Source organism: Sphingomonas sp. (assembly GCF_023266535.1).
In the GTDB taxonomy this organism is placed as follows: domain Bacteria; phylum Pseudomonadota; class Alphaproteobacteria; order Sphingomonadales; family Sphingomonadaceae; genus Sphingomicrobium.
This window is the reverse complement of sequence record NZ_JAHFPY010000010.1, coordinates 1-44,819: the sequence shown is the minus strand read 5'-3', so window position 1 is coordinate 44,819 and position 44,819 is coordinate 1. Positions and strand designations below refer to the sequence as shown.

The 44,819-nt window shown below is 64.3% G+C and carries 51 protein-coding genes, 1 tRNA gene and 1 pseudogene; 37 read left to right on the top strand and 16 right to left on the bottom strand.

The features are described 5' to 3' along the window. Both Q0C64_RS02775 and Q0C64_RS02770 read left to right on the top strand, forming a co-directional pair. Positions 1-412, top strand: a 412-nt coding sequence (locus Q0C64_RS02775; protein ID WP_294120663.1) for a 3-oxoacyl-[acyl-carrier-protein] synthase III C-terminal domain-containing protein, incomplete at its 5' end; no start/stop codon positions are given. Next, on the top strand, positions 409-897 hold the full coding sequence (locus Q0C64_RS02770) for an isoprenylcysteine carboxylmethyltransferase family protein (protein ID WP_294120662.1): 489 nt from the start codon (positions 409-411) through the stop codon (positions 895-897). The genes Q0C64_RS02775 and Q0C64_RS02770, both read left to right, overlap by 4 nt. On the opposite strand, the gene Q0C64_RS02765 is transcribed toward Q0C64_RS02770, so the two are convergent. Next, the gene (locus Q0C64_RS02765; RefSeq protein WP_294120660.1) at positions 894-1,298 is read right to left on the bottom strand and encodes a hypothetical protein; all 405 of its coding nucleotides are present in this window, start codon (positions 1,296-1,298) and stop codon (positions 894-896) included. The two genes, Q0C64_RS02770 and Q0C64_RS02765, sit on opposite strands and share 4 nt — an antisense overlap. 243 nt (positions 1,299-1,541) lie before the next feature. On the opposite strand from Q0C64_RS02765, the gene rimP reads away from it, so the two are divergent. From rimP to Q0C64_RS02710, 11 genes are all read left to right on the top strand, one after another. Next, positions 1,542-2,078 (top strand): ribosome maturation protein RimP, encoded by a 537-nt coding sequence (gene rimP, locus Q0C64_RS02760; protein ID WP_294120659.1) that lies wholly within the window; start codon positions 1,542-1,544, stop codon positions 2,076-2,078. A 5-nt stretch (positions 2,079-2,083) separates the two neighbouring features. Next, on the top strand, positions 2,084-3,721 hold the full coding sequence (gene nusA, locus Q0C64_RS02755) for a transcription termination factor NusA (protein WP_294120658.1): 1,638 nt from the start codon (positions 2,084-2,086) through the stop codon (positions 3,719-3,721). Then, positions 3,702-4,400: a DUF448 domain-containing protein gene (locus tag Q0C64_RS02750; RefSeq protein WP_294120657.1), complete on the top strand. Its 699-nt coding sequence runs from the start codon at positions 3,702-3,704 to the stop codon at positions 4,398-4,400. The genes nusA and Q0C64_RS02750 overlap by 20 nt, the downstream gene beginning before the upstream one ends. Beyond that, entirely contained in the window at positions 4,397-6,913 is a 2,517-nt protein-coding gene (gene infB / locus Q0C64_RS02745) for a translation initiation factor IF-2 (protein WP_294120656.1), read from the top strand. Before Q0C64_RS02750 ends, infB begins: the two co-directional genes overlap by 4 nt. A gap of 141 nt (positions 6,914-7,054) precedes the next feature. Next, on the top strand, positions 7,055-7,447 hold the full coding sequence (gene rbfA / locus Q0C64_RS02740) for a 30S ribosome-binding factor RbfA (protein ID WP_294120655.1): 393 nt from the start codon (positions 7,055-7,057) through the stop codon (positions 7,445-7,447). Positions 7,448-7,532: 85 nt separating this feature from the next. Further along, positions 7,533-8,045, top strand: coding sequence for a GNAT family protein (locus Q0C64_RS02735; RefSeq protein ID WP_294120654.1), 513 nt, complete (start codon positions 7,533-7,535; stop codon positions 8,043-8,045). After that, positions 8,033-8,572, top strand: coding sequence for a hypothetical protein (locus Q0C64_RS02730; RefSeq protein WP_294120653.1), 540 nt, complete (start codon positions 8,033-8,035; stop codon positions 8,570-8,572). Before Q0C64_RS02735 ends, Q0C64_RS02730 begins: the two co-directional genes overlap by 13 nt. Before the next feature lies 1 nt (position 8,573). After that, positions 8,574-9,245, top strand: coding sequence for a site-2 protease family protein (locus Q0C64_RS02725; RefSeq protein WP_294120652.1), 672 nt, complete (start codon positions 8,574-8,576; stop codon positions 9,243-9,245). A 37-nt stretch (positions 9,246-9,282) separates the two neighbouring features. Further along, positions 9,283-9,687, top strand: coding sequence for a hypothetical protein (locus Q0C64_RS02720; protein WP_294120651.1), 405 nt, complete (start codon positions 9,283-9,285; stop codon positions 9,685-9,687). After that, on the top strand, positions 9,687-10,463 hold the full coding sequence (locus Q0C64_RS02715) for a hypothetical protein (protein WP_294120650.1): 777 nt from the start codon (positions 9,687-9,689) through the stop codon (positions 10,461-10,463). The genes Q0C64_RS02720 and Q0C64_RS02715 overlap by 1 nt, the downstream gene beginning before the upstream one ends. 3 nt (positions 10,464-10,466) lie before the next feature. Further along, positions 10,467-11,081, top strand: a complete 615-nt coding sequence (locus tag Q0C64_RS02710; protein WP_294120648.1) for a thymidine kinase — start codon at positions 10,467-10,469, stop codon at positions 11,079-11,081. 39 nt (positions 11,082-11,120) lie between these two features. Here Q0C64_RS02710 and Q0C64_RS02705 read toward each other — a convergent pair whose 3' ends face one another. Further along, positions 11,121-12,095 carry a hypothetical protein gene (locus Q0C64_RS02705; RefSeq protein ID WP_294120646.1) on the bottom strand — a complete coding sequence of 325 codons (975 nt, stop codon included), beginning with the start codon at positions 12,093-12,095 and terminating at the stop codon, positions 11,121-11,123. 88 nt (positions 12,096-12,183) lie between these two features. Between Q0C64_RS02705 and truB the strand changes: the two genes are divergently transcribed. From truB to Q0C64_RS02680, 5 genes are all read left to right on the top strand, one after another. Beyond that, a complete protein-coding gene (gene truB, locus Q0C64_RS02700; protein WP_294120645.1) occupies positions 12,184-13,185 on the top strand; it encodes a tRNA pseudouridine(55) synthase TruB in 1,002 nt (333 codons plus the stop codon). A 19-nt stretch (positions 13,186-13,204) separates the two neighbouring features. Then, positions 13,205-13,474 (top strand): 30S ribosomal protein S15, encoded by a 270-nt coding sequence (gene rpsO, locus Q0C64_RS02695; RefSeq protein WP_294120644.1) that lies wholly within the window; start codon positions 13,205-13,207, stop codon positions 13,472-13,474. A gap of 159 nt (positions 13,475-13,633) precedes the next feature. After that, a complete protein-coding gene (gene pnp / locus Q0C64_RS02690; protein ID WP_294120643.1) occupies positions 13,634-16,006 on the top strand; it encodes a polyribonucleotide nucleotidyltransferase in 2,373 nt (790 codons plus the stop codon). A gap of 186 nt (positions 16,007-16,192) precedes the next feature. Continuing rightward, positions 16,193-17,059: a hypothetical protein gene (locus Q0C64_RS02685; protein ID WP_294120642.1), complete on the top strand. Its 867-nt coding sequence runs from the start codon at positions 16,193-16,195 to the stop codon at positions 17,057-17,059. Between the two features lie 216 nt (positions 17,060-17,275). Continuing rightward, the gene (locus Q0C64_RS02680) at positions 17,276-17,671 is read left to right on the top strand and encodes a hypothetical protein (protein WP_294120640.1); all 396 of its coding nucleotides are present in this window, start codon (positions 17,276-17,278) and stop codon (positions 17,669-17,671) included. Between the two features lie 56 nt (positions 17,672-17,727). Here the strand turns inward: Q0C64_RS02680 and Q0C64_RS02675 are convergent, their stop codons facing one another. Next, positions 17,728-18,066: a hypothetical protein gene (locus tag Q0C64_RS02675; RefSeq protein WP_294120639.1), complete on the bottom strand. Its 339-nt coding sequence runs from the start codon at positions 18,064-18,066 to the stop codon at positions 17,728-17,730. Positions 18,067-18,149: 83 nt separating this feature from the next. On the opposite strand from Q0C64_RS02675, the gene Q0C64_RS02670 reads away from it, so the two are divergent. After that, entirely contained in the window at positions 18,150-18,818 is a 669-nt protein-coding gene (locus Q0C64_RS02670; protein ID WP_294120637.1) for a topoisomerase DNA-binding C4 zinc finger domain-containing protein, read from the top strand. Between the two features lie 33 nt (positions 18,819-18,851). On the opposite strand, the gene Q0C64_RS02665 is transcribed toward Q0C64_RS02670, so the two are convergent. Next, positions 18,852-19,523 carry a hypothetical protein gene (locus Q0C64_RS02665; protein ID WP_294120635.1) on the bottom strand — a complete coding sequence of 224 codons (672 nt, stop codon included), beginning with the start codon at positions 19,521-19,523 and terminating at the stop codon, positions 18,852-18,854. Between the two features lie 163 nt (positions 19,524-19,686). Here Q0C64_RS02665 and Q0C64_RS02660 point away from each other — a divergent pair, with 163 nt between their 5' ends. Beyond that, entirely contained in the window at positions 19,687-20,175 is a 489-nt protein-coding gene (locus Q0C64_RS02660; protein WP_294120634.1) for a hypothetical protein, read from the top strand. Positions 20,176-20,496: 321 nt separating this feature from the next. On the opposite strand, the gene Q0C64_RS02655 is transcribed toward Q0C64_RS02660, so the two are convergent. Next, positions 20,497-20,748, bottom strand: a complete 252-nt coding sequence (locus Q0C64_RS02655; protein ID WP_294120633.1) for a DUF2892 domain-containing protein — start codon at positions 20,746-20,748, stop codon at positions 20,497-20,499. Between the two features lie 179 nt (positions 20,749-20,927). Continuing rightward, entirely contained in the window at positions 20,928-21,203 is a 276-nt protein-coding gene (locus tag Q0C64_RS02650) for a DUF2892 domain-containing protein (protein WP_294120632.1), read from the bottom strand. 229 nt (positions 21,204-21,432) lie between these two features. Between Q0C64_RS02650 and Q0C64_RS02645 the strand changes: the two genes are divergently transcribed. The 5 genes from Q0C64_RS02645 (at position 21,433) to Q0C64_RS02625 (ending at position 24,610) form a co-directional block, all read left to right on the top strand. Continuing rightward, positions 21,433-21,762, top strand: a complete 330-nt coding sequence (locus Q0C64_RS02645) for a hypothetical protein (protein ID WP_294120631.1) — start codon at positions 21,433-21,435, stop codon at positions 21,760-21,762. A 41-nt stretch (positions 21,763-21,803) separates the two neighbouring features. After that, positions 21,804-22,016, top strand: coding sequence for a hypothetical protein (locus Q0C64_RS02640; RefSeq protein WP_294120630.1), 213 nt, complete (start codon positions 21,804-21,806; stop codon positions 22,014-22,016). Between the two features lie 65 nt (positions 22,017-22,081). After that, entirely contained in the window at positions 22,082-23,464 is a 1,383-nt protein-coding gene (locus Q0C64_RS02635; protein ID WP_294120629.1) for a hypothetical protein, read from the top strand. Positions 23,465-23,468: 4 nt separating this feature from the next. Further along, on the top strand, positions 23,469-23,966 hold the full coding sequence (locus Q0C64_RS02630; RefSeq protein ID WP_294120627.1) for a nuclear transport factor 2 family protein: 498 nt from the start codon (positions 23,469-23,471) through the stop codon (positions 23,964-23,966). Next, positions 23,963-24,610 (top strand): cytochrome c, encoded by a 648-nt coding sequence (locus Q0C64_RS02625; RefSeq protein WP_294120626.1) that lies wholly within the window; start codon positions 23,963-23,965, stop codon positions 24,608-24,610. The genes Q0C64_RS02630 and Q0C64_RS02625 overlap by 4 nt, the downstream gene beginning before the upstream one ends. 43 nt (positions 24,611-24,653) lie before the next feature. Here Q0C64_RS02625 and Q0C64_RS02620 read toward each other — a convergent pair. Then, positions 24,654-24,729 (bottom strand) — tRNA-Ala (locus tag Q0C64_RS02620). A gap of 148 nt (positions 24,730-24,877) precedes the next feature. On the opposite strand from Q0C64_RS02620, the gene Q0C64_RS02615 reads away from it, so the two are divergent. After that, positions 24,878-25,867 carry an NADP-dependent oxidoreductase gene (locus Q0C64_RS02615; protein ID WP_294120624.1) on the top strand — a complete coding sequence of 330 codons (990 nt, stop codon included), beginning with the start codon at positions 24,878-24,880 and terminating at the stop codon, positions 25,865-25,867. Positions 25,868-25,881: 14 nt separating this feature from the next. Here the strand turns inward: Q0C64_RS02615 and Q0C64_RS02610 are convergent, their stop codons facing one another. Together Q0C64_RS02610 and Q0C64_RS02605 are read right to left on the bottom strand one after the other, a co-directional pair. Then, positions 25,882-26,337 carry a hypothetical protein gene (locus Q0C64_RS02610; RefSeq protein ID WP_294120622.1) on the bottom strand — a complete coding sequence of 152 codons (456 nt, stop codon included), beginning with the start codon at positions 26,335-26,337 and terminating at the stop codon, positions 25,882-25,884. Between the two features lie 4 nt (positions 26,338-26,341). After that, a complete protein-coding gene (locus Q0C64_RS02605; protein ID WP_294120621.1) occupies positions 26,342-27,199 on the bottom strand; it encodes a neutral zinc metallopeptidase in 858 nt (285 codons plus the stop codon). A 152-nt stretch (positions 27,200-27,351) separates the two neighbouring features. Here Q0C64_RS02605 and Q0C64_RS02600 point away from each other — a divergent pair, with 152 nt between their 5' ends. The 6 genes from Q0C64_RS02600 to Q0C64_RS02575 all read left to right on the top strand — a co-directional run bounded on the left by Q0C64_RS02600 (position 27,352) and on the right by Q0C64_RS02575 (position 32,790). Next, positions 27,352-28,137, top strand: a complete 786-nt coding sequence (locus tag Q0C64_RS02600) for a 3-hydroxybutyrate dehydrogenase (protein ID WP_294120619.1) — start codon at positions 27,352-27,354, stop codon at positions 28,135-28,137. Continuing rightward, positions 28,134-28,712 carry an isoprenylcysteine carboxylmethyltransferase family protein gene (locus Q0C64_RS02595; protein ID WP_294120617.1) on the top strand — a complete coding sequence of 193 codons (579 nt, stop codon included), beginning with the start codon at positions 28,134-28,136 and terminating at the stop codon, positions 28,710-28,712. Before Q0C64_RS02600 ends, Q0C64_RS02595 begins: the two co-directional genes overlap by 4 nt. A 44-nt stretch (positions 28,713-28,756) precedes the next feature. Further along, positions 28,757-29,362 (top strand): DUF4893 domain-containing protein, encoded by a 606-nt coding sequence (locus tag Q0C64_RS02590; protein WP_294120615.1) that lies wholly within the window; start codon positions 28,757-28,759, stop codon positions 29,360-29,362. 76 nt (positions 29,363-29,438) lie between these two features. After that, complete coding sequence (locus Q0C64_RS02585; protein ID WP_294120613.1) at positions 29,439-29,774, top strand: STAS domain-containing protein; 336 nt, start codon at positions 29,439-29,441, stop codon at positions 29,772-29,774. Positions 29,775-29,789: 15 nt separating this feature from the next. Continuing rightward, positions 29,790-30,749, top strand: a complete 960-nt coding sequence (locus Q0C64_RS02580) for an MBL fold metallo-hydrolase (protein ID WP_294120611.1) — start codon at positions 29,790-29,792, stop codon at positions 30,747-30,749. Further along, a complete protein-coding gene (locus Q0C64_RS02575) occupies positions 30,724-32,790 on the top strand; it encodes a CHASE2 domain-containing protein (RefSeq protein WP_294120609.1) in 2,067 nt (688 codons plus the stop codon). The genes Q0C64_RS02580 and Q0C64_RS02575 overlap by 26 nt, the downstream gene beginning before the upstream one ends. On the opposite strand, the gene Q0C64_RS02570 is transcribed toward Q0C64_RS02575, so the two are convergent. Both Q0C64_RS02570 and Q0C64_RS02565 read right to left on the bottom strand, forming a co-directional pair. Next, on the bottom strand, positions 32,787-33,374 hold the full coding sequence (locus tag Q0C64_RS02570; RefSeq protein WP_294120607.1) for an OmpA family protein: 588 nt from the start codon (positions 33,372-33,374) through the stop codon (positions 32,787-32,789). The genes Q0C64_RS02575 and Q0C64_RS02570 overlap by 4 nt on opposite strands. Beyond that, positions 33,371-33,805: a FecR family protein gene (locus tag Q0C64_RS02565; protein WP_294120606.1), complete on the bottom strand. Its 435-nt coding sequence runs from the start codon at positions 33,803-33,805 to the stop codon at positions 33,371-33,373. Before Q0C64_RS02565 ends, Q0C64_RS02570 begins: the two co-directional genes overlap by 4 nt. 43 nt (positions 33,806-33,848) lie before the next feature. Here Q0C64_RS02565 and Q0C64_RS02560 point away from each other — a divergent pair, with 43 nt between their 5' ends. After that, complete coding sequence (locus Q0C64_RS02560; RefSeq protein WP_294120605.1) at positions 33,849-34,271, top strand: ATP-binding protein; 423 nt, start codon at positions 33,849-33,851, stop codon at positions 34,269-34,271. A 3-nt stretch (positions 34,272-34,274) separates the two neighbouring features. Here the strand turns inward: Q0C64_RS02560 and Q0C64_RS02555 are convergent, their stop codons facing one another. The 4 genes from Q0C64_RS02555 to Q0C64_RS02540 all read right to left on the bottom strand — a co-directional run bounded on the left by Q0C64_RS02555 (position 34,275) and on the right by Q0C64_RS02540 (position 37,066). Continuing rightward, positions 34,275-34,541, bottom strand: coding sequence for a hypothetical protein (locus Q0C64_RS02555; RefSeq protein ID WP_294120604.1), 267 nt, complete (start codon positions 34,539-34,541; stop codon positions 34,275-34,277). A gap of 94 nt (positions 34,542-34,635) precedes the next feature. Further along, positions 34,636-35,028: a DUF6491 family protein gene (locus Q0C64_RS02550; RefSeq protein WP_294120603.1), complete on the bottom strand. Its 393-nt coding sequence runs from the start codon at positions 35,026-35,028 to the stop codon at positions 34,636-34,638. Between the two features lie 60 nt (positions 35,029-35,088). Next, entirely contained in the window at positions 35,089-36,024 is a 936-nt protein-coding gene (locus Q0C64_RS02545) for an aldo/keto reductase (RefSeq protein WP_294120602.1), read from the bottom strand. Then, positions 36,017-37,066, bottom strand: a complete 1,050-nt coding sequence (locus Q0C64_RS02540) for a sugar phosphate nucleotidyltransferase (protein ID WP_294120601.1) — start codon at positions 37,064-37,066, stop codon at positions 36,017-36,019. The genes Q0C64_RS02545 and Q0C64_RS02540 overlap by 8 nt, the downstream gene beginning before the upstream one ends. 137 nt (positions 37,067-37,203) lie before the next feature. Here Q0C64_RS02540 and prsK point away from each other — a divergent pair, with 137 nt between their 5' ends. From prsK to Q0C64_RS02520, 4 genes are all read left to right on the top strand, one after another. Next, entirely contained in the window at positions 37,204-39,291 is a 2,088-nt protein-coding gene (gene prsK, locus Q0C64_RS02535; RefSeq protein WP_294120600.1) for an XrtA/PEP-CTERM system histidine kinase PrsK, read from the top strand. Next, a complete protein-coding gene (prsR, locus tag Q0C64_RS02530) occupies positions 39,288-40,673 on the top strand; it encodes a PEP-CTERM-box response regulator transcription factor (protein ID WP_294120598.1) in 1,386 nt (461 codons plus the stop codon). Before prsK ends, prsR begins: the two co-directional genes overlap by 4 nt. 74 nt (positions 40,674-40,747) lie before the next feature. Further along, positions 40,748-42,388, top strand: coding sequence for an EAL domain-containing protein (locus Q0C64_RS02525; protein ID WP_294120597.1), 1,641 nt, complete (start codon positions 40,748-40,750; stop codon positions 42,386-42,388). A gap of 113 nt (positions 42,389-42,501) precedes the next feature. Further along, on the top strand, positions 42,502-44,316 hold the full coding sequence (locus Q0C64_RS02520) for a DUF885 family protein (protein ID WP_294120596.1): 1,815 nt from the start codon (positions 42,502-42,504) through the stop codon (positions 44,314-44,316). Here Q0C64_RS02520 and Q0C64_RS02515 read toward each other — a convergent pair. Further along, positions 44,313-44,819: pseudogene (locus Q0C64_RS02515) on the bottom strand (ABC transporter ATP-binding protein); the annotation flags it as partial. The gene Q0C64_RS02520 and the pseudogene Q0C64_RS02515 overlap by 4 nt on opposite strands.

The window sequence follows — 44,819 nt, the reverse complement described above, 5'->3', positions numbered from 1 at the left end:
CGCGGGCGAGCGGATGTGGCCGGATACGCTGAACATCATGGGCTGGCGGGTCGAAGATCCCGGCTTCGCGGTGGTGTTTGATCGCGCCATTCCGCCCTTTGTCGAGGCCGAGTTGGCCGACGCGGTCGACGGCATGCTGGCCGGCATGGGCCGTAGCCGCTCCGGGATCGACCGCTTCTGCTGCCACCCCGGCGGGGTCAAGGTCATCGACGCCATCGAAAGCTCGCTGGAACTGCCGGTCGGAACACTCGACCTGGAGCGCGACGTGCTCAATGACTGCGGCAATATGAGCGCGCCGACGGTGCTGTTCGTGCTGGAGCGCCTGATCGCCCGCGGTCTTCCCGAGACTGTGTTGATGACCGCCTTCGGCCCCGGCTTCACCTGCGCCGGGATGCTACTCGAGTGCCCATGATCTGGCCGTCGATCGCGCTGCTGGCCTTCGTCACGCTGCAGCGGCTCGTCGAACTGCCGCTGGCCCAGGCCAACACGAAACAGCTGTTGGCCGCGGGCGGGCACGAAGTCGGGGCGAGCCATTATCCGCTGATCGTCGCCCTCCATGCCGCCTGGCTGATCACCTTGTGGTGGCTGGCGCCGGGCCGCCCGATCGATATCCCGTTCCTGCTATTGTTCCTGTTGATCGAGGCGGGCCGTGTTTGGGTGCTCCGGACGCTCGGCCCCCGCTGGACCACGCGGATCATCGTCGTACCCGGCGAAGCGTTGGTGGCGAGCGGCCCCTACCGCTTCGTTCGGCATCCCAACTACCTAGTGGTGATCGGCGAGGTCGCGGTCCTGCCGCTGGTGTTCGGCCTGTGGGATATCGCCATCATCTTTTCCCTACTTAACGCAGTGATTTTGACGGTCAGGATCAAGGCCGAGAACACCGCCCTTGGCCACTAACGAACTGAGATAACTCTGCGAGTTAGCGGGTCGAGAATAATCCGCCTTTCAAAGCCTGATGGTTTAGCGGTGCCATAGGCCATAATCGTGACCGCAACACTGCTCTGTTGCCAGGTCGTGCATCTCACATAACGGTGACCCACTCCGGCAATGCCCCACGCCTGAAACTGGTCTCTCAACAGTGCCGAAACGCTGAGTATCTGGCGCGCCTTTACGTCAAACAGAATGCAATCGGCTTCGTTGCTCTCAGCATAGTCATTGATGAAGATGTGCTGGGAGGTTGGAGACCAACCAACGTCAACATGCCTGTTGTAGGTCATGAGCTTTCGCTTGAATTTGGTTCGGCGATCTTCGATCCAAAGAGCGTGATTTGGCGCCTGATCGCGATTGATGTTGATCACTGAGTACCGGCCGCTCGGAGATACGACCTCGGCCACGCTGCCCGGAAGGCTTATGAGTGCAGCCGCGAACAAAAACATCTGCATTCCTCAAGGCAAATCTTGTGCTTCTTCTACTCGCCAACCTTCGCTTGCGGAATAGGCGCCCCGCGCCTATATGGCGGCCACTCTACTCGACATCGTTAAGGCGTTGAGGCTGAGCCCGGAGGGGTTCGGCGCCGAGAAGTTTTGGAATTTGGAGATCGCTTGACCGATACCGCCGCCATCGCTCGTCTGATCGAGCCCGCCGTCAAGGAATTGGGCTTCGACCTTGTGCGCGTGGCGATGATTGGCGGCTCATCGGACCCGACGCTGCAGGTGATGGCCGAACGGCCCGACACCCGCCAGCTGACGATCGACGATTGCGCGGAGATTTCGCGCAGCCTCAGCGACCTGCTCGATGCCGAGGAAGCGGCTGGCCGTGACCCGATCGACGGCGGTTACCGGCTGGAAGTTTCCTCGCCCGGCATCGACCGGCCGCTGACCCGCCGCGCCGACTTCGCCGACTGGGCCGGGCACGAAGCGCGGATCAAATATGTCGAGCCGGTCGACGGCGCCAAGCAGGTGTCCGGGATCATTGACGGAATTTCCGGTGAAACGATCTGCATCGCCACGCCCAAGGGCGAGCGGCAGGTCGCTTTCGCCAACATTGCATCGGCCAAGCTGCTCTTGACCGACAAGCTTATTAACGCCACCGCGCCGCTCAGCACCGAAGGCGCCGATTTGATCAAGACGGAAGGTTGAAGAACATGGCCACGACAGCAGCATCTGGCGCTCCCGCCGCTGCCACCGCCAACAAGGCCGAACTGCTGGCCATCGCCGACGCAGTCGCGCGCGAGAAACTGATCGACAAGGCCATCGTCATCGAGGCGATGGAAGACGCGATCCAGCGCGCCGCCCGCGCCCGCTACGGTGCCGAGAACGACATCCGCGCCAAGCTCGATCCCGTAACCGGCGATCTTCGCCTGTGGCGGGTCCTCGAAGTGGTCGAGGAGGTCGAGGACCATTTCAAGCAGATCGACCCCAAGGGCGCCCAGAAGCTCCAGGCCGGCGCCGCTGTCGGCGACTTCATCGTCGATCCGCTGCCGCCGATCGAGTTCGGCCGCATCGCCGCCCAGGCCGCCAAGCAGGTCATCTTCCAGAAGGTCCGCGACGCCGAGCGCGAGCGCCAATATGAGGAATTCAAGGACCGCGCCGGCGAAGTCATCACCGGCGTCGTCAAGCGCGTCGAGTTCGGCCACGTCGTGGTCGACCTGGGCCGCGCCGAGGGCGTCATCCGTCGCGACGCGCAGATCCCGCGCGAAATGGTCCGCGTCGGCGACCGCATCCGCTCGCTGATCCTGCGCGTCTCGGCCGAAACCCGTGGCCCGCAAATCTTCCTCTCCCGTGCGCACCCGGACTTCATGAAGAAGCTGTTCGCGCAGGAAGTGCCGGAAATTTACGACGGCATCATCGAGATCAAGGCCGCTGCTCGCGATCCGGGGTCGCGCGCCAAGATTGGCGTGATCAGCTACGACAGCTCGATCGACCCGGTCGGCGCCTGCGTCGGCATGAAGGGCAGCCGCGTCCAGGCGGTGGTCCAGGAGCTGCAGGGCGAGAAGATCGACATCATTCCGTGGAGCGAGGACACCGCGACCTTCGTCGTCAACGCGCTCCAGCCGGCAACCGTCAGCCGCGTCGTGATCGACGAGGAAGAAAGCCGCATCGAAGTGGTGGTGCCCGACGACCAGCTCAGCCTGGCGATTGGCCGCCGCGGCCAGAACGTCCGCTTGGCCTCGCAGTTGACCAACTCGCAGATCGATATCCTGACCGAGGCCGACGCCTCCGAGAAGCGCCAGCGCGAATTCGTCGAGCGGTCGGAACTGTTCCAGACACAGCTCGACGTCGACGAGACGCTGGCCCAGCTGCTGGTCGCCGAAGGTTTCACCAGCCTCGAGGAAGTCGCCTATGTCGAGGTCGACGAAATCGCCTCGATCGAGGGTCTCGACGACGAGATTGCCTCGGAGCTGCAGAGCCGCGCCACCGAGGCACTCGAGCGCCGCGAAGCCGCGTCCCGCGAAGAGCGCCGCAAGCTCGGTGTCGAGGATGCGCTGGCCGAGCTGCCCTACCTCACCGAAGCGATGCTGGTGACGCTGGGCAAGGCCAATATCCGCACGCTCGACGACCTCGCCGACCTCGCCACCGACGAGCTCATCCAGAAGAAGCGCCAGGAGCCGCGCCGCCGGGCCGAAACCGCCCCCAAGCGCACCGAGGAGAAGGCCGGCGTGCTGGCCGACTATGGCCTCAGCGAAGAGCAGGGCAACGAGATCATCATGGCAGCTCGCGCGCACTGGTTCGAGGACGAGCCTGAATCTGAGGAGGCCGCCGATGCGGGATCCTCAGAATGATCCGCTAGACGCTCACGGTCCCGAGCGGAGCTGCATCCTCACCCGGCGGACCGCGCCGCGAGAGGAGCTGATCCGGCTTGCCCTCGGTCCTGACAATCAGGTCGCGCCCGATGTCCGCGCCCGCGCGCCGGGTCGCGGGGCGTGGATCGGCGTCGGCCGCAAGGCCCTCGACGAGGCCAACGCCAAGGGCAAGCTCAAGGGTGCGCTGGCCCGCGCCTTCAACACGAGCGAACTCGACGTCCCCGCCGACCTCGGCGAGCGGATCGAGACCGCGCTGCGCCAACAGGCGCTTGACCGGCTTGGGCTAGAGGCTCGCGGTGGCACGCTGCTGACCGGAGCCGAGCGGATCGACCAGGCGGCGCGTGCCGGCAAGGTCCATCTGCTGATCCATGCCGCTGACGCCGGCGAGGACGGCAATCGCACGCTCGATCAGGCCTGGCGGGTTGGCGGCGGCGACGCCCAAGGCCTGGTTTTTCCCGAAGGACGCACCATCTTGTCGATGGCGCTGGGCCGCGAAAATGTGGTACATATCGCCCTGACCGATGCCGCCGCCGCAAGGCGCGTCACTCTCGCCATCAACCGGTGGCAAGCTTTCATTGATCCCGATGCTGGGCTAGAGCGCGGCCACTCCGCGCGGCCGGGCGCGGCTGATGTATTTGTAGACGAAGGAAACGCATGACCGACCAGACGGATAAGCCCAAGCTCGGCACCCGGCCACCGCTGGGCCTGAAGCGCACGGTCGAGACCGGCAAGGTGAAGCAGAGCTTCAGCCATGGCCGCTCGAACACCGTCGTGGTCGAGGTCAAGAAGCGGCGCATCCTGGGCAAGCCCGGCGAGGCCCCGGCTCCCGAGCCGAAGCCCGAGGCGGCCGCGCCCGCGCCGGCGCCGCAGCCAGCTGCGCCGGCTGCCAAGCCTGCCGCGCCCAAGCGCCCGGTCGACGACATCACCGCGCGCAAGGAAATGCAGGAGCGTCTGCTGCGCGAGGCCGAAGAGGCCCGCATGACCTCGCTTGAGGAAGCGCGCCGCCGCGAGGACCGCTCCAGGCAGGAGCAGACCGAGGACGAGAAGCGCCGCGCCGAGGATAATCGCCGCGCCGAAGAGGAAGCTGCGCGTCTCGCCGTCGAACAGGCTGCCGAGGCCGAGCGCCTGGCCGCCGAGGAAGCGACTGCGGCTGCCGCGGCTCCGCCACGCGAAGAGGCTGAAGAGGACGACCGCGAGGTCCGCCGCTCCGCGGCCCCCGGCCATGCCGTCAAGCCTGCCCGCCCGGCTCATCCGGGCGCCAATCGCGGCCGGGTCGACGAGCGTCGCCACGCCGGCAAGCTGACCGTCAGCCGCGCGCTGTCGGGCGAAGACGACAGCCGCGCCCGCTCGCTGGCTGCCCTTCGCCGCGCCCGCGAAAAGGAAAAGCGCCACCATCAGGAAGTCGGCCCGGCCCAGAAGCAATATCGCGACGTCGATGTGCCCGAGGCGATCACCGTCCAGGAACTCGCCAAGCGCATGGGCGAGCGCGGCGCCGATTTGGTCAAGGCGCTGTTCAAGATGGGCACCCCGGTGACCATTACCGAGACCATCGACCAGGACACGGCCGAGCTGCTCATCGTCGAGTTCGGCCATCGCATCAACCGCGTGTCCGAATCCGATGTCGACATCCAGACCGAAGCCGATGTCGACGCGGAAGACACGCTGCAGCCGCGCCCGCCGGTGGTGACGATCATGGGTCACGTCGACCATGGCAAGACGTCGCTGCTCGACGCCATTCGCGGTGCCAATGTCGTCTCCGGCGAGGCCGGCGGCATCACCCAGCATATCGGCGCCTATCAGGTCGCGATGAAGGACAAGTCGAAGATCACCTTCCTCGATACGCCGGGCCACGAAGCCTTCACCGAGATGCGCGCCCGCGGCGCCAACGTCACCGACATCGTCGTTCTGGTGGTGGCGGCCGATGACGGATTGAAGCCGCAGACGATCGAGGCGATCAACCACACCAAGGCGGCCGGCGTGCCGATGATCGTGGCGATCAACAAGATCGACAAGCCCGGCGCCAACCCGCAGAAGGTCCGTGAGGAGCTGCTGCAGCACGAAATTATCGTCGAGCAGATGGGCGGCGACGTCCAGGACGTCGAAGTCTCCGCGCTGCAGAAGACCAACCTCGACGGCCTCTTGGAAGCAATCAACCTCCAGGCCGAAATCCTCGAGCTGAAGGCCAATCCCGACCGTCCGGCCGAAGCCACGGTGGTCGAGGCCAAGCTCGACAAGGGCCGTGGCCCGTTGGCGACCGTGCTGGTCCAGCGCGGCACGCTCCGCGTCGGTGACGTGATCGTTGTCGGCGCCGCCTCGGGCAAGGTCCGGGCGATGATCGACGATCATGGCCGCCAGGTTAAGGAGGCCCCGCCGTCCTTCCCGGTCGAGGTGCTCGGCCTCGGCGCCGTGCCGTCGGCCGGCGACCAGCTTACCGTGGTCGAGAACGAGGCGCGCGCCCGCGAAGTCGCCGCCTATCGCCAGTCGGTGCTCGACAAGCGGCGCACCACCTCGGCGCCGGTCAGCCTCGAGAATATGTTCGCCAACCGCGCTTCGACGACCATCGAATTCCCGATGGTGGTCAAGGCCGACGTGCAGGGCTCGGTCGAAGCGATCGTCAATGCGGTCAACAAAATCTCGACCGACGAGATCAAGGTCCGCGTGCTCCATTCGGGCGTCGGCGCGATTACAGAAAGCGATGTCACGCTGGCTGCCTCGACCGGCGCGCCGATCATCGGCTTCAATGTCCGTCCCAACGCCAAGGCGCGCGAAACCGCCGAGCGCAACAAAGTCGAGCTACGCTACTACGACGTCATCTACCACCTCACCGACTGGGTGAAGGGTGCGATGGCCGGCGAACTCGGTCCGGAGATCATCGAAATGGTGGTCGGGCGCGCCGAGGTCAAGGAGGTCTTCCCGGCGGGCAAGAAGGACAAGGCTGCCGGCCTGCTGGTGCTCGAAGGCATCATCAAGAAGGGCCTGCATGCGCGCCTTACTCGCGAAGATGTCATCGTCAGCAAAACGACCATCTCGTCGCTGCGCCGCTTCAAGGACGACGTGAAGGAGGTCAACGCCGGCATGGAGTGCGGCGTGCTGCTGGCCGACACCAACGACATCAAGCCGGGCGACAATCTCGAAGTGTTCGAAGTGGAAGAGCGTGCCCGCACGCTCTGAGCCGCCGAGCGTAACGAAAGCGGAGCGCAGCGAGCGTCGTTACGTCGAGAGACGGCGAACGGCGGACGGCCTGCGAGCGCAGCTCGACAGGACCGACGGCGCGGATTCACTCCGCGCCGGCCCGCTGGTAGAGTGTAGCTGATGCGTACCAAGGAAACCCCCGAAGGCCGCAGCGTCCGCCTGCTTCGCGTCGGCGAGCAGGTGCGCCATGTGCTGAGCGAAATCCTCCAGCGCGGGGACGTGCACGACGACACGCTCGCCAGCCACCTCGTGTCGATCACCGAGGTCCGTATGTCGCCCGACCTCCGCCACGCGACGATCTTCGTGAAGCCGCTGCTCGGCCAGGATGAGGAAGCGGTGCTCAAGGCGCTGCGTCAGAACACCGCTTATTTGCAGCGCGAGGTCGCCCACCGGGTCCGCATGAAATACGCCGCCAAGCTGAAGTTCATCGCCGACGAGAGTTTCGACGAGGGCAGTCACATCGACCGGCTGCTGCGGTCCGACCATGTCGCGCAGGATTTGGATGACCATTGATCGTCATCCCCGCGGAAGCGGGGACCCAGCCAGAGAAAAAAATCTAGGTTCCCGTTTTCACGGGAATGACGAGTTGGGAACGCCCATGACCGGCGATGGCTGCCAGGCCGAGCTTTACACCGATGCATGGCACGACGCGCTCAAGGCTGCCTGCGCCGAGGACAGCGAAATCTGGCAGATTTACGCCAATAATTTTGGGACTGACGGGTTCGACGACAGCATCGCCCTGTACCGCTCAACGCCTCGCAACCGCACCTTCGTCCTGTTCGAAGGCGAAGAGTTCGCCGGCATGTCCTCCTATCTCGGCATCGACGAAGGCCGCGGCGTGCTGGAAATCGGTGGCACCTATTACCGTCCGCCCCTGCGCGGCACCGGCTTCAACCGGCGAGTCAAGGAGATGATGCTGCGCCGCGCCTTCGACTGCGGCTTCCGCCGGGTCGAATTCCGCGTCGACGAACGCAACAAGCGCAGCCAGGCGGCCATGACCAAGCTCGGCGCCACGCGCGAAGGCGTGATGCGCGCCGACCGCATCACCTGGACCGGCCATGTCCGCGACACGGTGCTCTTTTCGATCCTCAAGGAAGAATGGCCTCGATGAAACGAGCACTAATGGCCACATCGATATTGTGCACTGCCGCATGCCAGCAGCTCGACACCGCCACCCAGCAACCTATCTCCCGGGCTGAATCCGAACGCGTATTTTTGCGCGCCGCGTCAGTCTTGCGAACCAAGTTCAATCTAGACGCTTCGACATGCTTGGTTCGGGATGTCGCGAAAGAATTCATTGATGAGGCGAAGGCGGACGGCCCTCTGCTTCCATCGGAGAAGTTCGACCAGTTGCCAAGCGACGTTCTCCGGGGCTGGATAGTTGCGAACGGGGCAATGAATTGCAGTTCGTCACTGCATTTCTTCGATCCCTACTATTTTGACGCGAAGGATGGAGCGGGCCACCAATCTCGATTTGCGGGCGTGTCATCCTTTCGAGAATGCGGGCCGCAATGCCAGGATGTGTACGACCTCACATTTCAACGAAATGGCAGCGATTGGACTTTTGTGGAGAATCTTAGCTCGATGAAGCGCCATCGCCCGGCGACCCAGGGCGTGACGAGCAAGGAGCGAATGTAGATTGACCGACAGCCTGCTGCTGAACGCTGCGTCCTGGATCGTCCCGCTCGTCATTGCGATCGTTTTCCACGAAGTCTCGCACGGCTGGGTCGCGAACATGCTTGGCGATCCGACGGCCAGGCAGCGCGGGCGCTTGACCTTCAACCCGATCAAGCATGTCGATCCGGTTGGAACAGTCATCCTCCCGATGATCCTGGCGTTGAGCGGCGCTCCGATTTTCGGCTGGGCCAAGCCGGTGCCGGTCGTCGCGAGCCGCCTGCGCAACCCGCGTTATCATATGATGCTGGTAGCGCTGGCCGGCCCGGGCATGAATCTGCTGCTGGCGGTTGTGGCGGCGCTGGCGATCGCGGTGCTGGCGGCGTTCAACCCCACGGGCGAGCTCTGGCAGTTCATCAGCCAGAATTTGCTCAATTTCATGGCGATCAATGTCTTCCTTGCCGTCTTCAACCTGATCCCGATGCCGCCGTTCGACGGCGGCCACGTCGTCGAAGGCCTGCTGCCGCGAAGCCTTGCGGTTCACTACCGCAAGCTTGGCCGATACGGCTTCCTGCTGCTGATTATCCTGCTGCTGGTCGTCCCGAAGATGTTCCCCAGCGCGAACGTCGTGGCCAAGCTAATCGACCCGCCGGTCAACTGGAACATCCGCGCGCTGCTGCCCAATTCGGTGGGGTAAGGCTGGATTAACCGGTGCAGCCGAATACAGTGGCCCAATGTCGATCCGCCTGATTGGACTTGCGCTGCTGATCGCGGCCACGCCCGTTGGAGCAGCCAAGCCCGCCGCCCTGACGATCAAGACCGGTGAGACGTGGCAGTTCAGCCTGTTTCGCGGCCAGCCGGTTCACGCGCGCAAGGCCAGTGCCGATGCCAGGCCCGCTTCGGGCCAGATCCAGGTTACGGTCCGAAGCCTGCTCGGCACGACCATGACCATCGTCAGCAACAATCCGATCGCCTTCACCTACCGGGCAGAGCTGCTCGGCACTGACAATCCGGTCGCGGCGCGCAGCTGCGCGCTGCCGCCAGACGGCCGGCTGTCGTTCGAATCCTGGCCGCAAAAGGCGGATGCCGTCCGCCTCAGCGATTTCAAGGTTGCGCCCAAGGGGGGCGCCTGTCCCTGATGGCGAGGATTTACCTTTACGCAATTTCAAGCTTGGCGCTGGCGAGCTGTAATGCTGCCAAGTCCGACGAACCACAAGGACAGGGATCTAACGCCGTATGGCATAGGGCAACCGGCGCGCTGGATGACGATTGTAAGCATATCGGCGTAAACCCGGATGGTGGTGTCCAGTTCATTTCGACCTGTCCGCAGACGTCGATCTCCCCGGACAAACGTTGGACGCTTGTCCAGACACCGGCCATCGGTCCGGAAGAGGCTTACGAGGTCCACATTCTCGCAAGTGACGGAACAAAGGTGGGGAGCGTGCCTGGCCTCAACGACGGGATGCCATTCGATCTCCACTGGTCGCCGCGACCAAATTGGTTCTTCGTAAATCATCATGTCGGATCGTTCTTGGACCGACCCGAAGTGTATGAAATCACTCGAGGCACAGTCGCGCAGCGCCCTGCGATGACACTGGAAGGATTGAAGCAAGCACGGCGCATCTCACCTTGCTTGCCAAATCCGGATTGGGATTGGGCTACCGGCCTCGCTTACGGCTGGTCCCGCGATGGCCGAAAGATCGCATGGCTATTTACAACGAGGCCAGATGCTTGTGTTGGGCTCGACCATGAGGGTGAGATTCCGCCCGAAAAGCAGTGGAAATCCTTCTACATGATCTCGGACGCCGAAACCGGCGCCATCGTTTCCGGATCCATTCGGATCGATAAATCGGAAGGGCCTGCGGAATTGCCGAGCGATGGTCCTTACTACGAGTTCCGCCCGGGAAACAGCTAACGGATGGCCAAGCTCTATTTCTACTATGCGGCGATGAACGCCGGGAAATCGACCACCCTGCTGCAGGCCGACTTCAATTACCGCGAGCGCGGCATGGCGACGATGCTGTGGACGGCCAACCTCGATCATCGCCAGGGTGCGGGCGTGATCGGCTCGCGCATCGGGCTGGAAACCGAGGCCAACCGCTATTCGGACGACACCAACCTGTTTGACGCGGTGGTGCGCGAGCTGATCAGGCGCAAGCTCGACTGCATCCTGGTCGACGAGGCGCAATTCCTGGCGCGCGACCAGGTGCTGCAACTGTGCCGGATCACCGACGAGCTCAAGATCCCGGTGCTGTGCTATGGCCTCCGCACCGACTTCCAGGCCAACCTCTTCCCCGGCTCGGCGGCGCTGTTGGCGCTGGCGGACTCACTGACCGAATTGAAGGCGGTGTGCGAGTGCGGCCGCAAGGCAACCATGAACCTTCGCGTCGACGAGGACGGCCATGCGGTCGTGGCCGGCGCGCAGACCGAGATCGGCGGCAACGACCGCTATATCGCGCTGTGCCGCCGCCATTTCTTCGAGCGATTGCGGGAAAGCGAAGCGCGCCAGCTAAGCCTGGCCATTCCGCGCTAGTCCATGAGTTGCTCGGATCGTCCCCCGGACGATCCTGCGCTACTCATCATCGTCGTCGTCATCCTCGACCGCCTCATTGTCGCGCGACGGCAGATATCGCCAAAGCAGCAGCACATTGGTGCTGGCCGCGCTGATCTGCGCCAGGCCCGCCGCGCCGATCATCGCCGCCGGTTCGCCGCTGCGCAGCGCCAGGAAGATGGCGATCCCGAAGGTCACCAGGCTGAACAGCAGGAAGCCGCCAAAATGATGGGGAATATAGGGCTCCAGCTTCGAATGCAGCTTGAGGCCCCTGCCGGTACGCGCGGCGATATTGCCGATCGGCCCGAACGGCGCGAGCAGCGACTTGGTCAGGCGGTAGGTGAGCATCCGGCGGCCGACGATCGCGGTGGTCCGCGCGACTTCGGGGAAATGCAGCGGCTCGTTGACCGGCGTATTCGGCTCCTTCGACGCGCGCGGCCACCAGCGCAGGACGGCGAAGGCCGCCCACTCGCGAGCGCCGAAGGCCAGGCCGAGCGCCGCCGCATGCCAGCCCGCGGCCCAGCCTAGGGAAACCAGCACCAGCCCGCTTACGGCCAGCGCCAGCCGGTAATAGGGCGATGCGGTGCGGACATCGGCGAAACGCAGGTAGCGCGCCGGCATGCCGATCGCGACAAAGGGGATGAACGCGGCGATTTTTTGCTGACCGATCATGTCCATCGCCAGCGCCAGCAGCGCCACCAGCAGCACCGAAACGGTGAACGCCCCGGCCTGCATCAAAAGCGCCGCGCGCTTGGCCTGGCGCCGGATTTCCTTCGCGGCATGCAGCCGTCGCTTGAGCACCAGCGGCGTCGCCAGCTTGGTCAGCATCTGCGCGGCCCGCATCATGGTGACCGCCGCCAGCAGGCGGGCGGTGTCGGCATGGCCGATCGCCGCCACGAACACCGCCCACATGGCGATGGTCGCAACCATCGGCAGATATTCACGCTTGGCCAGCCGCGTGATTTGCTCGGTCTTGGTCACGCGCTTTCCGGTCATTGCGGCACGTCGGAATTGGCACGGAGGAGTTTGGACACGTCCAGCGGAGTTATGGTCAAAGGCCATAGCCTTGTCTATCGCGCCGGCCATGACGATCAGCGGCTGGATCATCCTCGACAAGCCGGTCGGCATGGGCTCGACCCAGGCCGTTGGCGCGGTCAAGCGCGCCCTCCGCGAAGCCGGCGAGCCCAAGACCAAGGTCGGCCATGGCGGGACGCTCGATCCGCTCGCTTCGGGCGTGCTGCCGATCGCGCTCGGCGAGGCAACCAAGCTCGCCGGCCGGATGCTCGACGCGACCAAGGCTTACGACTTCACCATCCGCTTCGGCGAGGAAACCGACACGCTCGACCTCGAGGGCCAGGTAATCGCGACGTCCGACGTGCGACCGCGATTTGCCGAGGTCGAGGCCGCGCTGCCGCGCTTCACCGGCCCGATCGAGCAAGTGCCGCCGGCCTTCTCGGCCCTCAAGGTCGACGGGAAGCGGGCCTACGACCTCGCTCGGGCGGGCGAGGAGGTAGCGCTGAAAAGCCGGGCTGTAACCATTCACCGCCTCTATGCCTGGTATAATGGCGTGCCGGTGCGAAGCGAAGAGCATGAGCCTTTGCTGGATGATAGCAACATCGGCGCCTTCGTTCGATCGTTGCGCGAGCGAAATTCAGCCCTGTCAGCGGGCAAGTATGAGCGACTTTGCGAGATTACCCTCTCCGCCACCGTGTCCAAGGGCACCTACATCCGCAGCCTTGCCCGCGACATCGCCCATGCATTGAACAGCGTCGGTCATGTCACCATGTTGAGGCGGACCAGGGCCGGCCCCTTCACCCTCAAACAGGCGATATCGCTGGACAATCTGGCGGAAATCGCTAAGGGGCGCGCACTGACGAGGACGGTTCTCCCGCTTGAGGCGGGTCTGGACGACATCCCGGGCCTCCCCGTCACCCCCGAACAAGCCAAGCTGCTCCGCCACGGACAGCCGCTTTTCGGGATCCCGGCAACGTCGGGGCTTCATCTCGCGACAGACGGCGGAACGCCGGTCGCGCTGGTCGAAGTCCTGGACGGCGACCTTCGGGTCGTGCGCGGGTTCAACCTTTAGAAGAACAAGGAGTGCATTGATGTCGATTACCGCTGAGAAGAAGCAGCAGATCATCAAGGACAACGCCCGCCAGGCGGACGATACCGGTTCGCCCGAAGTGCAGGTCGCGATCCTGACCGAGCGCATCACCAACCTGACCGAGCATTTCAAGACCCACGCGAAGGACAACCATTCACGCCGCGGCCTGCTGATGCTGGTCAACAAGCGCCGCTCGCTGCTCGATTATTTGAAGCGCGAGGATACCGGGCGCTACAGTGATCTGATCACCAAGCTTGGTCTCCGCAAGTAACCCCAAGGGCGCCCGCGCGGCGCCCTTCGCTTTTTGGGGCCTCACCGCATTTCGGCGGCAGGCCTTCGGGGCAATTTCAGGCCCCACACCGCTCGCAGACCGGCTTTGTCTGCGCTAGCTGTCCCGCCGGCATCTGGCCCGCGGGGTTAAGGAAATAATATGTTTGATATCAAAACCGTAGAAATCGAGCTCGGCGGCAAGACCCTCAAGCTCGAAACGGGCCGCGTTGCCCGTCAGGCCGACGGCGCCGTGCTGGCGACCCTCGGCGAAACCGTCGTCCTTTGCGCGGTCACCGCCGCCAAGTTAGTCAAGCCGGGCCAGGACTTCTTCCCGCTGACCGTCCACTATCAGGAAAAATTCTCGGCCGCCGGGCGCATCCCGGGCGGCTTCTTCAAGCGCGAGCGCGGCGCCACCGAAAAGGAAACGCTGACCAGCCGCCTGATCGACCGCCCGATCCGCCCGCTGTTCCCCGAGGGCTTCTACAATGAAGTGCTGGTGATCGCGCAGGTCCTCTCCTACGACGGCGAGAACGAGCCCGACATCCTGGCGATGATCGCCGCGTCGGCTGCCCTGACCATCTCCGGCGTCCCCTTCATGGGCCCGATCGGCGCCGCCCGCGTCGGCTATATCGACGGCGAATACATCCTCAACCCGACCCAGGAGCAAGTCAAGGAAGGCCAGCTCGACCTGGTCGTCGCCGGCACGCCCAACGCCGTGATGATGGTCGAATCCGAAGCCAAGGAGCTGTCGGAAGACGTCATGCTCGGCGCCGTCATGTTCGCCCACGCCGCCTCGCAGAAGGTCTGCAACGCGATCATCTCGCTCGCCGAGAAGGCCGCCAAGGACCCGTGGGAGCTCGCCACCGGCGACGCCAAGACCGCCGCCAAGGACAAGCTCAAGAAGCTGGTCGGCAAGGACATCGAGGCGGCCTACAAGCTGACCGACAAGTCCGCGCGCTCGGCCGCCCTCAACGAAATGCGCGAGAAGGCCAAGGAAGCCTTCGCCGAAGCCGATCCGCAGGAGCAGATGGCTGCTTCCAAGGCGGTCAAGAGCCTCGAGGCGGACATCGTCCGCACCGCGATCCTCAAGGAAGGCCGCCGCATCGACGGCCGCGACACCAAGACGGTCCGCCCGATCGAGGCGATCGTCGGCTTCCTGCCGCGCACCCATGGCTCGTCGCTGTTCACCCGCGGCGAGACCCAGGCGATCGTCACCACCACGCTCGGCACCAAGGACGCCGAGCAGATGATCGACGGGCTGGAGGGCCTCTCCTACTCGCGCTTCATGGTCCACTATAACTTCCCGCCCTACTCGGTCGGCGAAGTCGGCCGCTTCGGCGCCCCGTCGCGCCGCGACACCGGTCACGGCAAGCTCGCCTGGCGCGCGCTTCACCCGATGCTGCCGAGCGCGGAGGAGTTCCCCTATACGATCCGCGTTCTTTCCGACATCACCGAGAGCAACGGCTCTTCGTCGATGGCCACCGTCTGCGGCGGCAGCCTCGCGATGATGGACGCCGGCGTGCCGCTGGCGCGCCCGGTTGCCGGCATCGCCATGGGCCTGATCCTCGAAGGCAAGGACTTTGCCGTCCTCTCCGATATCCTCGGCGACGAGGACCACCTCGGCGACATGGATTTCAAGGTCGCCGGCACGTCGGAAGGCGTCACCAGCCTGCAGATGGACATCAAGGTCGCCGGCATCACCGAGGAAGTGATGAAGGTCGCCCTGGCCCAGGCCAAGGAAGGCCGCGCCCACATCCTCGGCGAAATGGCCAAGGCGCTCGACCACACCCGTGAAGAGCTGTCGGCCCACGCGCCGCGGATCGAGACGATGCAGATCGCCAAGGACAAGATCCGCGAAGTGATCGGCACCGGCGGCAAGGTGATCCGCGAGATCGTCGCCACCACCGGCGCCAAGGTCGACATCGACGACGAGGGCCTGATCAAGATCAGCTCGTCCGACCTCACCCAGATCGAGGCCGCGCGCCAGTGGATCCACGGCATCGTCGCCGAGCCCGAGCCCGGCACCATCTACACCGGCAAGGTCGCCAGCATCGTCGATTTCGGCGCGTTCGTGACCTTCATGCCCGGCAAGGACGGGCTGGTCCACGTCAGCGAGATCAAGAACGAGCGGGTCGAGAACGTCCGCGACGTCCTCACCGAGGGCCAGGAGGTCAAGGTCAAGCTGATGGAAGTCGACCAGCGCGGCAAGGTCCGCCTGTCGATGCGCCTGGTCGACCAGGAAACCGGCGCCGAGCTGGAAGACACCCGCCCGCCTCGCGAACCGCGCGGCGATCGTGGTGACCGCGGCCCGCGTCGCGATGGCGGCGGAGGTCGTGATCGCGGCCCGCGCCGTGACCATGGCGACCGTGACCGGGGTCCGCGCCGTGAAGGCGGGGATCGTGACCGTGGTCCCCGTGGCGATCGCGGAGACCGTGGCGATCGTGGCCCGCGTCGCGAGCGTGAGGGCGGCGACCGCCCCGAGCGTGAGCCGGACCACATGCCGGCCTTCCTTGGTGGTAGTGAGGAAGACTAACCTTTAGCTCCTCCCCGAGCTTGCTCGGGGAGGGGGACCATCCCGGAACTAATCCGGGATGGTGGAGGGGCCGGTTCGCCGACCCCACCCACACGAAAAACAACAAAGGCCCCGGAGCAATCCGGGGCCTTTTCTTTTATCAATCCGCTCGCCAAGGTGTCGCTGCTTCAAACAGGGGGAGGAATAATGCGTAAAGTCATGCTCGCGGTGATCGCGGGCGCGTCCATACTGGCGGCACCGGCGGCGGCGGCACCTGAAACAGGAGACGCGCCGGCTCAGGCTCCGTCGCCCACCAGGATCGTCTATGCGGACGAAGGGGTGAGCCGGATGAACGACATGCCGCTCGGCGTCCATCGCATCCCGGATAGCAACGTCGTCGTCTCGGGGCACCAGAAGGGCGGTGGCATCGGCTTGCTGTTCGGCGTTGTCGGCATGGCGATCCAGAGCTCGGCCAACGCCTCGGGCGGCACGGCCAGGGTGCAGAACGTGGAGGATAATCTGCGCTTCGACGCGACGGCCAAGGCGACCGAGCTGACCGGGGCCATATTGGCGGACGGGACGTTCGGGCAGCGTTTCACGCAGCAGGCAGCGGACAACATTCTCAATGTCTCGCCCTACATCGTGATCACGTTCCAGGGTGAGAACGAGGTTCGGCCCTACATCGTGCTGAAGACCAAGCTCTACACCGCGGCCGACCAATCGCCCAAGGCGGAAAAATATTTCTGCTGCGAAGGCAAGGCGCTGCCGCTGTCCGGGCCAGGCGGCCTGGCCGAGAACGGCGGAGCGGAGCTGAAGGCTCTGCTGACGGCGGAGCTGGATACGGCCATCCGCGTGATGCTGCAGGACCGTGCCCAGCCCTATACCCGCGACAAGGCGACGCGGATCACCGTCAAGGGCAATCTCCCCTTCGTCGGCAAGCCGTTCAAGATGAAGGGCTACGATCTCGGCAAATATAATGATTATAGCCTGATCGATTTCTCCTCGGGCCTGCTGGTCTTCGGGGGCGTGAATATCGCGGAACCTGGGTCGCTGGAGGTTTTACCGCCGAAGTGACGGGAGTAACGCCGACGGTAACGTAAGGATTGCGCAAGCGATCCTGACGTTACCGGAGAGACGTTGCGACCCGGACGGCCTGCCCGCGTAGCGGGACAGGACCGACGGCGCGGATTCACTCCGCGCCGGGTAGTCCGGCTCTCAGCCTAAACCAACAAAAAGGTCCCGGATCACTCCGGGGCCTTTTTATTAATCATGTTTCGCTAGCAGGACGCGATGAACGCCCCCGTGAAAGTTGGTCTCTCGCTGGCAGAAGCATGCCGCATAAAGCGTGCAGATTTGCTTCAAGCCTTTTGTGCGCTCGAGATCGAGCTTTCGGCGGCTCTCGGCCCGGACGCCCCGAAGATGTTCAGCCAGAAGGTCGGACGGCTTACCGCCGACCAGCTGGCACGCGTCGACCCCAAGTCGCTTATTGCGTCCCGCAACCTCGTTGCGCACGCTCATATCGTCGCCGCCAGTCGGGGAGGAACGCCCATTAGCGTGTGGCAGGTTCCACACCCGGAACGACACTTGAACGCCCGCGTCATGTCACGCGACGAGCTAGACGAATGGTATCGGACGCTGACCGAGGAAATCGAGAGGCTACGGGCCTCGGTCAATTCGATCCGGTAGCGATCATTCGGCCAAAAACAACATAGGCCCCGGAGCGATCCGTGGCCGCTTTTTTCTTAGAACGGCCAATAACTTTTCCAAAGAAATACGGTCAGCGCCAATGACACGAGGTCAACCAATGTTCGCGCTCCATACCAGAATACAAATGACTGCCGACCAACGATGAACCCACAGGCTATTGCCGAACCTAACATCGTAAGCAGCGCAGTGTACCAAGGAAGCGAAGCGAAACCCCAAATAACAAGTGCAAAGAAACAGATTCCTGAACCGATACTGATCAAATTGCCAATAATCCCCCGCCTATCCCTGATGTAGCCGCGCATAGCAATCAGTTCAGTGCGACCGGCAATCACTTGTACGAGCATCGCGACAGCGAACAATAAATATGATGTCATTGAATCCCCCGTCGTTTTACTGTCCGCTCGGTTCACACTTTGTCAACAGCGATAGCAGGGCCTAGACTAAGGAAAGGAGGACCATGCTGTTCGCCTTCGAGGAACCGGACTGCGACACGCTGCGAGCCCAAGTGCTGAGGGTATTTGATGGTGACGGCTTTCTGGCCCGGGCGCCCTTCCCTCTCCAAGGGACGGAGGTCGAGATTTCCGTTCGATGCGGTTTCATCGATGCGCCGGAAATGCAGCAGCACGGAGGGGAAGAGGCCAGAGCCTTCCTCGACCAGCAGATCAGTGGCCAGTGGCTAAACCTCGGCTTGCTGATCAAAATGGACACGGGCGGAATGGTAGACCGCCACCGGCGCATCGTTGCTGTGCCTTACCTCTGGAGTGATCCACACGGCTGGCGGAACATTGAGCTTGAGATGATTCTCAACGGCTGGGCATGGCTCCTGGAACGCTATTGTCCTCCGGAACACTACTTTGATGCTCTCGAAGACGCCCAACGAAACCGAAGGGGGATTTGGGCACGAGACGACAATATCCACCCTGGCAGATTCAAGAATCAGATTTATCGCAAGAAAGCTAAGGAAAGCGACAGACCGTCGCCTCAATCAGAGCTATTTGCCCGGACTGAGCGCCCCTGTCCGCAGGAGGGCTGCAATGGACATTTGGTCCAGCGCTCGGGCAGGTTTGGGACCTTCTACGGATGCTCTGAGTTTCCGAAGTGCCGGTATGCTCGGTCTTCGTCTTGAGTAGATCGAACCGGCGCGCATCCACGTACCAAGTCAGAATGCATCTCTCGATTTCAGCAGTCGTGCCAGCGCAGCGCGAAAACCATCCTGCCATGACTTCGAGCTATCGATACCCGCCACCAGCTCAATCGTAGTGAGTTCAGCCGAATGATCGAAGCCACGGTGGTCATGCCCTACTTTCAGCCGGTCGCCCAGCACCCCATGAGCCTTGCAAACGTCTGGCGCATCGTTGACGCACCAAACGGGACCAGTGCCATCCTCGGCTTCTGGCTGCCCGTAGCGGCCAATCATTGTTGCCCGGACGCGATCGAAGGGATGGACCACAGACGACGCTTCATAGTAAATCGCCGACACGACCCGTGAACCTGTCGCATCATCGTCGAAGTTTACCCGGATGCGCTGATCGGCCTGCGCCGCGATTACATTGCCGACATCCGTGGCCCTAGCTTTGTCGTAAGGCTGGCGTAGCTCCGCATTTCGAGCGTCGGACAATCGCTGCCGGAACGAGTCGGACTGCGATACTTTTGCGATGCGATACCCCTCACGTCTTAGAGCGCTCAGGACATCAGCGGGTTTCTGTCCAATGTGAACACCGGCAATGCTGAATGTAGATGGCACCGGCTTGGCTGCTGCCGGGGAACCGCACAGCAACGCTATCGTCGAGATGTAGCCGACGCTTGCGAAAGTATCCGAAAGCCTCCTCATAGTAGCCCCGCCTCCAAAGCCTCGCCACCTGATTTTGGCACAGTTACGCGGGGGGACAAAAGAGACAACGGTGTCGATTTCCACGACGCTCGGCTCTGTCCAGATTATCGTGGCGCTCGAAAAGTCTGTCCTACAGCCCCCATTTTGTGGCTTATGCTGGTCGATGCGCACGGCCCCCTTCAACTGGCTCGAGTTCGAAACCGAATTCGAACAGACCCAACATATTCAATTCACCCCCGTCCCGCGCCTCCGCGCCCGGCGGCGCGGCTGGTCGGAGGGGCGGCAGCGGGCGTTCATCTTCGCTTTGTCGCGCTGCGGCAGCATAGCCCGCTCCGCCCGCGCGGTGGGGATGAGCCCGCGCAGCGCCTATGCGCTGCTCGACGCGCCCGGGGCCGACAGCTTCGCTGAAGCCTGGGACCAGGCGATCGACGAGGGGACCGAGCGGGTCCGCGCCGATGCGCTGCAGCGGGCGCTGGGCGGGGCGTTTGTGCCGGTCTGGCGCCGCGGCAAGCTGGTGCGGGTCGAGCATCGCCAGTCCGACGCGCTGGCCATCGCCCTGTTGAACGGCCAGTCGAAGGACATCGACGATTACCGCCGCACCGCCGTCTCGCGCCGCAAGCTCCGCCAGGACTTCGCCGAGATGGACCGGTAGCAGGAAGAGCAGCAGCGCAAGCGCGACCAGATCTGGGCCGAGCATCAGGCGATCCTCGACCGGCTGGAAATGGAGCGGCTGGCGAAGCCTGAGCGCGAGCCGCGGATCAGGCGGCTCTAACCCGCTAACTTCACAAAAATGGTCGCGATGCCCATGCAGATAATGAATTTAAGCCCGAGCGCCCAAGCACAGGGGAGCGTTTGCAACGCAAACGGGAGCCTGTGTCGAAGAGACCGCGAGGGCCGGCCAGCGTGCCCGCGCAGCGGGACACGACTGACGTCACGGATTCACTCCGTGACGGCCTGCCTTACGCTCGGGCCCTCAGTCGCCCCCTCTGCCATCGAACGGATCCTCACCCGCATGGTAAGTCCCGCCCTGTTCCTTGCTGTTGAAGTCGAGCATCTTGTAGAAAATGCAATGGCTGATGAGCGCGCTCAGCAGCAGATAGGCAGCGATGGCATAGGCGATATAGCCGACCGTGCCCTCGAACACGCCATCATACGCCATCCACGCCAACGCGGCCGCGACGACCAGGCGAGCCACACGATCGCCAGCACTCAGATTCTTCACCATGAAAGACGCTCCCTCCACTTGGAACCGACACCTTGGCCCGGTCGGCGCCGCCCTCTTGCAGCGCTGGCCTGACCGAAACTTGCCCTCGGCCGATCGCCATGCACCAGGCATGGCGCCGTTGCGGCTGATGAACCCCTGTTTCGTCTTGTCGCGGTCGCGCTGCCCTGCGCTACCGCCCGTTAATTCCCTGCTCTCCCGTCAAACGGGTCTTCACCGCTGTGATAAGTGCCACCATGAACGTGGCTGTCAACATCCAGTATCCGATAGACCAGGCAGGAGCCGAAGATCGCGGTCAAGGCCAGATAGGCTCCCGCGATGAGCAGCACCCAATGCAGGTACCAGTCCGTCCTGGCATTCGCCGACAGCACCACCCCCGGAGTCCAGACGAGGAAGAACAGGAACGCGGCCGCCATGAGCCTCGCCACGCGGTCGATATTGCCAACATTTTTGAGCATGAAGACGCTCCTCCACTTGGGCCGGGCGCCTGGTTTCTGGACGACGCCGGCTTATGCGGCGCAGGCGGTCATCACAACGGCCGTCGCGTCGATTGCCTATTAGCGCGTTTCGGGCCAACTGGGCAAATCCACGAGTGGCCGAAAATTGCGGTAAACGCTGGGCTAACGGCTGCTGTAGGATAGGGTAACCGCGTTGCCAAGCTCGGAGTAAGCGGGCATAGCCAGGGCGATGCTGTTCCGCCGCCTCCTGGCCCTGCTGCTCTTGGTCGCGATGACCCTCGCACCGCTTGGGCTTACGGCGATGGCGGAAGCGGCTGCTCCGGCCTCCCATCACGGGCAAATGGCCAAGTCGGCGCATTGCGACCAGCAGTCCCAGCCGGACCGCCATCACAAGGCCGCGGACAAGAACTGCTGCGCGGCGATGTGCATCGCGGTGGTGGTTCCCTCCGGGGAGCCCGGGATTGTCCAATATCATCCGTCGCGCGCGCGGCCGGCGTCGGACCAGGACCACATCAGCTATTTGGCCGAACTGCCTACTCCCCCTCCCCGCCTCGCCTGAAATCGACCTCTTCCAATATTCGATTTCAAGGGAGTTTGAACATGTTGAAACTGATGACCGCGATCGCGCTGACGATCGCCCTACCCAGCGTTGCCTATGCTGCCGACCCGGCGCCTGCACCCAAGCAGGATTGCTGCGAGAAGATGAAGGCAGAGAGCAAGGAATGCTGCTGTTGCAAGGACATGGACCATAAGGACCATGCCGAGCATGGCGATCATGCCATGGGCGACGCCCACGCTGGCCACCAGCGCTAGGCTGTGACTGGATCGGCGGCGCTCGTTCGGGCGCCGCCGGTTTCCCGCATCTCGGGAGAAAATTTGTGACGACCAAATTGTTCGCGGCGAGCGCCATCGCGCTTGCCTCCATCCCTGTACCTGCTTTGGCGCAGCATGTCGGACACGACATGCCGATGCCGATGCCGGAACAATCTGCTCCGCCAGCTGAACCGGACAAGCCCGCCGAGCCGATGGACCATATGAATATGGACCATTCGACGATGTCCCATGATCAAATGGCGGCAGGCGAGCACAGCGGCCATGGCTCGATGACCGGAGCGCTAGGCTCCTATCCGATGAACCGCGAAGCCTCGGGCACCGCCTGGCAGCCCGATGCCAGCGAGCATGCCGGAATCCACATCATGAGCGGCGACTGGACCCTTATGGGCCATGGCACGGTCAACCTCGTGTTCGATCACCAGTCCGGAACGCGCGGCGACGACAAGGCATTCGTTTCCGGGCATTTCATCGGCACGGCCCGCCGCCAGCTCGGCGACGGCACGCTCCAATTCAGGGCGGCGTTGAGCCCGGATCCACAGATGGGCAAGCGCGGCTATCCATTGCTGCTGGCCAGCGGCGAGACCGCCAACGGCACCGACCGGCTGGTCGATCGCCAGCACCCGCACGACTTCTTCGTGGAGCTGTCGGCCTCGATCGCTCAAAACATCGGCCCGGCGGCCAGCGTCTTCCTCTATGCCGCCTTGCCCGGCGAACCCGCTTACGGGCCTCCGGTCTATCTGCACCGGGAAGCGATCATGGATTCGCCCGAGGCGCCGATCAGCCACCATTGGCTGGATTCGACCCACATCAGTTTCGGCGTGCTAACGGCAGGAGTGGTGGTCGACCGGCTGAAGCTGGAGGTCAGCCGGTTCAACGGCCGCGAACCGGACCAGCACCGCTGGAACTTCGAAACCGGCCCGCTGGATTCGACAAGCGCGCGCCTGTCGTGGAACCCGACCAAGAGTTTGTCTCTGCAGGGCAGCTGGGGTCATTTGGTGGATAGCGAGCAGCTCGAGCCGGGCGTCAACCAAAAGCGCTGGTCGGCAAGTGCACTCTATGCACGCGAAATCGCTCCCGGCTGGAGGCTGGCAGGCACACTGGCCTGGGGGCGCCGGACCGTCGAGGGCCATACCGATGACGGGTTCGCACTCGAGGCAGGGCTGAAGCATGGCCCGTGGACGCTGTTCGGCCGCGGAGAACTGACCGAGAACCGGGAGTTGGTCGAGGACCCCGAGGAGCACGGGCCTGCCTTCAGGGTCGGCAAGGTTTCGCTCGGGGCCATCCATGATTTCGGCATTGCCGAACACCTTGCCCTTGGGCTGGGCGGCCTGTTCGCGGTCAACTTTGTGCCCGATGGGCTTAAGACTCTGTACGGCAGCAGCAATCCCGTCGGCGCAATGGGCTTCGTCCGGCTGAAGGTGGAGTAGGATCATGGCACGAATCTCAAACACCCTGCGAATGGCGGCGCTTGGCACATTGTTGGCCCTGGCGCCCCCGCTTGAAGCCCATCACCCGCCGGCTGCCCAGAGCAAGTCCGGCTCGCTGCCGGTATCGGCGCAGGGGGCGGCAGCAACGGTTGACGCCTTCCATGCCGCCTTGCGGCGCGGCAATACAGCTGCTGCGGCCGCCCTGCTCGCCGACAACGCCATCATCTACGAAAGCGGTGGCGTTGAGCGCAGCAAGGCCGAATATGCGGCGCACCATTTGCCCGCCGATGCGGCCTTTTCGCGCGCGACCACTGCGGTCGTCAGCAGCCGAAGCGGAGCCACGCTCGGCAACCTCGCCTGGATCGCTAGCGAAGGCCGCACCACGGGCACCTGGAATGGCAAGCCCATCGACCTAGTCACGACCGAGACGATGGTGCTTCGCAAGATCGGCAAGGCATGGAAGATCGTTCATATTCACTGGTCGTCGGAGAAGCAGTCATGAGCAAGGCATTCGATCTGCGCCGGCACCTGCCGAGCACGGCATTCGTCATTGTCGCATTGCTGATCATCGGCGCCTTTGGTGGCATCTTCATCTACCTGGGCGTTTACAACATCGGCGCGGACGCCCCGCACTCGAAGCTGGTCTACGGCACGTTGGACGAGTTCCGTGAACGGTCGATCGCCACCCACGCCCGCGACATCAAAGTGCCGGCTGACCTCAATGACCCCAAGCGCATTGCCGCCGGTGCCGGTCTCTACAATGAGATGTGCACAGGCTGTCACCTCGGGCCGGGACTGGAAAAGTCGGAGTTAAGTCAGGGTCTCTATCCGGCGGCCCCTGAGTTTGCGCGAGAACCCGGTCAGCCGGCCGCCGAGCAGTTTTGGACCATCAAGCATGGCGTAAAAATGAGCGCGATGCCGGCCTGGGGCAAAACACATGACGACCAGCTAATCTGGGACATGGTTGCGTTCATTGGCCAGCTGCCGAAGATGACACCCGAACAATATAAGGCTGCGGTAGCGAGCGCGCCTGAAAGCCATGATGAGATGATGGAGCATATGCCGCCAATGGCCGGGCAAATGGATCAGCATGACCCGGCATCGAAGCCGCATACTCATGCTCCCGGCCATGAGCATAGTCATTAGATGGTGAGTTAGGTGGGCTCGCTTCGCGGGCCGTGGGCGCGGCTGGTGGAGCTGAGGGGAATCGAACCCCTGACCTCTGCAGTGCGATTGCAGCGCTCTCCCATCTGAGCTACAGCCCCGCGCCCTACGGTGAGGCGGCTCATTAGCGGGCGTTTTCTCCTCTGGCAACGCCCCTCCACCCTCCTTTTTCGCTCCGGCTCTTGGCCTCTTTTGTTTGCCCAGCCAAACGCCTAATCCGTTGCGAAACGCGACCCGAGGAGAAGCGAAATGGCCCGAGCCTGGCATTTGATGCGCCGCCCCAATGGCATGCCGGTTCCGGAGGATTTCGCGCTCAAGGACTTTGATCCGGGTGCGCTCGGCGACGGCATGGTCCGCGTCGCCAACCGCTGGTTGTCGGTCGATCCCTACATGCGCGGGCGGATGAATGACGTGAAGAGCTATGTCCCGCCGTTCGCGCTCGATGCTCCGATGGAAGGCGGCGCGGTCGGCGAGGTCATCGAAAGCAACGACCCCGGCTTTGCGCCCGGTGACATGGTGTTGCACATGGGTGGCTGGCGCGACGAGACGGTGGCCCCCGCTACTTCGCTCAACAAGCTGCCGCCGATCCCAGGGGTCGAGCCGCAAGCCTTCCTCGGCAATCTCGGCCTGACCGGCGGCACTGCTTATTTCGGGCTGCTCGACGCTGCTTCGGCCAGGGAAGGCGACATCGTGTTCGTCTCGGCCGCGGCGGGCGCGGTCGGATCGGCGGTGGTGCAGATCGCCAAGGCCAGGGGCATGACCGTGATCGGGTCGGCCGGCGGCGCCGACAAATGCGACTTTGTCCGCTCGCTCGGAGCCGATGCGGTGGTCGATTACAAGGCCGGACCGGTCTTAAAGCAGCTTGCCGAGGCCGCGCCCAAGGGCATCGATGTCTATTTCGACAATGTCGGCGGCGAGCATCTCGACGCCGCGCTTGCCGTCGCCCGCAAGGACGGCCGCTTCGCCATTTGCGGCATGATCGACATCTATAACGAGGCCCAGCCGACCAGCCTCCGATACATCGCGCGGATCATCGCCATGCGCCTCCGCCTCAAGGGCTTCATCTACACCGACTATCTCGGCCAGCTCGGCGATTTCTACCGCGACATGGGCGGCTGGCTGGCGACCGGCCAGGTCAAGTCGCGCGACACGGTGGTCGAAGGCCTCGACCACACGCTCGACGCATTCCTCGGCCTGTTCACTGGCGCGAATACCGGCAAGATGCTGTTGAAGCTGTAGTCTACGCCGTCAACCTACTCAGCGATGAGCAGCTTGCCGGCCGGCGTGGCCAAGGGAGTTGCCGGCGCCACGGTTGGATTGCTGGGGTACCGCCGACCGTTGAACCGTAACTGGGCCATGTAAGCTTTGGTTATTCCCCCGCCAAAAACGCTCACGCCAATATCGCGCCAACCTTGAGTGGACGTTGAGAGCACTCTTATCGGCAGCTGGGTTACGGTTGATCTCAACAACACACGAAAGGTCTTCCCCTTGGGGGAGAGGATGACAAGTGTGCAGCCTCCGCTGCCGCAACCATCCAGATTGTAAATAAGCGCTTCGGGGAGCCCATCGCCATTTAGGTCGGCGTCAGCACGTTTAAAGTTACTTATCCCGAAATTTCGCTGAGCGAAGTTCGCAGCGGCATCGGAGGGCTTGGCGCTGGCGGGCGTCGCGACCGCTGACCAAAGCATCAATGCAGTTACGACCATCATTAGCCTATTTCGCGTAGTTGCAAGTCGACGGATTGCCGCTGGCGAGGCCATTGCGGAGCGCTTCCATCCGCTGCGCCGAGGTGCCGTGCGTGAAATTGTCGGGCGAGACCTTGCCTTGGGTCAGCATATCGTCGCCGATCGCCTCCGCCGCGCGCATTCCTTCCTCGATATCGCCCTGCTCCAGCGCGCCGGAGCGCTTGGCCCAGACGCCGGCATAGCAGTCAGCCTGCAGCTCGACCCCGACCTGGATGGCATTGCCGCCGCTGGTGCTGCTCCGCGCCTGCGCCGCCTGCGCCTTGTCGAGCGTTCCTTCGAGATCCTGGATATGATGGCCGACCTCATGGGCGATGACATAGGCCTGGGCGAAGTCGCCCGGCGCCTTGAAACGCCGCGACAGCTCGTTGAAGAAGGCCGGGTCGATGTAGATCTGCTTGTCGGTCGGGCAATAGAATGGCCCCATCGCCGCCTGCGCCGCGCCGCAGCCTGACTGGTTGTAGTCAGAGTAGGCAATCAGCTTGGTCGGCGTATAGCGGGCGCCAGCCTGCTGGAAGATCTGGCCCCACACCTGCTCGGTCGAACCCAGCACCTGCACCATGAACTTGCGCGTCGCCGGGTCGAGCTTCGACGGACCCTCCTGCATCGTTCCGCCACCGCCGAGCATCCCGCCGCCACCGAACTGGGTCAGCGCGCAATAGCCCAGCGCAAGGATCAGGATGCCGGCGATGCCGAAGCGCGAAATGACGAACTGGGCGAGCAGCGCCAGCGCGCCACCGCCCGCTCCGCCCAGGCTCAGCCCGCCGCCGCCGGACTGACCGGTTCGATCCTCGAAATTTTCGCTTTCGGGTGAATCGCCAAAACGCATGGGAGCCCTCCTGCTTTGCCGTTCCAATGCGCCAGCATCGTTACGGTTGCAATTGCCGCCGGAGCCGTCATTGCGAGGAGCCGAAGGCGACGCGGCAATCCAGCAGGATTGCTTCCACCCGCCTTCGCGGGTGTCGCAATGACGGAGTGTTCATGAAGCTTCAGGGAAAGACCGCGCTGGTCACCGGATCGACCAGCGGCATCGGCCTCGCCATCGCCCGCGCCTTCGCCTTTGAAGGCGCCAGCCTGATGATCAACGGCTTCGGCGATCCGGATGAGATAGAGCGCATCCGGCAGGAGCTTGAGGCCTCGTCGGGGGCGCAGGCGCTCCACGACGGCGCCGACCTTGGCGACGCCGACGCGATCGAAGCGATGATCCGCCGCTGCGGCCACGAGCTGACCGCGCCCGACATCCTGGTCAACAATGCCGGCATCCAGTTCGTCTCGCCGGTCGAGGAGTTTCCAGTCGAGAAATGGGAGGCGATCCTCAGGATCAACCTCACCGCCGTATTCCACACCACGCGCCTGTGCCTTCCGGCGATGCGCCAGCGCGGTTGGGGCCGGATCATCAACACCGCCTCGGCGCACAGCCTGGTCGCCTCGCCCAACAAGTCGGCCTATGTCGCCGCCAAGCATGGCGTTGCCGGGCTGACCAAGACCGTCGCGCTGGAAGCGGCCAAGGACGGCGTTACCGTCAACTGCATTTCGCCCGGCTATGTCTGGACCCCGCTGGTCGAGAATCAGATCCCCGACACGATGAAGGCGCGCAATCTCACCCGCGAGCAGGTGATGCAGGACGTCCTCCTCGCGGCCCAGCCGACCAAGCGCTTCGTCACGGTCGACGAGGTCGCCAGCCTGGCGCTTTACCTCACTAGCGACGGTGCCGCCTCGATCACCGGCGCCAACCTGTCGATGGACGGCGGCTGGACCGCCGCATGAGCGCGCCGCTGATTGCGCTATATATCGGCTGGACCATTTGGGCCACATTGTGGGTCCTCACCAGCTGGTGGTCGGCACGCCGCGTCAGCCGGGCCGGCGGCGGCCAGAATATCGGCTATCAGCTGATCAGTGCCGCCGGCATGCTGGCGCTGCTGATCGTCACGCGGCCGACCCGGCCGCTCTTCTCGCCGCTCTGGCAAATGGACGAAGCCATCGCCTGGGCGCTGGTCGTGCTGATGGCCGCCGGCTTCCTGCTCGCCTGCTGGGCGCGCTTTGCCCTTGGCAAGCTGTGGTCCGCAGGGGTCGAGCGCAAGGAAGGACACCGGCTGGTTGAGGAAGGGCCCTACGCCATCGTCCGCCACCCCATTTACACCGGCCTGCTGGCGGCAGCGCTGGCCGTGGCCGTGGTCAAGGCAACTCCGCTGGCGCTGATCGGATTGGTCCTCACAGCGGTCGGCTTTACGGTCAAAGCGCGGCTGGAGGAGCAATTCCTTTCGGCCGAGCTGGGTGAGGCACATTATGCCGACTATCGCCGCCGCGTGCCGATGCTGGTGCCTTTCCTGCCGACGCGCTGAAATTGCGGGCTGGACCGGGAGCGGGAGTCTATTAGGGTGCTGCCATGACCCGCGCGACGATCGCCGCCGTCCTCATCTCCCTAACCGCCTGCGCCACGACACAGGCGACCCCGCCGACGCAAAGCTGGCAACAGGCCGCGACCGACAATGATCGGCGGCGGCTGCGCCAATGGCGCGCCGCCTTCGCCAAGGCGCTGCAGCAGGCGCGGGCCGGCGGCCACGCCGCGGAAGTGGCCAGCGAAGGCAAGTTGCTGGATCCCGACGCGGCCATTGGTGGTGGCCCGATCCCCGATGGCAACTATCGTTGCCGGACGATCAAGGTCGGCGCCAGGACCGAGGGCATGCTCGACTATGTCGCCTATCCCGCCTTCCGCTGCCGGATCGAGGCCGGGAAGGCGCAGCGCTTCACCAAGCTCACCGGGTCGCAGCGCCCCGTCGGCCTCGTCTACCCCGCCGATGCGCTTCGCCAGGTGTTCCTCGGCACGATGGTGCTCGGCGATGAAGGCCAGGGTTTTCAATATGGCCGCGATCCGGACCGCGATCTCGCCGCGTGGGTTGAGCGGATCGACGATGGTCGCTGGAGGATGGTCTTTCCCTACCCGGCCTTTGAATCGACCCTCGACGTGATCGAGCTGGTTCCGGAGCAATAAACCGACCGGTCGTTGCGCTGCTGTTCAATCCGCGTAAAACAGAGTGAGCCGAACGCGGGTTGCGAAGGGGGCAGGCGTGGATTTCAGTTGCCGGTCAGCGGACGGAATCTTGGTCGCGGCGGTCGACGGACGGGTCGATGAATCGACTTGGGAAGCCTTTGCCGAGCGGATGAGCGCAGCAATCGAGCAGGCCGCCACCGAGAAATTGTCGGAATTGATGCTCGACCTGGCGTTGCTCGATTATATGTCGTCGCGTGGCCTGCGGGTGCTGACCATGGCAAAGCGCCAGGCCGAGGCCGCCGGCCTCACCATCACGCTAGCCGCGCCCAATGAAGTGATGCGGGAGATTCTCGCCATCAGCCGTTACGACAAGTTGTTCCACATCAGCGACAGCGTCGATACCGGCCAGTGACGCGGGGAGCCTGACATGCTGGTTCGCTTCTGGGGAACCCGCGGTTCGCTGCCGGTGGCGGCCAAAGCCGATGCCATTCGCGCCAAGATCGCCAGGGCGCTGGTCGCCGCCAACGGCCATTCGATATCGAGCCAGGACCAGGCAAACGCCTTCATCGACCGTGAGCTCGATTTCGCCTCATCCTCGACCTACGGCGGCGCAACCGCCTGCGTCGAAATCGAAAGCGGTGACAGCTTCTTCATCTGCGACATGGGCAGCGGCCTGCGCGAATTCGGCCTGAGCACGATCAAGCGCTGCGCCGATGGCCACGCCCGCATCCATAATTTCTTCCAGTCGCACCTGCACTGGGACCATATCATGGGCTTCCCCTTCTTCGTTCCGGCGTTCGATCCGGCCGCGAAGATCCGTATCCACTCGGCCCATCCCGACGCCGAAGAAGCCCTCCGCCGCCAGCAGGAGGAAATCAGCTTCCCCGTCCAGTTCAACTGGCTGCGCGCATCGATCGAGTTTGTCGCCATGACTCCGGGTGTTCCGATCGAGGTCGACGGCCTGACCGTCGTCGCCGAAAAGCAGCAGCATTCGCACGACAGTTTCGGCTACCGCTTCACCGACGCCGAAGGCCGCACGGTCGTGTTCAGCACCGACAGCGAGCATAAGGTCGACGATATGAAGGACGAGGCCGCCTTCATCGAATTCTTCCGCAATGCTGACCTGGTCATTTGCGACACCATGTATTCGCTCGCCGACAGCGTCTCGATGAAGGAGGATTGGGGCCACTCGAGCAACATCGTCGCGATCGACCTGTGCCATGAGGCCGGCGCCAAGCGGCTGGCCCTATTCCACCACGAGCCGACCTATGACGACGAGGATATCCAGCGGATGCACAAAGAAAGCATTCGTTACGAGGAATTGACCCGCGAAGGCAGCGCGCTCGAAGTGCTGTGCTCCTATGACGGGCTCGAGATCCGGCTCTAGTCGACCGCTCACCGGCCGCCCACGCATCTGGGCGGCCTGGGCTTTCCTGACCCTGCTTGCCGCGCTGCTTACGGTGGGAACCGGCGACCGCGCCCGGCGATTGGTGTTCGATAGCTGGCAGCGCGCCGCTCCTCGCGACCTTTCCGACAGCGACGTCCGGATCGTCATGATTGACGGCGAGAGCCTCAAGCATTTGGGTTCCTGGCCCTGGCCACGTTATTATCTCGCCCGCCTGACCGAGGAGCTCCGGGCGGAAGGCGCCAAGGCGATCGCGTTCGACATCTTGTTCCCGGAGGCCGATCCGGCCCGCCCCGAGCTGCTGGTCCAGCTCTACCCCGAACTGGGCAAGCCGGCCGCCGCCGAAGTCGCGGCGCTGGAACCGATGGACCGGCTGTTCGGCAAGGTCATCGGCCTGTCGCCCGTGGTGCTGGCCCGTGCCGGATCGAGTCCGGACGCATCGAATGGCAAGACCGCCATGATCGACGTCGAGATTAGCGGCCCACCGCCGCCTCACCTCGACCAATGGCCCAACATCATCACGTCGATCCCCGACCTTGATGACAATGCGCTCGGTCACGGCCTGATCAACAGCCAACCGGATCGCGACGGGGCGACGCGCAAGGTGCCGATGGTCGGCCGGGTCGGCGGGCAGCTAATGCCTGGCCTGGCGCTGGAAATCGCTCGCCTTCGCCTTGGCGCCGAGAAAATCAAGCTGGCGCCGGATGCAGTAACCGTGGCGGACCGCACTGTTCCGGTCGACAGCCGCGGCCGGATGCTGCTTCACTTCGGCCATTTCCCGCCATCCTCGATCATTTCCGCCGAGGATGTGCTGGACCGCCGGCTCGCTCCCGGCGAGGTCCATGACAAGCTGGTCCTGATCGGCCTCGGCGCCGAAGGTACCGCGGATATCGTCGCAACCCCGCTCGCCGGCGAAGAATATGGGCTGCTGGTCCAGGGGCAGGCGGCCGACGCGATCCTCACCGGCGGCTGGCTCAAGCGGCCGGCGTGGATGAGTGCGGCCGAATGGGCGGCCGGCCTGGCCCTTGCCCTGCTCGCCCTTACCATCGCCACGCGCCGCCGCTGGCCGCGGTTCTTGTTCGGGGTGGCGCTCGTTGCGCTTCCCGCGGCCAGCTGGCTGCTGTTCGCCAACGCCTCGACCCTGTTCGATCCGGTCCGCCCGGCTTTGCTCGGCGGCGGCGCACTGGCCGGCGTGATCGTCGGATTGTATGGCGAGGCGCGGCGCGAGCGCGAGCGGTTGCGCGAGGAGCTGGTGCAGGAGCGGATCGCCACGGCCGAATCCGAAGGCGAGCTCAAGACCGCCCGCGCTATCCAGCTGGGCATGGTGCCGTCGCGGCGCGAGCTGGTCAAAATCGATCCCCGGATCGAGGTCGATGCCTTGCTCGAGCCGGCCAAATCGGTCGGCGGTGACCTCTATGACTGCGTCAGGATTGACCCCGACACGATCGGCTTCGCAATCGGCGACGTGACCGGCAAGGGCGTTCCCGCCGCCTTGTTCATGGCCATGTCAAAGGCGCTGCTGTCGTCGGCCCTGGGCCGCGAGCAGGGCGATCTCCGCCGCGCCGCCAACGAGATCAACCAGGATCTGATGCGCAACAATGAAGAGGCGATGAGCGTGACGATGATCGTCGGCCAGGTCGACCTCGCGACGGGCGCCATCAGTCTAGCCTGCGCTGGTCATGAGGACCCCTATGTTCTGGGTACGGACGGATCGGTCCGGCGCGTGAGTCTCGACGGCGGCCCGCCGTTCAGCACGGTCGAGTTCGACTATCCAGTCGAGAGCCTGACGTTGGCCAAGGGCGAAACGCTGGTGCTCGTGACGGATGGCATCACCGAGGCGCAAGACCCTGCCGGCACCCTCTACGGCCGCGATCACATCATCAAAAGATTGGCCGAATCCGAGCGCGCTCCAACCACAATTTGCGAAGTCATCCGCGACGATGTTCGCCGGTTCGAGGGCCTCGATGATCCGACCGACGACCTCACCATCATGGCCATCCGTTATCTCGGCACGTCCGCCTAGCGGACCAGCACCTCGACCCGGCGGTTGAGCGGATTCTCGATATTGTCCATCGTCGGCACGCGCAGCTCGCGTTCGCCCCGCCCGACCGCCGTCATCAGCGACCGGTCAATCCCGACCGTCGCCAGCACGCCGAGGATTTCCTCCGCCCGTTGCTTCGACAGCACGTCATTATCCTCCGCCTTGCCGACCGTGTCGGTATGGCCGGTGACTTCAACGTCGACGCCCGGGCGCTTCGCAATCTCCGCCTTGATCTCGTCCAGCACCGGCTGCGATTCCGGCGTCAATTCAGTCGTCCCCTCGACAAAATAGAGCACATAGCTGCGCGGCGGCGGCGGCATTCCCGACAGCAGAGCGACTTCGTCGGCTTTCATTTGCCCTATTGGTCGCGGGCTTGCGTTCGCGGAACCCAATTTGGTGCGGCTGTCCGGGTCGGACACGACAGCTTCCATGGGCTTGCCATTCGACTCCAGCACGGCGACCGCGCCATGACCGCCTGCCTCGTCGGGTAGCAACACCAGCGACGAGCCGCCACAGGAAGCAAGCAGCAAGCCGAGACCCGTGGCTGCGCCTAGCCGCGCGCTCATTTCGAAACTTCGACGATGAACCGTGTTCCGCGTACGCCAAGCAGGCTGTTAGGCGTGCGGACCTTCATCGCGTCCCGGCCCGAGTGGGCGATATGGCCGGAAACGATCGCCAGCGAGCCGCGGTCGACCTGGGTCAGGAAGCTGCCCTGCTGGCGCGTCCGGTCATAGACAAATTCATTGACCGCAACCCGGCTGTTCGGCCCGACCGAAAAGCGGGTGTTGTCGATGAAGCTCAGGCTGATCCGGCCGTCCTTGCCGGTCACCAACCTGTCGCCTGGATTAAGCTGCAGCCCCGGCGCTGCCGGCAGCCGCGTCGTCCCGCGTTCGATCGCGGCCACACCGACGCTGCTCTTGATCCGGGCGATTTCCGCCCAAGCCGGCGAAGCAACAAGCGATGTAACGGCGGCGATAGCAAAAATTCGGCCCAGCATGGCGGCCTCCCCTCGTCCCAATCGCCATGTCATAACCGTTTCGATGCCGTCACGCGAATCGCAAACCGACCGGCAACGGATCAACGTCGCCGGGCCGACCGCGCTTGGCGACGCAATCGCCTGGACTCGCCGCTACGCGGCCGACCAGGCACTGGCCGAACATGACCAGGCGCGGCTGTGCATCATTGTCGAGGAACTCGTCACCAACCTCTGCGAACATGGCGTTTGCGAAGGAGATCGCGAGATCGGAATCGAGCTGGCCCGTGACGGTTCGTGCCTCGGCCTGGCAATCGAGGACAATGGCAGGCCGTTCGACCCGCGCACGGCGCCCCACAGCGCGGACATTCCGACACGCGGCGGCGGCGCCGGCCTCAACTTGGTCAGGAGTTGGGCCGAGATTGTCGAATATGAAAGCGGCAATGGCCGTAACCGACTGGAGCTCAGGCTGCGGCTATCTGACGGCTGAAGCCTACTCGGCGGCCCACAGTTTCGATTTCTCGACGATCGTCAGTTCGCGTAGCAGCGCGTCGACGCTTCCGGTCAGATCGTCGAGGAAGGTGATTTGGTGACGGGCGCCGCAATACCTCTCGACCAACAGGATGGCGTCGAGCAGGATCGGCACGACCAGCCCTTCCGGATCGTCCATTTCGGCAATCCCGCGCAGCCGCTCCAGCGCCTTTCGCCGCGCTCCTTCCGGATCGGACATCGCCGCCGTTCGTCCAATCAACCAACCCATTCCCGACTCTCCATTATGAGATGGAAGAGTAGCGAACACCGGCCTCCGGGCTAAGTTCCGGCGGGCTTGCCCAGGCGTCGGCTCGGCGCATTGCCTATTTGGCGCGAGCGGCCTTGGCCTCTTCGGCGGTGAGCAGCCGCACACCCAGCACCGGGCAGCGGTCGAACCCGCGCCCGGGGTTGGGCACAATCAGCTCGGCGTCATGGCCGCGACAGATCCAGGTCCCTCCGCTGGTCGAACGAATGCCGACCCGTGTCGTGAAGTCGATCTCCGGGCAGGTTCCAAGGATATCGAGCTGGTAGTAGGTGCTGGCACCGGTCCGGACGAGCACCGTGTTGCGGTCGACGGCGTGGAAGTTGTTGACCTGCCCGGCCGTAAAACATTGCCGCCCGGACGTACCCGCGGCGCTTTGGCCCTGGGGCGGCTGGTTATAGGTGCAGGATGCCAGAGCTACCGTCGCGACTGCCAATGTCAGGGTGCGATCCATGGCGCAGAATCCTTCCGCAAATGAAGTGCGCTCGACTGCATGTCGTTCCGCTGAACGAACTCAGGCGCTGGCCTCACTCAGCCGCTCAATCTGGGCGGGCGACAGCTCAAGGGTCAGCGCCGCGACCAGTTCGCGCGCCTGTTCGATCCTGGTCGCGCTGGCGATCGGCGCTGCGATGGTCGGCTGTGCCTTGAGCCATGCCAAAGCGACGCTGGCCATGGCCGCGCCGGTCTCGGCGGCGATATCCTCTAGCGCCGACAGCACCGCGCGGCCCCTGTCATTGAGATAGCCAACCGTTCGCCCGCCGCGAACGCTTTTCGACTCGTCATCCTTCGACCGGTATTTGCCGGTCAGGAAACCGTTGGCCAGGCTGTAATAGGGAAACACCGCCAGCCCCGCCCGTTCGGCCGCATCGCGCAACGGCCCTTCATATTTCGCCCGGTCAATGAGGTTATACCAGGGCTGGAACGCGCTCGGCGCTGTCAGTCCGTTGGCCTGCGCGGCATCCATCGCCTCGTCGACCCGCTCGGCATCGAAATTCGAAAGCCCGATCGCCCGCACCTTCCCCTGCCGGACCAGCGCATCATAAGCGCCCAGGCTGTCGGCCAGCGGCACGCTCTCGTCGTCCTTGTGCTGATAATAAAGGTCGATCGTTTCGGCCCCGAGCCGCCTCAGCGACGCCTCGCAGGACGGCGCAATCGTCTCCGCCGCCAATCCGTTGGTGTAGCCCGCCTTGGTCGCGATCACGACCTTGTCGCGTCTGGCCGGATCGCGCTTCAGCCAGCGGCCGATCAGCGCCTCGCTTTCCCCTCCTTGATGGCCCGGCACCCAGGCGGAATAGACGTCGGCGGTGTCGATCATCGTTCCGCCTGCATCGACGAACGCGTCGAGCACGGCAAAGCTGGTTGCCTCGTCCGCCGTCCAGTCGAACACATTGCCGCCGAGTGCGATCGGGCTGACTTGTATCCCGCTGGCGCCGATCGTCCGCTTATCCATTGGCGTCGCTTTCCGACCAGTCCGCCGCATCACGAACCCGCTGCGAATGGGACAATTTGGTCACCAGCACCGCGTCTGCAGTGGCAATGATGACCAGATCGTCGACCCCGATCGCCGCCACCTTGGGGCCGTCGCTACGGATCAGATTGGCGTGGCTGTCGATGACCAGCGCCTCGCCCACCACGACGTTGCCGCCCTCGCCTTTTTCGGCGGCATCAAACACCGCCTCCCAGCTGCCGACATCGGACCATCCCATCGCCACCGGCACTACCGCGACCCGGGCGCTATGCTCCATTACCGCATAGTCGATAGACTTCGCCGGTGCTCGGGCAAATTCCGCTTCGTCGATCCGGATCACCGGGCCGTCACATTCGCCCTGTGCGATTGCCTTGCTGGCCGCGTCGAGGATCGCCGGAGCATGGCGCGCCAGCTCCTCCCGCCAGCTTTTTGCCGACGCCAGGAAAATGCCGGCGTTCCAATAATGCCCGCCCTCGGCCAGCATGGCCCGGGCCTTTTCCTCGGCCGGTTTCTCGACAAAACGGGCGACGGGCCGCACGCCTTCGCCGGCGCCCGCCGCGATATAACCGAATCCGGTCGCCGGATGGTTGGGCTCGATGCCGAAAGTGATGATCTTGCCTGCTTCGGCGGCAGGCTGGGCCAGGGTGATTGCATCATGAAATGCGCTAACGTCGGCGATATGATGATCGCTCGGGCAAATCAGCAGCAGCTCATCCTCGTCAGCCAGCGTCGCGGCCAGGGCGATGGCGCCGGCGCTGTCGCGCTTCACCGGCTCAAGGACGATCCTCGTTCCCGGTGCGACGATGGCGCGCAGTTCCGCTTCCTGCGCCTTGTTGGCGACGATGATCGGCTCGGCGAAGCGGTCGCCGAACCGCTGCAGCGTCTGCTCGAACAGGCTGTCGTCGCCGACCAGCGGCAGCAGATGCTTGGGCCGAGCGGCGGTCGACAGTGGCCACAGCCGCGTCCCGGCGCCGCCGGCAAGGATCACCGGGCGGATCGGGCGGGCGCTGGAGGAATCGCTCATGGCCACCACCATGCGCGGGAAGATGCCGCGGTGCCAGCATCAATGACCGGCAGCGAAATTATCGGGGCATTCACCATTCATTTGTAAAGTTTTGCGACACCCCTGCCCATGTCGGCGAATCTTACACAGAGGCGCGCGTGACGGCGCTGATCGCCTTTTGGACGCACGCGCTAGCCGCGACGCTGTTCGCTTCGCTCACCCTGTGGGAATTGCGGCGCGGGGTCAGCGAGAGCGAGCAGCGCATGCTACTGGCCGCTTTCGCCCTGACCGCTATTTGGGCGTGGGTGACGGCAGTCGCCCCGACCACCATGCTCGCGGCCTATTCGGAAACCGCCCGCAACCTATGCTGGGTCGGAGTGCTCTACCGCCTCGCCGGGATCGACAGCAGCGAGGAGCAGCTTGGCGTTCGCCCGGTCTATGCGGCGGTCGCGGCCGTGCTCGGGTTGCAGCTAATCGTCGACGCCTTGCCGCTGGTAATCGAAACCGAGACGCTGACCCGCGGCCACGCGCTGATCGTCACCGCCATCATTCTTCGCCTGACTGCCGCGGCCGGATCGCTGGTGCTGGTCCATAACCTCTATGGCCAGGCCTCTCCGTCGAGCCGGTCCGGAATCCGGCTGGCGATGATCGCCATCGCCGCCATGTGGGCCTACGACCTCAACCTCTACACCATCGCTTACTTCGACCCGGCATCGGCCCAGGGGTTGTTCGATTTTCGCGGCCTCGCCCTGGCGTTGGTCGCTCCCTTGTTCGCGATCAGCGCCGCCAGGGGAGAGCGCTGGCGGATCCGGCTGTCCCGCGCCGCCACGTTCCAGAGCCTCTCGCTGCTGGCGATCACCGCCTATTTCGCGGTGATGGCGGTGCTGGTCACTGCCCTGCGCGGCTCGGGCTTCGACTGGACCCGGGCGGTGCTGGTCGCGCTGCTCGCGGCGATGACGGTCGCCGCGATGGTCCTGCTTCCCTCCAGCCGCGCGCGTGGCTGGGCCAAGGTCAAGATTGCCAAGCATTTCTTCGAACACCGCTACGACTATCGCACTGAATGGCTGCGCTTCACCGAGACCATCGGCGCTACCGGACCCAAGGCGCCGCCGCTTGGCCAGCGGGTCATCAAGGCATTTGCCGACATCCTTGATGCGCCCGGCGGGTTGCTGCTGGTGGCCGACGAAAATGGCTCGATCGAGCCGGCCGCGGCGTGGAACTGGGAAGGCAATGCCAACCTCGGTGCGGCCATCCCCAACCCGGAAGCACTCGGCTTCTGGCTGTCGGTCGGAGCCGAGGGGCGGATCATCGATTTCGATGCCCTGGATGGCGGTTGGGCCGATGCCCGCGACCGCGAGCTCGACATCCCCAAGCCTTTGCTGGGCGAAGAGCAGGCCTGGACCGGGGTTCCGCTGATCCACGAGGACCGGCTTGTCGGACTGGTCCTGCTCGCCGCGCCCGATTACCGCCGCCCGCTCGACTGGGAAGACTTCGACCTGCTTCGTACTGCGGGGAGCCAGGCGGCCTCCTCGCTGGCTGAGGCGCATGGCCAGCAGGCGCTGATGAACGCGCAGCGGTTCGAGGATTTCAACCGCCGCTTCGCCTTCATTCTTCACGACGTGAAGAACCTCGTCAGCCAATTGTCGCTGCTATCGCGGAACGCCGAGCGCCATGCCGACAATGCCGAGTTCCGCGCCGACATGGTCGCCACGCTGAAAGGTTCGGTCGGCAAGATGAACGAGCTGCTCGCCCGCTTGGCCCCGACGCCCGACCAGCGTCCAGCCAAACCCGAGCCGACCCCGCTTCGGCCGCTGGTCGCCTCGGCTATCGCCGCCAACCGCCGCGACCATGAGGTGATGATGCTCGGCGACGGCGATCTCGTCGCCATGGCCGACCCGCTAATGCTCGAGCAGGCGCTCGGGCACCTCATTCAGAACGCGGTTGACGCCAGCTCGCCCGGCCACCCGGTCACCGTTCGCATGGACGGCGACGAAACGCTGGTCACGATCGTCGTCGCCGACGCCGGGACCGGCATGGACGCCGAGTTCGTGCGCACCCGTCTGTTCCAGCCGTTCGCGTCGACCAAAGAAGGCGGCTTCGGTGTCGGCGCGTTCGAGGCCAAGAGCCTGGTCGCGGCCATGGGTGGCCGCCTGACGGTCGAGAGCAAGCCCGACGAGGGCAGCAGCTTCACCATTTCCCTTCCCGCCGCCAATTCCGCGGCTGAGCAGAATCGGAAAATCGCATGAGCGAACCAGCTTCCAACCCGGCGGACCTCCCCGTCCTGCTGATCGTCGAGGACGACGAGGGCCTGCAGCGCCAGCTCAAATGGGCCTATGAAGGCTATCGCGTGGTCATCGCCGGCGACCGGCCGACCGCGATCGAAATGGTCCGGCTGCATGAGCCGTCGGTGGTGACGCTCGACCTAGGCCTTCCGCCCGACCCCGACGGCACCGCCGAGGGTTTTGCCACGCTGACCCAGATCCTGGCATTGAAGCCCGACACCAAGATCATTGTCGCTTCCGGCCATGGCGCGCGGGAGAGCGCGCTCAAGGCGATCGCGCTTGGCGCCTATGATTTCTACCGCAAGCCGGTCGACATCGACGAGCTCGGCCTGATCGTCAGCCGTGCCTTCCATGTCCATGAGATCGAGAGCGAGAACCGCCGTCTCGAAGCCGCCAATGGCGGCGCCGCCGCGCTTGGCGCGATGCTCACCGCCAGCCCCGAAATGATCAAGGTAGTCCGCACCGTCGAGCGCGTCGCCTCGGCCGATGTCTCGGTCATGTTGCTGGGTGCCAGCGGCACCGGCAAGGAACTTCTGGCCCGCGCGGTCCATGAGAAATCGGCCCGTTCCAAGGGCGAATTCGTCGCCATTAACTGCGCCGCGATCCCCGAGAACCTGCTCGAGGCGGAACTGTTCGGCTATGAGCGCGGCGCTTTCACTGGCGCGGTCAAGACCACGCCCGGCAAGATCGAGCTGGCCCAGGGTGGCACCCTGTTCCTTGACGAAGTCGGTGACATCCCGCTGCCCCTGCAGGTCAAACTGCTGCGCTTCCTCCAGGAACGCGTGATCGAGCGGATCGGCGGCCGCGCCCCGATCGCGGTGGATACGCGGATTGTCTGCGCCACCCACCAGGACCTCGAGGCGATGATTGCCGACGGCCGCTTCCGTGACGATCTCTATTACCGGCTGGCCGAAATCGTCGTGAAGATCCCGAGCCTCGCCGAGCGCGCCGGCGACGCTGTTTTGCTCGCCCGCCATTTCGTCAATCGCTTCGCGCGGGAAATGAACCAGAAGGTCCAGGGCCTGGCCCCCGACGCCGCCGACGCGATCGATGCCTATCCCTGGCCCGGCAATGTTCGCGAACTTGAAAACCGCATCAAGCGGGCGGTGATCATGGGCGACGGCAAATGGGTCTCCGCTGCGGACCTTGACCTACCGGGAGGCCAGGAAGCAGCGGCCGAAACGCTGCCGATCAACCTCCGCGCAGCCCGCGAAGTGGCTGATCGCCGGGCGATCCGCCAGGCGCTGTCACGGACCGAGAATAATATCTCCGGCGCGGCCAAGCTGCTCGGGATCAGCCGCCCCACTCTCTATGACCTGATGAAGCAATATCAGCTGGGTAGTTGATTATCGGGTCCGAAACGGTCAGTTTACGCGGCCTTTACCTACTGGCGGTATGTACTCCCCTTCCGGGGGTATCGATGGCAGGTAGCGTATTCGGCAAGACTGGGACGTCGTACAAGGTGGCCTCGAGCCACTTGATCACGACGTGCGCCACGCTTGCTGCCATCCTGTTGTTCGTCATTTTGGGCGCCGGCGTCCTGCCCAGCGCGATCGGCGCGCGGGTTACCGCCACCAACGCACTGGTCGCCGCCTTCCTGCTCAATATCGCTATCATCCTGTTCGGCTATCGCCGCAGCCGCGACCTCGCCGAGACGCTGGCAACGCTGAAGCAGGCCGAGGCCGACGCCTATGTCAACGCCTACGCCGACCATACCACCGGCCTGCCCAATCGCCGCGCCTTGCTGCGCGAGATTGAAGGGCTGTTCGACAAAGCCGATCGCGGCGGCGCGCTGCTTCTGCTCGATGTCGACCATTTCAAGCGGGTCAACGATCTCTACGGCCATGTCGCGGGCGACCAGCTGCTGCGAGAAGTCGGTGACGAACTTGTCCGGACCCTTCCCGCCAACAGCTTTGTCGCGCGGATGGGCGGCGACGAATTCGCTGCCCTGATCCGCGACGAGCAGGACGCCGAAAGCGCCGCTCGAAATGCCGTGCGGGCATTCAGCCAGCCCGTCAGCGTCGGCGAAGCACGCGCCCAGATTTCGGTTTCGGTCGGTCTCGTTCCGCTGCGCTCCGAAACCAAGCCGATCGATGCCCTGCGCCGCGCCGATGTCGCCATGTATTCGGTCAAGCAGACGGGCCGCAATGGTTATGCCTGGTTCGACGCCGAAATGGAGCTGCAGCTCAAGGCCCGCGTCGAGCTGGAAGACGAGATCCGCGCCGCGATCGAGGCGGACGAGTTCGTCCCCTTCTTCCAGCCGTTGATCAGCCTCGATACCGGCGAGCTCAATGGTTTCGAGGTGTTGGCGCGATGGAACTCTCCAACGCGCGGCCTGGTCGAGCCCAACGATTTCATCGGCATCGCGGAACAGTCGGGCCAGATCGGCCTGCTGTCGATGAAGGTCATGGAAAAGGCCTTCGTCCAGGCGCGCGACTGGCCCCCGCACCTGAAGCTCGCGGTCAATGTCTCGCCGGTCCAGTTCCGCGACGCGCAACTGGCCGAGCGCATCATCCAGGTACTGACCGAGACCGGCTTCCCGGCCCGGCGCCTGGAAGTCGAGATCACCGAAGGTTCGCTGCTCGAGGATCGCGCGCAAGCGCTGACGATCCTCGAATCCCTGCGCAATCATGGCATCGCCATCGCCCTCGACGATTTCGGTACCGGCTATGCCTCGCTGAGCCAGCTCCATTCCCTACCGTTCGACCGGATCAAGATCGACCGCAGCTTCATCAACTCGCTCGGCCAGAGCGAACAGGCCGCGGCGATCGTCCAGACCATCGCCGCGCTCGGCAAGACGCTAAGCGTTCCGATCACCGCCGAGGGCGTCGAAAGCGACCATATCCGCGAGCAGATGGCCGCTCTGGGCTGCACCGACGCCCAGGGCTTCCATTTCGGCCGGGCGGTCTCGGCCAACGTCGCCCCGATGCACTTTGCGGCGACGGATGCCGAACCGGCGAGGAAATTCGGGACCGAGCGCACGCCGCCCGCCGAGCCGCTCAACAAGCCGGACGAGGGGGATGACGCCCAACGTCGCCCCGCCGCCGGCCAGAAATGGTAACGCCAACTTTCCCATTTGATTGACGAACGGGCGCGGCTTTTCGACCAGCGTGCTTGCCGCTTGCCTGCTCCGCCTTATCGTCCGCTCCCAAATTCCAATTACGGGAGTGGGCCATGGATCGCCGCGAATTTCTTTCCCTCGGCAGCGTTGCCGCCTTGCTGCCGGCGGTTCCTGCCAGTGCCGCTGCGGCTCCGGATGCCGGTTCGTCCGGCGACGCCCAGCTCAACGCCACTTTCGACAAGATTTTCGAGGAGCAGGTCCGCGCCTTCCCGGCCTTTGCCACCAACCTCGGCCTCGACAAGGGTGCCAACGCGGATTTGAAATCGAAACTCGATACCCGCCCCTATCAGGCCGCTCGTGCCGAGGACCTCGCCCGCAACAAGCGCTTCATCGCTGCCGTCGATGCGGTCCCGCCGGCTTCGCTTTCTCCCGCCGGGCAACTCAACCGCGAAATCGTCCTCTATGATCTCGGCACCAACCTCACCGCGCCGGCAAAGTACGACCTGGACTCGGTCCAGTCGCCCTACATAATCAGCCAGCAGGACGGTGTTTATTTCTCGACCCCCGATTTCCTCAACAGCGCTCACACGATCGACAATGCGGCCGACGCCGAAGCCTATCTTTCGCGCCTCGCCCAGTTCGCGACGCAGCTCGACAATGAAACCGCCGAGCAGAAGCGGCAGGCGGCGCGCGGCTATGTCGCGCCGGGCTGGTCGCTTGACCTCGCCCTCGGCCAGATGCGCGAACAGCGCTCGGCGCCGGCCGAAAAGAGCCCAATGGTCGATTCCATCGTCAGGCGCACAGCCTCGATCCCGGGCGACTGGGGCGCCCGCGCCACTGCGATCGTCACCAAGGACGTCTATCCCGCACTCGACCGCCAAATCGCGGCGGTCGAGGAATTGCGCAAGTCCACCCCGGCCGGCGACGGCGCCTGGCGCATCCCCCAGGGCGACGCGATCTATGCCGACGCCCTGGCCCAGGCGACCACCACCAAGTTCACGCCGGACGAGGTCCACCAGCTCGGCCTCGCCCAGGTGGCCGAAATCACCGCCCAGCTCGACACGTTGCTCAAAGCCGCCGGCTTCACACAGGGTACGGTGGGCGAGCGGCTGGCGATGCTGAACAAGAGCCCGGCCCAGCTCTATCCCGATACCGACGAGGGTCGCATGGCGCTGATCGCCGGCCTCAACGCCGGAGTGAAAGACATGACCGCGCGGCTGCCGCGCGCCTTCGCTACCCTGCCCACCCAGCCGCTCGAGATCCGCCGCGTTCCGCCGGAAATCCAGGATGGCGCGTCCAACGGCTATTATCGCCGCGCCACGCTCGATGGTTCGCGCCCGGCGATCTACTTCATCAATCTGAAGACCACCGGCGACTGGCCGAAATACTCACTTCCGGCACTGACCAATCACGAAGGCGTTCCGGGGCACCATTTGCAGATCAGCCTCGCCCAAACGTCGGGCAATTTGCCGATGATCCGCAAGGTCAGTTTCTATTCGGCCTATGGCGAAGGCTGGGCGCTGTACGCCGAGCAACTGGCCGACGAGTTGGGCGGCTACAACGGCATCGAACGCGCCGGTTACCTCCAATCCTATTTGTTCCGCGCGTGCCGCCTGGTGGTCGACACCGGCCTCAACTCAAAGCGCTGGAGCCGCGAGAAAGCGATCGACTATATGGTCGCCACGACCGGCTTCGCCCGCCCTCGCGTCCAGCGCGAAATCGAGCGCTATTGCGCCTCGATCGGCCAGGCCTGCAGCTACAAGATCGGCCACATCGCCTGGACTCGCGCCCGCTCCCGGGCGCAGCAGATCCTCGGCGACAAGTTCGACCTGAAGCAGTTCCATGAGGTGCTCAAAGACGGCGCCATGCCGCTCACCATCCTCGAACGGCGGATCGTGGAGCGGGCGGAGGCGGCGAAACGCGCCTAGCGCGCCAGCGCCTCGGCCATCTCGGCTACCTCCAGCCAGCGCAGCTCCGCCGCTTCCACGTCGGCGCGATGGCGGGCGATGCGCTCGGTCAGCTCGGCAAAGCGCTTGGAATCGCGGGTGAACAGGTCGGGATCGTGCAACGCTTCCTCATCCGCCGCGATCGAAGCTTCCAGCTTCTCGATCTCGCCCGGCAACCGGTCCAGATCGCGCTGGTCCTTGTAGCTTAGCTTCGACGCGGCCGCCTTCGGCGCCGGCGCGACCTGTGCCTCGGCCTTGGCCTTGGCCGGCTGACGATGATCGACGTAGCGCTTGCGGACCCAATCCTCATAGCCGCCGGCGACGATGTCGACCTTGCCCGACCCGTCCAATCCCAGCGTCACCGTTACCGTCTTGTCGAGGAAGTCGCGGTCGTGGCTGACGATCAGCACCGTCCCCTCATAATCGGCGATCACCTCCTGAAGCAGGTCGAGCGTCTCCAGGTCGAGGTCGTTGGTCGGCTCGTC

Bases quoted from the DNA above. Each gene is read 5' to 3' on its own strand.
- Q0C64_RS02750 (WP_294120657.1), top strand. From the start codon at position 3,702: ATGCGGGATCCTCAGAATGATCCGCTAGACGCTCACGGTCCCGAGCGG.
- truB (WP_294120645.1), top strand. From the start codon at position 12,184: ATGACGATCAGCGGCTGGATCATCCTCGACAAGCCGGTCGGCATGGGC.
- Q0C64_RS02525 (WP_294120597.1), top strand. From the start codon at position 40,748: ATGGCAGGTAGCGTATTCGGCAAGACTGGGACGTCGTACAAGGTGGCC.
- Q0C64_RS02705 (WP_294120646.1), bottom strand. From the start codon at position 12,095: ATGACCGGAAAGCGCGTGACCAAGACCGAGCAAATCACGCGGCTGGCC.
- Q0C64_RS02540 (WP_294120601.1), bottom strand. From the start codon at position 37,066: ATGAGCGATTCCTCCAGCGCCCGCCCGATCCGCCCGGTGATCCTTGCC.
- Q0C64_RS02665 (WP_294120635.1), bottom strand. From the start codon at position 19,523: ATGAGGAGGCTTTCGGATACTTTCGCAAGCGTCGGCTACATCTCGACG.
- Q0C64_RS02520 (WP_294120596.1), top strand. From the start codon at position 42,502: ATGGATCGCCGCGAATTTCTTTCCCTCGGCAGCGTTGCCGCCTTGCTG.
- Q0C64_RS02720 (WP_294120651.1), top strand. From the start codon at position 9,283: ATGTCGATCCGCCTGATTGGACTTGCGCTGCTGATCGCGGCCACGCCC.
- Q0C64_RS02675 (WP_294120639.1), bottom strand. From the start codon at position 18,066: ATGACATCATATTTATTGTTCGCTGTCGCGATGCTCGTACAAGTGATT.
- Q0C64_RS02565 (WP_294120606.1), bottom strand. From the start codon at position 33,805: ATGCTGGGCCGAATTTTTGCTATCGCCGCCGTTACATCGCTTGTTGCT.
- Q0C64_RS02770 (WP_294120662.1), top strand. From the start codon at position 409: ATGATCTGGCCGTCGATCGCGCTGCTGGCCTTCGTCACGCTGCAGCGG.
- rpsO (WP_294120644.1), top strand. From the start codon at position 13,205: ATGTCGATTACCGCTGAGAAGAAGCAGCAGATCATCAAGGACAACGCC.
- Q0C64_RS02590 (WP_294120615.1), top strand. From the start codon at position 28,757: ATGACCCGCGCGACGATCGCCGCCGTCCTCATCTCCCTAACCGCCTGC.
- Q0C64_RS02615 (WP_294120624.1), top strand. From the start codon at position 24,878: ATGGCCCGAGCCTGGCATTTGATGCGCCGCCCCAATGGCATGCCGGTT.
- Q0C64_RS02550 (WP_294120603.1), bottom strand. From the start codon at position 35,028: ATGGATCGCACCCTGACATTGGCAGTCGCGACGGTAGCTCTGGCATCC.
- Q0C64_RS02655 (WP_294120633.1), bottom strand. From the start codon at position 20,748: ATGGTGAAGAATCTGAGTGCTGGCGATCGTGTGGCTCGCCTGGTCGTC.
- Q0C64_RS02580 (WP_294120611.1), top strand. From the start codon at position 29,790: ATGCTGGTTCGCTTCTGGGGAACCCGCGGTTCGCTGCCGGTGGCGGCC.
- prsR (WP_294120598.1), top strand. From the start codon at position 39,288: ATGAGCGAACCAGCTTCCAACCCGGCGGACCTCCCCGTCCTGCTGATC.
- Q0C64_RS02715 (WP_294120650.1), top strand. From the start codon at position 9,687: ATGGCGAGGATTTACCTTTACGCAATTTCAAGCTTGGCGCTGGCGAGC.
- pnp (WP_294120643.1), top strand. From the start codon at position 13,634: ATGTTTGATATCAAAACCGTAGAAATCGAGCTCGGCGGCAAGACCCTC.
- Q0C64_RS02545 (WP_294120602.1), bottom strand. From the start codon at position 36,024: ATGGATAAGCGGACGATCGGCGCCAGCGGGATACAAGTCAGCCCGATC.
- Q0C64_RS02605 (WP_294120621.1), bottom strand. From the start codon at position 27,199: ATGCGTTTTGGCGATTCACCCGAAAGCGAAAATTTCGAGGATCGAACC.
- Q0C64_RS02680 (WP_294120640.1), top strand. From the start codon at position 17,276: ATGAACGCCCCCGTGAAAGTTGGTCTCTCGCTGGCAGAAGCATGCCGC.
- infB (WP_294120656.1), top strand. From the start codon at position 4,397: ATGACCGACCAGACGGATAAGCCCAAGCTCGGCACCCGGCCACCGCTG.
- Q0C64_RS02610 (WP_294120622.1), bottom strand. From the start codon at position 26,337: ATGATGGTCGTAACTGCATTGATGCTTTGGTCAGCGGTCGCGACGCCC.
- Q0C64_RS02730 (WP_294120653.1), top strand. From the start codon at position 8,033: ATGGCCTCGATGAAACGAGCACTAATGGCCACATCGATATTGTGCACT.
- Q0C64_RS02670 (WP_294120637.1), top strand. From the start codon at position 18,150: ATGCTGTTCGCCTTCGAGGAACCGGACTGCGACACGCTGCGAGCCCAA.
- Q0C64_RS02555 (WP_294120604.1), bottom strand. From the start codon at position 34,541: ATGGGTTGGTTGATTGGACGAACGGCGGCGATGTCCGATCCGGAAGGA.
- Q0C64_RS02575 (WP_294120609.1), top strand. From the start codon at position 30,724: ATGACGGGCTCGAGATCCGGCTCTAGTCGACCGCTCACCGGCCGCCCA.
- Q0C64_RS02645 (WP_294120631.1), top strand. From the start codon at position 21,433: ATGCTGTTCCGCCGCCTCCTGGCCCTGCTGCTCTTGGTCGCGATGACC.
- Q0C64_RS02735 (WP_294120654.1), top strand. From the start codon at position 7,533: ATGACCGGCGATGGCTGCCAGGCCGAGCTTTACACCGATGCATGGCAC.
- nusA (WP_294120658.1), top strand. From the start codon at position 2,084: ATGGCCACGACAGCAGCATCTGGCGCTCCCGCCGCTGCCACCGCCAAC.
- Q0C64_RS02630 (WP_294120627.1), top strand. From the start codon at position 23,469: ATGGCACGAATCTCAAACACCCTGCGAATGGCGGCGCTTGGCACATTG.
- Q0C64_RS02595 (WP_294120617.1), top strand. From the start codon at position 28,134: ATGAGCGCGCCGCTGATTGCGCTATATATCGGCTGGACCATTTGGGCC.
- Q0C64_RS02625 (WP_294120626.1), top strand. From the start codon at position 23,963: ATGAGCAAGGCATTCGATCTGCGCCGGCACCTGCCGAGCACGGCATTC.
- Q0C64_RS02685 (WP_294120642.1), top strand. From the start codon at position 16,193: ATGCGTAAAGTCATGCTCGCGGTGATCGCGGGCGCGTCCATACTGGCG.
- Q0C64_RS02650 (WP_294120632.1), bottom strand. From the start codon at position 21,203: ATGCTCAAAAATGTTGGCAATATCGACCGCGTGGCGAGGCTCATGGCG.
- Q0C64_RS02600 (WP_294120619.1), top strand. From the start codon at position 27,352: ATGAAGCTTCAGGGAAAGACCGCGCTGGTCACCGGATCGACCAGCGGC.
- Q0C64_RS02640 (WP_294120630.1), top strand. From the start codon at position 21,804: ATGTTGAAACTGATGACCGCGATCGCGCTGACGATCGCCCTACCCAGC.
- Q0C64_RS02560 (WP_294120605.1), top strand. From the start codon at position 33,849: ATGCCGTCACGCGAATCGCAAACCGACCGGCAACGGATCAACGTCGCC.
- Q0C64_RS02660 (WP_294120634.1), top strand. From the start codon at position 19,687: ATGCGCACGGCCCCCTTCAACTGGCTCGAGTTCGAAACCGAATTCGAA.
- Q0C64_RS02710 (WP_294120648.1), top strand. From the start codon at position 10,467: ATGGCCAAGCTCTATTTCTACTATGCGGCGATGAACGCCGGGAAATCG.
- rbfA (WP_294120655.1), top strand. From the start codon at position 7,055: ATGCGTACCAAGGAAACCCCCGAAGGCCGCAGCGTCCGCCTGCTTCGC.
- Q0C64_RS02570 (WP_294120607.1), bottom strand. From the start codon at position 33,374: ATGAGCGCGCGGCTAGGCGCAGCCACGGGTCTCGGCTTGCTGCTTGCT.